53 protein-coding genes (1 of these 53 only partly in view) are annotated in these 56196 nt (G+C 63.1%); 33 read left to right on the top strand and 20 right to left on the bottom strand.

What is annotated here, in order from left to right; all coding sequences use genetic code 11:
• Positions 1-549 precede the first annotated feature (549 nt).
• A complete protein-coding gene (locus AC52Q4_RS03735; RefSeq protein ID WP_495535461.1) occupies positions 550-2706 on the bottom strand; it encodes a TonB-dependent receptor in 2157 nt (718 codons plus the stop codon).
• On the opposite strand from AC52Q4_RS03735, the gene AC52Q4_RS03740 reads away from it, so the two are divergent.
• A complete protein-coding gene (locus AC52Q4_RS03740; RefSeq protein ID WP_495535462.1) occupies positions 2705-2971 on the top strand; it encodes a hypothetical protein in 267 nt (88 codons plus the stop codon). The genes AC52Q4_RS03735 and AC52Q4_RS03740 overlap by 2 nt on opposite strands.
• On the opposite strand, the gene AC52Q4_RS03745 is transcribed toward AC52Q4_RS03740, so the two are convergent.
• Both AC52Q4_RS03745 and AC52Q4_RS03750 read right to left on the bottom strand, forming a co-directional pair.
• Positions 2961-3503, bottom strand: coding sequence for a response regulator transcription factor (locus tag AC52Q4_RS03745; RefSeq protein ID WP_495535463.1), 543 nt, complete (start codon positions 3501-3503; stop codon positions 2961-2963). The genes AC52Q4_RS03740 and AC52Q4_RS03745 overlap by 11 nt on opposite strands.
• A 14-nt stretch (positions 3504-3517) precedes the next feature.
• Positions 3518-4765 carry an ATP-binding protein gene (locus AC52Q4_RS03750; RefSeq protein ID WP_495535464.1) on the bottom strand — a complete coding sequence of 416 codons (1248 nt, stop codon included), beginning with the start codon at positions 4763-4765 and terminating at the stop codon, positions 3518-3520.
• 185 nt (positions 4766-4950) lie between these two features.
• Here AC52Q4_RS03750 and AC52Q4_RS03755 point away from each other — a divergent pair, with 185 nt between their 5' ends.
• The 5 genes from AC52Q4_RS03755 to AC52Q4_RS03775 all read left to right on the top strand — a co-directional run bounded on the left by AC52Q4_RS03755 (position 4951) and on the right by AC52Q4_RS03775 (position 9831).
• Positions 4951-5841 carry a hypothetical protein gene (locus AC52Q4_RS03755; RefSeq protein WP_495535465.1) on the top strand — a complete coding sequence of 297 codons (891 nt, stop codon included), beginning with the start codon at positions 4951-4953 and terminating at the stop codon, positions 5839-5841.
• A 240-nt stretch (positions 5842-6081) separates the two neighbouring features.
• Positions 6082-8376, top strand: coding sequence for a thiamine pyrophosphate-dependent enzyme (locus tag AC52Q4_RS03760; protein ID WP_495535466.1), 2295 nt, complete (start codon positions 6082-6084; stop codon positions 8374-8376).
• Positions 8377-8473: 97 nt separating this feature from the next.
• Positions 8474-8845 (top strand): DUF2237 family protein, encoded by a 372-nt coding sequence (locus AC52Q4_RS03765; RefSeq protein WP_495535467.1) that lies wholly within the window; start codon positions 8474-8476, stop codon positions 8843-8845.
• Between the two features lie 166 nt (positions 8846-9011).
• Positions 9012-9329, top strand: coding sequence for a DUF4389 domain-containing protein (locus tag AC52Q4_RS03770; RefSeq protein ID WP_495535468.1), 318 nt, complete (start codon positions 9012-9014; stop codon positions 9327-9329).
• Complete coding sequence (locus AC52Q4_RS03775; protein WP_495535469.1) at positions 9310-9831, top strand: alpha/beta fold hydrolase; 522 nt, start codon at positions 9310-9312, stop codon at positions 9829-9831. The genes AC52Q4_RS03770 and AC52Q4_RS03775 overlap by 20 nt, the downstream gene beginning before the upstream one ends.
• A gap of 41 nt (positions 9832-9872) precedes the next feature.
• On the opposite strand, the gene AC52Q4_RS03780 is transcribed toward AC52Q4_RS03775, so the two are convergent.
• Both AC52Q4_RS03780 and AC52Q4_RS03785 read right to left on the bottom strand, forming a co-directional pair.
• On the bottom strand, positions 9873-11192 hold the full coding sequence (locus tag AC52Q4_RS03780) for a peptidoglycan -binding protein (protein ID WP_495535470.1): 1320 nt from the start codon (positions 11190-11192) through the stop codon (positions 9873-9875).
• 9 nt (positions 11193-11201) lie between these two features.
• On the bottom strand, positions 11202-12350 hold the full coding sequence (locus AC52Q4_RS03785; RefSeq protein WP_495535471.1) for a flagellar motor protein MotA: 1149 nt from the start codon (positions 12348-12350) through the stop codon (positions 11202-11204).
• Positions 12351-12802: 452 nt separating this feature from the next.
• Between AC52Q4_RS03785 and AC52Q4_RS03790 the strand changes: the two genes are divergently transcribed.
• From AC52Q4_RS03790 to AC52Q4_RS03800, 3 genes are all read left to right on the top strand, one after another.
• A complete protein-coding gene (locus AC52Q4_RS03790) occupies positions 12803-13903 on the top strand; it encodes an AI-2E family transporter (RefSeq protein WP_495535472.1) in 1101 nt (366 codons plus the stop codon).
• 162 nt (positions 13904-14065) lie between these two features.
• Positions 14066-16342 (top strand): Tex family protein, encoded by a 2277-nt coding sequence (locus AC52Q4_RS03795; protein WP_495535473.1) that lies wholly within the window; start codon positions 14066-14068, stop codon positions 16340-16342.
• Positions 16343-16428: 86 nt separating this feature from the next.
• A complete protein-coding gene (locus AC52Q4_RS03800; protein ID WP_495535474.1) occupies positions 16429-16941 on the top strand; it encodes a hypothetical protein in 513 nt (170 codons plus the stop codon).
• A 46-nt stretch (positions 16942-16987) separates the two neighbouring features.
• On the opposite strand, the gene AC52Q4_RS03805 is transcribed toward AC52Q4_RS03800, so the two are convergent.
• Genes AC52Q4_RS03805 through ispH form a run of 3 tightly spaced genes read right to left on the bottom strand, consistent with a single transcriptional unit; the run spans position 16988 to position 20255 of the window.
• Complete coding sequence (locus AC52Q4_RS03805) at positions 16988-18097, bottom strand: glycosyltransferase (protein ID WP_495535475.1); 1110 nt, start codon at positions 18095-18097, stop codon at positions 16988-16990.
• A gap of 20 nt (positions 18098-18117) precedes the next feature.
• Positions 18118-19278 carry an adenosyl-hopene transferase HpnH gene (gene hpnH / locus AC52Q4_RS03810; protein ID WP_495535476.1) on the bottom strand — a complete coding sequence of 387 codons (1161 nt, stop codon included), beginning with the start codon at positions 19276-19278 and terminating at the stop codon, positions 18118-18120.
• A 56-nt stretch (positions 19279-19334) separates the two neighbouring features.
• Positions 19335-20255, bottom strand: a complete 921-nt coding sequence (gene ispH, locus AC52Q4_RS03815) for a 4-hydroxy-3-methylbut-2-enyl diphosphate reductase (protein WP_495535477.1) — start codon at positions 20253-20255, stop codon at positions 19335-19337.
• A gap of 374 nt (positions 20256-20629) precedes the next feature.
• On the opposite strand from ispH, the gene dxs reads away from it, so the two are divergent.
• Positions 20630-22573, top strand: a complete 1944-nt coding sequence (gene dxs, locus AC52Q4_RS03820) for a 1-deoxy-D-xylulose-5-phosphate synthase (RefSeq protein ID WP_495535516.1) — start codon at positions 20630-20632, stop codon at positions 22571-22573.
• Positions 22574-22592: 19 nt separating this feature from the next.
• Here the strand turns inward: dxs and AC52Q4_RS03825 are convergent, their stop codons facing one another.
• The 3 genes from AC52Q4_RS03825 to AC52Q4_RS03835 form a co-directional block, all read right to left on the bottom strand.
• The gene (locus AC52Q4_RS03825) at positions 22593-23309 is read right to left on the bottom strand and encodes a phosphorylase family protein (RefSeq protein WP_495535517.1); all 717 of its coding nucleotides are present in this window, start codon (positions 23307-23309) and stop codon (positions 22593-22595) included.
• A 14-nt stretch (positions 23310-23323) separates the two neighbouring features.
• Positions 23324-25306 carry a squalene--hopene cyclase gene (gene shc / locus AC52Q4_RS03830; RefSeq protein WP_495535478.1) on the bottom strand — a complete coding sequence of 661 codons (1983 nt, stop codon included), beginning with the start codon at positions 25304-25306 and terminating at the stop codon, positions 23324-23326.
• 65 nt (positions 25307-25371) lie between these two features.
• Complete coding sequence (locus tag AC52Q4_RS03835) at positions 25372-26457, bottom strand: phytoene/squalene synthase family protein (protein WP_495535479.1); 1086 nt, start codon at positions 26455-26457, stop codon at positions 25372-25374.
• Positions 26458-26986: 529 nt separating this feature from the next.
• Here AC52Q4_RS03835 and AC52Q4_RS03840 point away from each other — a divergent pair.
• Positions 26987-27691, top strand: coding sequence for a J domain-containing protein (locus AC52Q4_RS03840; RefSeq protein WP_495535480.1), 705 nt, complete (start codon positions 26987-26989; stop codon positions 27689-27691).
• A gap of 134 nt (positions 27692-27825) precedes the next feature.
• Positions 27826-29241, top strand: coding sequence for a DUF4139 domain-containing protein (locus AC52Q4_RS03845; RefSeq protein ID WP_495535481.1), 1416 nt, complete (start codon positions 27826-27828; stop codon positions 29239-29241).
• Between the two features lie 56 nt (positions 29242-29297).
• Here the strand turns inward: AC52Q4_RS03845 and djlA are convergent, their stop codons facing one another.
• Positions 29298-30074, bottom strand: coding sequence for a co-chaperone DjlA (gene djlA / locus AC52Q4_RS03850; RefSeq protein ID WP_495535482.1), 777 nt, complete (start codon positions 30072-30074; stop codon positions 29298-29300).
• Positions 30075-30247: 173 nt separating this feature from the next.
• Here djlA and AC52Q4_RS03855 point away from each other — a divergent pair, with 173 nt between their 5' ends.
• Positions 30248-30886, top strand: a complete 639-nt coding sequence (locus AC52Q4_RS03855; protein WP_495535483.1) for a flagellar brake protein — start codon at positions 30248-30250, stop codon at positions 30884-30886.
• Between the two features lie 63 nt (positions 30887-30949).
• Here AC52Q4_RS03855 and hemF read toward each other — a convergent pair whose 3' ends face one another.
• From hemF to AC52Q4_RS03885, 6 genes are all read right to left on the bottom strand, one after another.
• Positions 30950-31879 carry an oxygen-dependent coproporphyrinogen oxidase gene (hemF, locus tag AC52Q4_RS03860; protein WP_495535484.1) on the bottom strand — a complete coding sequence of 310 codons (930 nt, stop codon included), beginning with the start codon at positions 31877-31879 and terminating at the stop codon, positions 30950-30952.
• 100 nt (positions 31880-31979) lie between these two features.
• Complete coding sequence (gene tsaC, locus AC52Q4_RS03865; RefSeq protein ID WP_495535518.1) at positions 31980-32540, bottom strand: L-threonylcarbamoyladenylate synthase type 1 TsaC; 561 nt, start codon at positions 32538-32540, stop codon at positions 31980-31982.
• 14 nt (positions 32541-32554) lie between these two features.
• Positions 32555-34879: a DNA topoisomerase I gene (locus AC52Q4_RS03870; protein ID WP_495535485.1), complete on the bottom strand. Its 2325-nt coding sequence runs from the start codon at positions 34877-34879 to the stop codon at positions 32555-32557.
• Between the two features lie 65 nt (positions 34880-34944).
• Positions 34945-35418, bottom strand: coding sequence for a Smg family protein (locus AC52Q4_RS03875; RefSeq protein WP_495535486.1), 474 nt, complete (start codon positions 35416-35418; stop codon positions 34945-34947).
• A gap of 2 nt (positions 35419-35420) precedes the next feature.
• A complete protein-coding gene (gene dprA, locus AC52Q4_RS03880; RefSeq protein ID WP_495535487.1) occupies positions 35421-36539 on the bottom strand; it encodes a DNA-processing protein DprA in 1119 nt (372 codons plus the stop codon).
• Between the two features lie 64 nt (positions 36540-36603).
• Positions 36604-37680: a LysM peptidoglycan-binding domain-containing protein gene (locus tag AC52Q4_RS03885; RefSeq protein ID WP_495535488.1), complete on the bottom strand. Its 1077-nt coding sequence runs from the start codon at positions 37678-37680 to the stop codon at positions 36604-36606.
• Between the two features lie 124 nt (positions 37681-37804).
• Here AC52Q4_RS03885 and def point away from each other — a divergent pair, with 124 nt between their 5' ends.
• The 8 genes from def (at position 37805) to AC52Q4_RS03925 (ending at position 47718) form a co-directional block, all read left to right on the top strand.
• The gene (gene def, locus AC52Q4_RS03890; protein ID WP_495535489.1) at positions 37805-38338 is read left to right on the top strand and encodes a peptide deformylase; all 534 of its coding nucleotides are present in this window, start codon (positions 37805-37807) and stop codon (positions 38336-38338) included.
• 15 nt (positions 38339-38353) lie between these two features.
• On the top strand, positions 38354-39298 hold the full coding sequence (gene fmt, locus AC52Q4_RS03895; RefSeq protein WP_495535490.1) for a methionyl-tRNA formyltransferase: 945 nt from the start codon (positions 38354-38356) through the stop codon (positions 39296-39298).
• Positions 39299-39302: 4 nt separating this feature from the next.
• Positions 39303-40628 (top strand): 16S rRNA (cytosine(967)-C(5))-methyltransferase RsmB, encoded by a 1326-nt coding sequence (gene rsmB, locus AC52Q4_RS03900; protein WP_495535491.1) that lies wholly within the window; start codon positions 39303-39305, stop codon positions 40626-40628.
• Positions 40610-41221 carry a DUF4390 domain-containing protein gene (locus AC52Q4_RS03905; protein WP_495535492.1) on the top strand — a complete coding sequence of 204 codons (612 nt, stop codon included), beginning with the start codon at positions 40610-40612 and terminating at the stop codon, positions 41219-41221. Before rsmB ends, AC52Q4_RS03905 begins: the two co-directional genes overlap by 19 nt.
• A complete protein-coding gene (locus AC52Q4_RS03910; protein ID WP_495535493.1) occupies positions 41203-43428 on the top strand; it encodes a sensor histidine kinase in 2226 nt (741 codons plus the stop codon). Before AC52Q4_RS03905 ends, AC52Q4_RS03910 begins: the two co-directional genes overlap by 19 nt.
• Positions 43425-44786, top strand: coding sequence for a sigma-54-dependent transcriptional regulator (locus AC52Q4_RS03915; protein ID WP_495535494.1), 1362 nt, complete (start codon positions 43425-43427; stop codon positions 44784-44786). Before AC52Q4_RS03910 ends, AC52Q4_RS03915 begins: the two co-directional genes overlap by 4 nt.
• 93 nt (positions 44787-44879) lie before the next feature.
• Positions 44880-46256, top strand: coding sequence for a Trk system potassium transporter TrkA (gene trkA / locus AC52Q4_RS03920; protein WP_495535495.1), 1377 nt, complete (start codon positions 44880-44882; stop codon positions 46254-46256).
• Between the two features lie 13 nt (positions 46257-46269).
• Positions 46270-47718, top strand: coding sequence for a TrkH family potassium uptake protein (locus AC52Q4_RS03925; RefSeq protein ID WP_495535496.1), 1449 nt, complete (start codon positions 46270-46272; stop codon positions 47716-47718).
• Positions 47719-47802: 84 nt separating this feature from the next.
• Here the strand turns inward: AC52Q4_RS03925 and AC52Q4_RS03930 are convergent, their stop codons facing one another.
• Entirely contained in the window at positions 47803-48090 is a 288-nt protein-coding gene (locus AC52Q4_RS03930; RefSeq protein WP_495535497.1) for a hypothetical protein, read from the bottom strand.
• 104 nt (positions 48091-48194) lie between these two features.
• Positions 48195-49064 carry an SDR family oxidoreductase gene (locus AC52Q4_RS03935; protein ID WP_495535498.1) on the bottom strand — a complete coding sequence of 290 codons (870 nt, stop codon included), beginning with the start codon at positions 49062-49064 and terminating at the stop codon, positions 48195-48197.
• 333 nt (positions 49065-49397) lie between these two features.
• Between AC52Q4_RS03935 and AC52Q4_RS03940 the strand changes: the two genes are divergently transcribed.
• From AC52Q4_RS03940 to AC52Q4_RS03995, 12 genes are all read left to right on the top strand, one after another.
• On the top strand, positions 49398-49706 hold the full coding sequence (locus AC52Q4_RS03940) for a tetratricopeptide repeat protein (protein ID WP_495535499.1): 309 nt from the start codon (positions 49398-49400) through the stop codon (positions 49704-49706).
• A 393-nt stretch (positions 49707-50099) separates the two neighbouring features.
• Positions 50100-50549, top strand: a complete 450-nt coding sequence (gene dtd / locus AC52Q4_RS03945) for a D-aminoacyl-tRNA deacylase (protein ID WP_495535519.1) — start codon at positions 50100-50102, stop codon at positions 50547-50549.
• 76 nt (positions 50550-50625) lie between these two features.
• Positions 50626-51219 (top strand): imidazoleglycerol-phosphate dehydratase HisB, encoded by a 594-nt coding sequence (hisB, locus tag AC52Q4_RS03950; protein WP_495535500.1) that lies wholly within the window; start codon positions 50626-50628, stop codon positions 51217-51219.
• A gap of 33 nt (positions 51220-51252) precedes the next feature.
• Positions 51253-51900: an imidazole glycerol phosphate synthase subunit HisH gene (gene hisH / locus AC52Q4_RS03955; protein WP_495535501.1), complete on the top strand. Its 648-nt coding sequence runs from the start codon at positions 51253-51255 to the stop codon at positions 51898-51900.
• A gap of 7 nt (positions 51901-51907) precedes the next feature.
• Positions 51908-52648 carry a 1-(5-phosphoribosyl)-5-[(5-phosphoribosylamino)methylideneamino]imidazole-4-carboxamide isomerase gene (hisA, locus tag AC52Q4_RS03960; RefSeq protein ID WP_495535502.1) on the top strand — a complete coding sequence of 247 codons (741 nt, stop codon included), beginning with the start codon at positions 51908-51910 and terminating at the stop codon, positions 52646-52648.
• A gap of 19 nt (positions 52649-52667) precedes the next feature.
• The gene (gene hisF, locus AC52Q4_RS03965; RefSeq protein WP_495535503.1) at positions 52668-53441 is read left to right on the top strand and encodes an imidazole glycerol phosphate synthase subunit HisF; all 774 of its coding nucleotides are present in this window, start codon (positions 52668-52670) and stop codon (positions 53439-53441) included.
• Positions 53438-53830 (top strand): phosphoribosyl-AMP cyclohydrolase, encoded by a 393-nt coding sequence (hisI, locus tag AC52Q4_RS03970; RefSeq protein ID WP_495535504.1) that lies wholly within the window; start codon positions 53438-53440, stop codon positions 53828-53830. Before hisF ends, hisI begins: the two co-directional genes overlap by 4 nt.
• Positions 53831-53836: 6 nt before the next feature.
• The gene (locus tag AC52Q4_RS03975) at positions 53837-54178 is read left to right on the top strand and encodes a phosphoribosyl-ATP diphosphatase (protein WP_495535505.1); all 342 of its coding nucleotides are present in this window, start codon (positions 53837-53839) and stop codon (positions 54176-54178) included.
• Positions 54179-54180: 2 nt separating this feature from the next.
• Positions 54181-54438, top strand: coding sequence for a twin-arginine translocase TatA/TatE family subunit (gene tatA / locus AC52Q4_RS03980; protein ID WP_495535506.1), 258 nt, complete (start codon positions 54181-54183; stop codon positions 54436-54438).
• Positions 54439-54471: 33 nt separating this feature from the next.
• Positions 54472-54903: a Sec-independent protein translocase protein TatB gene (gene tatB / locus AC52Q4_RS03985; protein WP_495535507.1), complete on the top strand. Its 432-nt coding sequence runs from the start codon at positions 54472-54474 to the stop codon at positions 54901-54903.
• A complete protein-coding gene (gene tatC, locus AC52Q4_RS03990; RefSeq protein WP_495535508.1) occupies positions 54900-55670 on the top strand; it encodes a twin-arginine translocase subunit TatC in 771 nt (256 codons plus the stop codon). The genes tatB and tatC overlap by 4 nt, the downstream gene beginning before the upstream one ends.
• 333 nt (positions 55671-56003) lie before the next feature.
• A protein-coding gene (locus AC52Q4_RS03995) for a 2-oxoglutarate dehydrogenase E1 component (RefSeq protein WP_495535509.1) crosses the window boundary here: on the top strand, positions 56004-56196 show its 5' portion. It continues 2630 nt past the right edge of the window; only the first 193 of its 2823 coding nucleotides appear in the window; the start codon lies at positions 56004-56006; its stop codon lies off the right edge, out of view.

Genomic DNA, 56196 nt, shown 5'->3' on the forward strand with positions numbered 1-56196 from the left:
GCTCGGCGATTCCGCTGGCTGTACTTGAGCGCCATATCGACTTAGCTGGCATTGCGAGGAGGTCGATGCCCTCGCTCCACGGCGCAGTCGTGAGCGCGCGGACGGCCGCCGTATTCCACGGAGGTGAGGGTGCGCATCCTCTCGCTCAAGCATCTTTAGAATCTGGCCAACGAGGCGCTGGAGTTCCAGCTCCTGGATCGGCGCTCATTCCAGCGTCTCTGTGCTCTGACGGGCTCGGCGAGCATTCCGCATCGCACCACACGGGTGGCAGTTCGAACAGCGCCTGCGTGAGGCTGGCGCCGGCTTGGCATTCGATGAGTGGCACATCCGCGATCGCCGCGATTCGCCGTCCCGGGAGAATGCCCGTGGTCGGCTGGAATGGCGAGATCATCGCAGAGGAAACGGTGGAATGGCTCCCCGTCGATTGACCCGTACCGCCTGCGCGCGGGCGTGTGCCCGCATCCTGGCGCTCAGGATGCGTCATGGCCCTTTCCGGTTGCCCAAGGCGGCGCAGGCAAAAGCGCCGGCCGAGTCGCAGCGTACGCAGGACTAGAATTCGTAGCGCAGGGACGCAAAAACGTTGCGGCCGGGGCCGGGCAGGCGCTGCCCGCGCGGCACGTCGCTATTCAGCACCCGATTGAACCCACCCAACGGGTTAATGTAATTCGTATCGAACACATTATTGATCCCCACAGTGAATGACGCCCCGTGCCCGGGGAAGCGGTATTGACCATAGAGATTGGCCAGAATGTAGCCGGGCACTTCTTCGTTGCTGTTATTCGGGTTTTGCGGATCGCGCGTGTTCGTCTGGGAAATATTCTCCTGACGATAAACGAAAACGCCCTCCACGGTCGTGAACCATTGGCCTCGCTCATGGGTAAGGGCCAAGCGCAGGGTGGGCGGCGCCATGCGGAACAAATTATCGTTGATATCCCGCCGTTTGCCGCGTACGAAACTCGCCACGCCGTCGATGCGCCAGTGGGGAAGCAGGCGATACCCGAAATCGGCATCGAAACCGTAGATCTCGGCGTCGACATTGTTGAATTGCAGCGGGGTCGGGTCTCCAGCGGCGTTGGCGCTCACGGCGGCCACCACGGGATCGTTCACCGGCGTCCCCTGAATGTAGTCGTTCACCCTGCGGTAATACACGCGAGGAGAAATATAGGCGGTCTCGGTCTGCCAGTCGAAACCGAACTCCACTTGCCGGGAGACCTCCGGGTCGAGATCCACGTTTCCCACATAGTTATTCGCATCCCCCAGACCGGCATTAACTTCCAGGGGGATCCAAAGGTAACGTTCGATGTAATAAGGAGAGCGGACTTTGCGGGCCACCGCCAAGGTCCAGCGAAAAGCGGGGTTCATCTGATAACCGAGCTCGGCGGTCCAGTCGACGTTGTTGTTCGTCTGGCTGCGGTTCGCGCCGTTGAATCGATCCCTGAGCATCCGCACCATCCGGGCCGGCATGCCTCCCAGCCCCTGATCGGCGAGCTGCGCCGGAAATGCGTCAACCCGATCCGCGTTCATCTCCACGCGATGGTAGCGCACGCCAAGCCGCAGATCCCAGTTCTGGGAAACCGCTTTGCGCCACTGACTGAAAAACCCGAAGGTGTTGGTCTGGGCATCGTTGAAATTGGTCACGAAAAACGCCGCGGCATCGGGATCGCGAACGGTCGCGTCATGACCGGCAAGCTCACCGTCCGCCCCGAGCGTCAGATCGCCCCCCCACAAGCCCAGATTCGCCGTGAAACGATAGCCCAAGGCCTCGCTTTCGGCGTCGACCAAGCGCCTATCGTCACCCGCGCAAAACGCCGCGGCGAGCTGGCAGAAGTCAGGCGTGCGCCGCAGATCGAAATTGTTCATTCGGTGATCGACGTTGGAATAATAGAGTTTGGTTTTTAATTGGATACTGTTCCAGACGGTGGCGTAGCGCCCGTTGACGCGGTCAGCCTCGGTGAAGCCGACGTCCATGGGCAGACTCGGCGTGCCGGTATCACGGACATCGAGACGCTGATAATCGAGCCCGAATTCATGATCGCCGGCTTTGAACCCGTAGCCGGCCCCATAGGTGTTCCGCTCGTACTCGGTACTCTTTATGGTGCCATCGCCAAAACGGGTATCGTCGCCATCGTCCCGGCTGCCGAGGAAATGCACTCGATGCTGCTTATTGGCGAGGGAGACGATACCGCCCAGGTTGTAGCCGCTATCGACGGAATGGCCGGCCGCTTCCACGTCGCTGTGGAACTCGAACTCGTCCTTATCAGTGAATTCGCTGGACTTCGCCCTCGCCTCGACAACGCCCCCGATTCCCGACCCCGTGCCCACGGGCGCAATGCCACGGATCACCTTTATCGATTTCACCAGACTGCGTGGCATGTATTGTAAGGGTGGATCCATCCAGTTCGGACCGCCGGGCTCGACCGGTGTGCCATTGAGCCGCACATTGAGGCGTTGCCCGAACATCCCCCGATACTGCGCCATTCCGGTAATCGGCCCATTGACGTTGACATGCGCACCGGGGACTCGCCTCAGAAGGTCGGCCGTATCGGGCGTGGCGAAAGGCTTGCGCTGCGGGTCGATCGCCGAGCGCTCGAGCGCCTCCCCCACCACCTCGAGCGCCGGCAATATCACCTGCTGGTCCTCGGCGAGAAGCGGCCGGTTGACACACACGGCCGCGACACCAATTGATACGAGCACTTGCCTGATCATGCGAAACCCACCGACGACGCAAACGGAACCGGCTGCGTTCGGCAAGCCTAAAGCGGAAGGAGGACGATATGCAGGCGACAAATTGTCGCAGGCGGACACCATCGGTTGGGACTCCGGCCCCGCGGTGCCCATCGCGGCAAGCGAACTCGGCGCCGCGCTCGGGGAAACGCTAGGTCGCGAGCTTGCCGAAGCCATTGCTGAGCTCGCCGCGCCCCTTGCCTGCGACCGAGACCGGCGGCAACTGCGTTTACCGGCTACTCCTTGACCGGGCGTTTACCGAGCTTGCGCTGCAACGTGCGCCGGTGCATGCGTAGGGCCCGCGCAGTGGCGGACACATTGCCTCCGTGAGCCTGAAGCACCCGCTGCAGGTGCTCCCACTCCAGGCGCCTGATTGACGGTGGGTTCGCCGGCGGCGTCACCTCGCTGTCCGCATGCTGGCGGCCCAAGGCGGCGACAATCTCATCGGCATCGGCAGGCTTGGCAAGATAATGCACGGCGCCGAGCTTGATCGCCTCCACCGCCGTGGCTATGCTCGCGTAGCCGGTAAGCACCACGATCCGCATCCTTTTGTGCACGGTCAGCAACCGTTCCACCAACTGCAGCCCCGAGTCCTCGCCGAGCCTGAGGTCCACCACCGCGTAGGCCGGCAACCGACCTTTCGCCGCTTCGAGGGCGGCGGCCGCCGTTTGCGCCACATCGACCTGGAAACCGCGCCGGGCAAGTGCTCGCGCCAAAACCCGGCCGAACACCGGATCGTCGTCCACCACCAAAAACGTCTCAGGAACCACTGCCATCATCGCAATCCGCCCATTCAAGCCGCCGCGCGCAACCGCTCCAGCGGCAGCGACACCCGCGCCACGGTCCCGCCGCCTGCGCGCGGGGTCAAACTAAGGGCGCCTCCCAACCGATCGATAACGCCTTGGGTCAAATAGAGGCCCAGACCGTTGCCGGCCTCCTTGGTGGTGACCAAAACGCGGCCCAGCACGGAAGCCACCTTGGGATGGACGCCGCCACCCCGGTCCGCCACCGTCAGAGCCAGCGTGTTCTCGTCCACGAGGGCCGTTACCGTGACGTGCTCAGGTGAGGCATCGGCGGCGTTATGCAGCAGGTTGACAAGCGCCTGGGAAAGCGTGCGATCGGCCACGATGCGCAGCCCAGCCGGCGGATTGGGCCTTTGGTACTCCAGACGCACACCCGGGCGCAGCACCTGCCATTCGCCCAACAGATCCTCGAGGTAGCGATCCAGGGGGATTGGATAACCGGACTCGGCCCGAACGTCACCCGCGGAGGCAGAGATGGACGTCAACGCCTGACGGCAACGCTTGATTTGTGCTTCCAAGATGCCCAGGTTCTCCTCGTCGTCCGCCGACAGATCTGATGCTTGCATCTCCTTTACGAGAACGGCCATAGTGCCCAGCGGCGTTCCCAGCTCATGGGCGGCGCCAGCGGCCAGCGTAGCCAGGCTGAGCAGGCGCTCGTCGCGCAGCGCACGTTCGCGTGCCCTGGCAAGGGCGCGCTCCTGCTCCCGCAGCGTCTGTCCCATTCCGGCGACGAAATAGGCGATCAAGGCGGCACTGAGCATGAACCCCAGCCACATGCCGAGCACATGCATCTGAAAGTGACCGCTGGCGCCGCTGGCACCCGGCAAAGGCCGATACAACACCATGAGCCCGGAATAGCAGGCGATGGTCACGGCGGCGATGATCCAGGTCTGGCGCCGCGAGAGCACGGTGGCGGCAATCGTCAAGGAGAGCAGCAACAGCCAAACGAACGGATTGGTGGCCCCGCCGGTAAAATAGAGCAGCGCGGTCAGCCCCAGCACGTCGGCCAACAGATGGGCGATGAACTCCTGGCTGCCCGGCAGCTGACGCTTGAGCCGCCACCAAGCCACCGCGTTGAGCAGCGCGAGTCCGGCGATGACGAGGCTCACGGCGCCGAGAGGCACGTCCATGTTCAGCGCGAAGGCGGCCACCAGCACGGCCAGGGTCTGTCCGGCAATCGCGACGTTGCGCAAGACCAGCAGGCGACGCAGGTTGATTACCGTGGACGCTTCGTGCATACGGGTCGTTTGCTCTGAGATGGATGGGATAGTCTCGCTCGAGCGCGTGCCTGAGCCCGATAATTTAACATGAGCGCCCGCGTTTCCGCCGACCTGCCTTGACGCCGCAGTTCAGGGAGGCATCGTTGAGCCGGCTACGTGCCCGCCAGCGGTCGAATCATCCAAACGGGGAGAGAAGAAAAAAAATGCGATGGCTTGCTTTGCGCGCGGCATTAGGGGTGCTTCTCAGCATCCTGCCGCTGAGCGTCTACGCCCAAGGATTTGCCGGCAAACGATTTTTCCCTGCCACGTTGGCCGTAGTCGATCCCTTTTTCATCGACGAGCTGGATTTACTGCTCAGTCATCGCCCCGACGTCAATACGGACGATGCCAACGTCGACACCAGCCAAGCCGCTCTGACCTATACCAAACGCATTACCAAACGGCTCGCGCTGTCGCTGGCGGGCGGCTATTCCCGACTCGATCCCCCTCAGGGCGCGCAGAAGGACGGCTTCGAGAATACAACGCTCGGCATCCAATTCATGGGTCCCGTCAGTGCCGAGCGCGAATCGGTGGTTGCCATTGGCCTGAACGCAAAGCTCGGCGGAACCGGCAGCCAGGCGGTGGGCCGAGAATCGTTCTCGGTCATTTCGCCGGGGTTTTTTCTCGGCCAGGGTTTCGGCAATTTACCGCAAGGTGCCAAATATCTGCGGCCGCTGGCATTCAATGCGGCCATCGCCTACAACTTCCCCACACGCGGGCGCGCACCCGAGACGCTTACGAGCGGTTTCGCCCTGCATTACAATCTCTCGTACTTGTCATCCTTCGTTCGCGACCTGCACCTGCCGGCCTGGCTGAATCACGCCATGCCGGTGGTCGAGGCGCCCTTGCAGTTTTGCCTTGACAGCGCGTGTGACGGCCTCACCGGCACGGTCAACCCCGGCGTCATATTATTCAATAACATCGGACAAATAAGCGTCGAAGCCGCTATTCCGGTCAACGACCGTACCGGAACGGACGTGGGCATGCTGCTTCAGTTGCACCTCTACATGGAAGATTTACTGCCCAATACGCTGGGCAAACCCGTCTTCGACTGATACCGATCAGCGCCGCGGCCACTGACGTGGCCCGGTGCGATACTCCGATCCCGCAGGCCGGCATTGGATCGCCGGGCACCACGCCTGGGGATCTGTGCCATATTCGCAATATGGGCCTGCACACCGCCGCGGTCACCGCGCGGTTTCCGGCGAGCGCGCTCTTATTGCTTCAGTGTGCGGCTCAGTAGAGTTCTTGCTACAAAAGTGAGGCCACCGCGCCGACCGGTACAAGGTAAGGCCATGATGAGTGAAGACTCCCGCCCGGCCCAAACCAAGCATACGGTACGTACCGTAAACCGCGCGGCAATTGTGGATCGGAATTTTCTCGCGTTGTTGGACACGTGGGACAAGCCGTGGCAACCGCGCGCCGAGGTGAACGCACCGCTCGTTGAGGGCTCGAGGCTCAGCGCGCGTGCCTTTATCGAGATATTCGAGTCACAGATGCTCTCGCGGCACCTTGACTTCGCGGCACGCGCCATGCGCGCCCGCAATGAGGGCTTCTATACCATCGGCAGCGCGGGCCATGAAGGCAATGCCGCGCTCGGACGCCTCACGCGCCATACCGATCCGGCTTTCCTGCACTACCGCTCCGGCGCTTTTATGATGGAGCGCTCGCGCAAGCTCCCCCACATCGACCCGGTCTACGATACGGCATTGTCGCTGGCGGCGAGCGCCGAGGAGGCCATCTCTGGCGGGCGCCACAAGGTATGGGGCTCGAAACGGCTGTGGGTATTGCCGCAAACGTCGACCATCGGATCCCATCTGCCCAAGGCCGTGGGCATGGCCATTGCCATGGCCATAGCGCGGCGCGGCGGGACCGCACTGCCCATTCCCGCAGATTCGATCATCCTCTGCAGCTTCGGCGATGCGTCCGTGGATCATGCCGCCTCGCAGGCCGCATGCAACACCGCCGCCTGGACGAGCCACCAAAGCCTGTCCTGCCCGATTCTGCTGGTTTGCGAGGACAACGGATGGGGTATCTCGCTGCGCACGCCGGCCGGCTGGGTCGAAGCGAGCCTGCGCAGCCGTCCGGGGATCCGTTACTTTGCCGCAAACGGGCTGGATATCGCCGCAACCTACGCCGTCGCGGAGGCCGCCGTGGCGTATGTGCGCCGCACCGGCAAACCCGCCTTCCTGCACCTTCATATGCAGCGCCTACTTGGGCACGCGGGTTCGGACGTGGAGAGCGACTATCGCAGTCTCGCGCAGATCGAGGCCAGCGAAGCCGAGGACCCGTTGCTGTACAGCGCGCGAATGGCGCTGCGTCAGGGCTTGCTGAGTCCCGCGCAGATCCTGAAACGCTACGAGGCGGCCCGTCGGCGGGTACGCGAGGCCACATACCGGGCGGCAAAAGCCCGCAAGCTCGAAAGTTGCGCGGAAATCATGCGCCCGCTCGCACCCTATGACGCCGCGGCCGTCAACGCCGAGGCCGGCCGCGCCGATTATGATCTCGAGCGCCGGCGGGTTTTCGGCGGCCCGAACCGGTTGCCGGAACGCGGCCCGCCGCGCCACCTTGCGATTCAGATCAACCGCGGGCTGCACGATTTGCTGGCGAAATACCCGCAGGCAATCGTCTTCGGCGAGGACGTCGCGCAAAAGGGCGGAGTCTATACGATCACCACGGGGCTGCACGAGACGTTCAAAGGCCATCGCGTCTTCAACACGCTGATCGACGAGACCAGCATACTCGGACTGGCACAGGGGGCGGCCTATCTGGGGCTGCTGCCGATCCCGGAAATCCAGTACCTCGCCTATTTCCACAGTGCCTGCGATCAAATCCGTGGCGAGGCGGCCTCCCTGCAGTTTTTCTCCAACGGACAGCACGCCAATCCCCTGTTGATGCGCATTGCGGCGTTCGCCTATCAGAAAGGCTTTGGCGGGCATTTTCACAACGATAATTCCATCGCCGCGTTGCGCGATATTCCGGGCCTAATAATCGCCTGTCCCGCGCGGGGCGACGACGCGGTGCGGATGCTGCGTACCTGCGCGGCGCTGAACCTGGTAAACGGCCGCGTGGTCGCGTTTCTGGAGCCGATCGCGCTGTATATGACCAAGGACCTCCACCGGCCGAAAGACGGCCGATGGCTCTTCCGCTATCCCGCGCCCGACAGCGCCGTTCCCCTAGGCGCCGCGCGCATCTATCATCCCGGCGCCCGCGATCTGCTCATCGTCAGCTATGGCAATGGGGTGTGGCTCTCGCTGCGAGCGGCAAGACGGCTGCGCCGCGAAGGCGCCGGGCGGGCGCGCGTTGTCGATTTGCGCTGGCTCAAGCCGCTCAACCGAGCGCTCCTCGCTCGCCACGCTCGCTCGATCGGCCAGGTTCTGGTGGTCGATGAGGGGCGGCGTACCGGTGCAATCTCTGAAGAAATCGTGACCGCCATAGTCGAGACCTGCGGCCCCGGCATAAACATCCGCCGCGTTGTCGGCGAGGACAGCTATATCCCCTTGGGAGCGGCAGCGCAGCACGTGCTGCCCAGTGAGGCGCAGATCATCGCGGCTGCCCGATCCATGCTCGCTGCGGCAAAAGATCGGTGAGCCGCGCGCCGCAGCACGCAACCGGCTTCGAATTCGCCCGCACCACCGCTACACTGAGCACCGACCTCGGCTAAATCGAAGAGGAGAGGGAAATACCATGGCACAACATCGCAACGTCCTGGGCAGCGACCTCGAGCCCTGCTGCCACGATCCCATGACCGGGTTTTATCGCGACGGCCATTGTCGGGTAGGACCTGAGGATCTCGGCGTGCATGCCGTTTGCACGCAGGTAACGGAGGACTTCCTCGCCTTCTCGCGGGCCCGCGGTAACGACCTCACCACCCCCCTGCCCGAGGCCGGCTTCCCCGGGCTGCGGCCCAACGATCGCTGGTGTTTATGCGCCGCGCGTTGGCAGGAGGCGCTCGAGGCGGGCTGCGCGCCCCGCGTGGTGCTCGCGGCCACTCATGAAGCCGCCCTTGAGGTGGTGGCACTGGAGGATCTCAAGCGTTTTGCCCTGGATCTGTGTTGATCCGGATGCCGAACGCCGCGCGTTTCATGCCTCGCTCGCCCGGGCCGACCTATCCCGCAACTGCTGGTAAGCGCGTGCCAGGGACGCGCCGCGCGGGTCCCTACTATGCAACGACGGTGGCGGTTATCATGCGGGCCTGACCCAGTCGACACGAGGCATTTCTCCTATGGATTCCACGCTGAAAGCGCATCTCACTCGCCGTGACACCTGGCTGCGGGGCCTGTTCATCGTTTTGTTCTCGATCATCTACAGCACGGCCGGGATGGTGCTGACGGCAATCGTCGTCTTCCAGTTCGTCTCGACCCTCGTCAGCGGCACTCGCAATCCGCAATTGCTGGCGTTCGCCCGGCAGCTCAGCACCTACCTCTACCAGATAATGCTTTATATCACCTTCAATCGCGACGAGCGCCCGTGGCCATTTGATGCCTGGCCTAGCGCCGAGCTGATCGCGCTGAGCACCGAGCATGGGCAAAAGCAATATTGATCCACCCACGAGCGTCTACTTCGCGCACGGCAGAGACAGCGGGCCTTGGGGACACAAGATCACGGCATTGGCACGACGCGCCCGCCGCCGCGGGTTGAACGTCGAAACGCCGGATTTCCGCTTCAGCAACGACGCCGATGCGCGTGTGCGTCATCTCTTGTCGCTGGATCCCCCGACGGGCGAGGCGCTGGTGCTGGTCGGCTCGAGCATGGGCGGTTACGTGGTGACCGCGGCGAGTGGCACGCTCCACCCGAGGGGGCTTTTCCTGATTGCACCCGCGCTGGGGATGCCCGGCCGGCCTGCGGATCCGTCACCTCGGGCCGGCCTGGTGGAAGTGGTGCACGGTTGGAGCGATGCGGTCATATCCGTCGAGCATAGCTGGCGCTTCGCCCGCCAGCACCACGCCCGTCTGCACGTGCTCGACGGCGAGCATACCCTCAATGCGCAGCTGCCGCTGATCGAGCGGCTGTTCGAAGCTTTTCTCGACGAACTGCGATTGTGACCGGCAATGCCTACGCCGCCTAGCGAGTTCGCTGAGCTCGATCAGCGACTCGTCAGCCGCAGCTCGATGCGGCGGTTACGCGCGAGCGCTTCCGGTGAGGCGCTCCGATCGATTGGATCGTACCGCCCGTAACCCGCCGCCGCCAGCCGATTCGGCGGCACGCCTTGGGCGATCAGGAAATGGACGATGGATAACGCACGGGCGGTGGACAGCTCCCAGTTGGAAGGAAAACGTGCCGTGCGGATCGGGCGCCGATCGGTGTGGCCATCTACCTGCAGCACCCAATCGATGTCGTTGGGAATTCGCCGCGAGACCTCCTCGAGCACGGTCGCAAGGCGATCGAGTTTGGCCTTGCCCTGTGACCCGATTTGCGCCGAGCCGCTGGGAAAGAACAGCTCGGATTGAAACATGAAGCGGTCGCCGACGACCCGGATCTGCGGCAAATCACCCAGTGCCCGACGCAAGCGGCCGAAGAATTCCGAGCGATAAAAGGAGAGTTCCTCGACTTTCCTAGCCAGCGCCACATTGAGTTGTTCGCCGAGGCGCTCGATCTGGGCCGTCTGCGCGCCCACCGTTTGCTCGGAGCGCTGCAGCGAGGCGCTCAACGCAACGACCTGCTCCTGCAACGCCTGCATCTGTTGACGCAACGCGCTGACCTTGGCTTGCGCCTCGGCGCTCAGCGCGCGTTGTTGGGCGAGCGCCTTTTGCCGCTCTTCGACCTGAGCCACCAGCTCCTCGATGCGGACGTCCCGCCGCTGCAGTCTCTTCTGGGAGAGCACGGTGCGCTCTTGCGCTCCGGCAAGCGCCGCCTCCAGGCGCCGGGAACGGTCCCGGGCCTCACCGAGACGGGCTTGAGACTGCTCCAGCTGCGATGCCATCGCGCCGACTTTGGCTTCGAGCCTCTGGCGCATGCTGCGCAACGTCGCAATGTCCGCCTGCAGCGAGGCGATTTCCCTGAGCCGCTGCTCGCGCTGTTGCTCGGAGACCCGGAAGCGCTCAGTGGCATGGCCGAGATCGACTTTGAGCTGGCGCAGCTCGTCGCCCGTCGAGCGCAGCGCGTTCTGCAGCTCATCGCGTTGCGCGAGCGTGGCATGCAACTGCTGGTAGGTGCGCGAGAGTCTCGCCTCGAGCCGCGCCTTGTCCCCACGCTCCAGCGAGAGTGTCTTGGCGAGCTTATCCAGCTGCCCGTGCAGCTCGTCCAAGGCCTGACTCTGCCCGGTCAACACCCGGCTCAAGTAGGATTGGCCGACCACGAATAGCAGCAGCACGAAGACGAACACCAGCAGTATCGTGGCCAGGGAATCGACGAAACCCGGCCAGATGTTGAGGCTGTAGCGGCCGCGGCGACGGGCTTCGAACACGGCTCTGCGCTACGCGCCCGGGTGGCGCCGCTCGCCACCGAGGTGGGAGACCGTACGGACCAGCAAGCGCACCTCCTCGCGCAGCTCGCTGCTCAGGCGATCACGAGTGCCGCTCAGCTCCTGGCGCAAGTGACCAATGCCGTGCGCGATCTGGCGCAGGGACTCACCGGCCGCCTGGGCATGGGCTTCGTTGCCGGCGAGCCCGTCGGCAAGGCGATCCAGTGTGCCCTGCAGCTCGGCCTGCATCCGTGTCAAGGCCGCGCGGCTCTTTTGCTCGCCACGCGCCTGTTCGCAGAGGTTCGCAATCTGCTCGGTGAGATCCAACAGCTTCTCGTCCGCGGCGCGCCGCTCGTTCTCGCCGCGAGTCATGACGCGCTGCAGCTTATCCAACCCATCGGCCGTCTGCTCCAGCAAGGCTTGGATATACGCCGGCACGTTGCCCTCGCCTTCTCCGGGCAACCCCGCCGCGGATAAACGGGTCTGGCCCGAGAGCCATTCCTCGAGATCGTTGTAGAAGCGATTTTGCGCATGCCCCGCCTGGAGATCGATAAACCCCAGCACCAATGCTCCGGCCAAACCGAACAGCGATGAGCTGAAGGCGGTGCCCATGCCGGAGAGCGGCTGCTGCAAGCCGCGCTTGAGCTCGCCGAACATCACCGCGGTGCCCTGCCCTTGCAGGTCGAGCCCACTGATGACATTCGCCACCGCGCGCAGCGTCTCCAGCAGCCCCCAGAACGTCCCCAGCAGGCCGAGAAAGACCAACAGCCCGACGATGTAACGCGACAGGTCGCGGGCCTCGTCCAGCCGCGAACGGATCCCATCCAGTAATGCACGCAACGACAAAGCCGAAAGGCTGAAACGATCCCCGTAGCGGCCGGTGAGCATGCGTGCCATCGAGCCGAGCAGCTGGCTGCGTGGCAAGTCCACCTCGCCTTCGGCGCTGCGAAAACGCTCGATCCATCGCACTTCGGGGGCGAGGACCATCACCTGGCGGTAGTTGATGACAAGCCCAATGATCAATACGGCGAGGATCATGCCGTTGAACACCGGATTCGCCAAAAAGGCACTGCGCAGCGGTGCCGCCAGAATGGCGCAGACGATGGCCACTGCGAGCAAGAACAAGCTCATCCAGATCAGGACGCGATACGGATTACGCACAGAGGATCTCCTGAGATGGCTAGGTGCCGACCCGGTCGCTCAGCCCGATTCGAGCTGAAATTCTGGCACGCACGGCGTCTTGATATGGCCCCTTGGATGTGGGTCCCGCAGTGCCCGTCTGCTATCGTTTTGTCCCCATATAATTCAGACTAACAAAAAATGATCTCTCCAAGCCGCGCCTGAATGTAAATGCTTGACAAGCGATCCATGGGAGAGTGTTTCCCGATGCATCATTCCTGCAGCGATAACGATTCTCCTCGCCGCCGTGACCGTCCCTGAGCTCAGCCGGAAAAGCCTCACGAAGGGCGCCGCTTCGCAGCGCCGCCACCCCCGATATGCCCAGCTACGGGCGAGCGAAGCGGCTCGGATTGGAACCGAGATGCTTGATTGCCGCAAGTGGATTGGCGATGCCTAGCAACCGCGACCCGAATCCAAGCGCGCGTACGGAGATCATGACGCGACTCCCCGACGCTCAGGCGTGGCCGCTGTTGCTCGCGCTCACCGTGGGCGGCGTATTGGTTTACCTGCTGCGGCCCATATTGATGCCCTTCCTGGTGGGCGCTTTGCTCGCCTATCTCGCTGACCCCCTGGCCGACCGGCTGGAGGAATTGGGGTTGAGACGCACGCTGGCGGTGATCGCTGTGTTCACCGGGCTGAGTCTGACCGGCGTTGGCGCGCTCTTGCTGCTCCTGCCGATGCTCGGCGGCCAGATCGACTCCCTGCGCTCCATGCTGCCTCAAATCATCGAGTGGGCGCATCAGGTCGGCGCCCCCTGGTTGCGCGCGCACGTCGGCTTCGATGTCGACTCCCTGGATTTGGATACGCTGCGCGCCGCGATCGCCCAGCACTGGCAGTCCACCGGCAGCTTTGCGGCAAGCGTCCTCGCCCGGGCAACACGCTCCGGCCTGGCGCTTGCCGGACTGCTGGCCAATCTGGCTCTGATTCCCGTGGTCGCCTTTTATTTGCTGCGCGACTGGGACGTGCTGGTCGAGCGCATCCGCGATCTCCTGCCCCGGCGCATGGAGCCCAAGATCAGCGAGTTGACGAGCGAATGCAATGAGGTCGTCGCGGCTTTCCTGCGCGGTCAGTTTCTGGTGATGCTTTCATTGGGGGTGGTCTACGCCGTCGGCTTATGGCTGATCGGGCTCGATCTGGCACTGCTCATCGGGCTGCTCTCCGGAATCGCCAGTATCGTGCCCTACCTTGGTTTCATCGTCGGCATCGGTTCCGCGGCGTTGGCCACAGTGTTTCAGTTCAGTGATTGGCTGATACCGCTCGGTATGGTATGTGCCGTGTTTCTGGCCGGCCAGCTCCTAGAGAGCCTGCTATTGACGCCGTTACTGGTCGGGGATCGGATCGGGCTACATCCCGTGGCGGTCATCTTCGCGGTGCTCGCCGGCGGACAGTTATTCGGCTTCACCGGGGTGTTGTTGGCGCTGCCCATCGCGGCGATCATCATGGTATTGCTGCGCCATGCCCATGATCGCTATCTGAGCAGCACGCTCTACGGCGAGCCGCGCAACGGCGAGGGGGAAGAGGACGCACGGCCGTGATTTCCTCTCCTCATGTGGACGTCTGGGGTGAGCGCACGCCGGCTGGCCTACGTTTGCGCGTCGAATGACTCCGATGCGCGTTGCGGATAGAGCAGGCTAGGGTTCTGCCGCCGCTGTGCTTATGGTAATGATAAGTGGTGGCAGATTCGGACGGATGAACGCATGGCGCAAAGCATCGCACAACGCATCGCCGATGAGCTGCGAGTAAGCCCCGGGCAGGTGGCGGCGGCGATCGGGCTGTTCGATGACGGCGCTACCGTGCCCTTCATCGCCCGTTACCGCAAAGAGGCAACGGGGGGGCTCGATGACAATGTGCTGCGCGAGCTGGAAAAGCGGCTCGGTTATCACCGCAGCATGGAAGAGCGTCGCGAGGGGATCCTCAAGGCCATCGACACGCAGGGCAAGCTCACGGCAGAGCTCGCTCGAGCCATCCGGGACGCCGACACCAAGACCCGGCTGGAGGATCTGTACCTGCCCTTCAAGAAAAAGCGCCGCACCAAGGGCGAGATCGCCCGGGAGGCGGGCTTGGCACCGCTCGCGCAGGCTCTGCTCTCCGACCCATCGCAGGACCCGCAAGAGCTGGCAGCACGTTACCTTGACCCGTCACGGGGCATCCCGGATCCGGCGAGCGCTTTGGAAGGTGCGAAGTATATCCTCGCCGAGCGCTTCGCCGAGGACGCAACACTTCTGGACCGATTGCGCGAGCAGGCGTGGTGCCACGGCCTGCTTCTGGCCGAGGGCATCAAGCAGGCGGCGCAGACCGAGGGCAAATACTCCGACTACGCGAATTATTCCGAGGCCATACGCAAAATTCCATCCCACCGCGCATTGGCCCTGTTTCGCGGCCGCAGGGAGCGGGTCCTGCGATTGCGTCTGGCGCTGCCGGACGAGCTCGATGAGCCAGCGCCCAACCCGTGCGCCGCGGAGCGCATCATCAGCAGCCATCTCGGGGTGGGGACCTCCTCCCGCACCGGCGATCGCTGGCTCGCCGAAGTGATCCGCTTTACCTGGCGAATTAAGCTACTCACCCGGCTTGAGACGGATCTGTTCGCCCGCCTCAAGGCGGCGGCGGATGCGGAGGCCATCCGCGTCTTCGGCTGCAATCTACGTGATCTTCTCCTCGCCGCGCCGGCCGGAGCGCACGTGGTGCTGGGAATCGATCCCGGACTGCGCACGGGCTGCAAAATCGCCGTCGTGAACCCGACCGGCAAGCTGCTCACGACCACCACGATTTACCCACACGCGCCGAAGCGTCAATGGGAGGAGGCGATCGCCACTCTGGGCGCTCTGACACGCGCGCACCAGGTCACGCTGATCGCCATCGGCAACGGCACGGCCTCGCGCGAGACGAAAAGACTGGTCGATGACTTGCGCCGTGCGCAGCCGAAGCTCAATTTCACCGATGTTCTGGTCTCCGAAGCCGGGGCCTCGGTGTACTCCGCCTCTCAGCGCGCCGCCGACGAGTTGCCGGAGCTGGATGTTTCCCTGCGCGGCGCGGTCTCGATCGCCCGCCGCGTGCAGGATCCGCTAGCGGAACTGGTAAAGATCGAGCCGCGCTCCATCGGCGTCGGTCAGTACCAACACGATGTCGGCCAGGCGGAACTCACGAGCGCCCTGCAGGGCGTGGTCGAAGATTGCGTCAACGCGGTGGGCGTGGATTTGAACACCGCCTCGGCCGCCCTTTTGACCCACGTCTCTGGGCTCTCGCCAGCACTCGCTGAACGGGTAATCGCTTATCGGGACGAACACAACGGCTTTCGCCGCCGTGATGAGCTAAAAAGCATACCGCGCTTCGGCGCCAAGACTTTCGAGCAAGCGGCCGGCTTCCTGCGAATTCGCGATGGAGAGCAGCCGCTCGATGCCTCCGCTGTGCATCCGGAAGCCTATCCCGTAGTCGAGCGCATTGCGGCGAGCCTTGGGCGTGCGATTCCCGCATTGATCGGCGCCAGCGCGCTACTGGGCAGCGTGGCGCCGAGCGAGTTCACCGACCAGCGCTTTGGGCTGCCCACCGTAACCGATATTCTGTGGGAGCTGGAAAAACCGGGCCGGGATCCACGCCCGGAGTTTCGCTCCGCGCGCTTTCGGGAGGGGGTGGAGACACTCGACGATCTTCGCCCCGGCATGACGCTCGAAGGTGTCGTGACGAATGTCACGAATTTCGGCGCCTTCGTGGACATCGGCGTGCATCAAGACGGACTGGTACATATCTCGGCCATGGCCGAGCAGTACGTCAGCGATCCCCGGTCGGTGGTCAGATCCGGCGATGTCGTGAAGGTTCGAGTCGTTGATGTCGATCTCCTGCGCCGGCGCATTGCTTTGTCGATGCGCCTATCGGGCGACGAGCCGCGAACGGGACGCGGCCGCCGACAAGGCGGCGCTGACCAAACAGGCCCGACAACGGCGATGGCCGCCGCTTTCAGAAAGCATCAACGACCATGAACAACAGATAACCGGGGGGTCGCTGCGGGACCAACCACTGCCATACTGCCTCGGGGCCTACCCGGGGTTGTCAGGGGGAGAGCATCATGCAAAGCGTATTGGACATCACGCGCGAAGATGCGCTGGCGGTGCTGGAGACGCAATACGGCATTCGCGGCCACGAGGTCTACCTGCTAGAGCTGATTCCGCTTATCGAGATGGTATGGGCCGACGGTTACAATCAGCAAGCGGAAGTCGGCTTGGTCTACGAGTTCGCCTTGCGCCGACTCGCCGAGTTGGATCGCGAGGCGTATGGCTTGGATGTGCTCACCGCCGGACAGGTCAATGCGTTTGTCGAGCGCTTCCTCAGCAAGCGGCCGAACCCAGCCATGCTGCGGGAGCTTCGCCAATTGGCAATCCCGGTGATCTTTGATCACTCCGATCCGCGCGTGAACAACAAGCGACGGCGAATGATCCTCGAGTACTGCCTCGATATCGGTGCTGCCGCCGTAGATCGCTATCCCTACGATGCGCACGAGCGCTTCTCGGCCCCCGAGAAGGCCCTTTTCCTTGATCTGGTTGACGCCCTACAACCCGCGGCGCTAGCGGCTGCAGCCTGAACCGGAAGGCGTCGGCGGCAAGCCAATCGCTCGGTACGCTCGCGCCTCAGGCGTACGTGCGCCCTTTCCAGCGCGAGCGTACCCCGCGCCAGTAGCGCAGTGCGGAGGACCATGTCATGGCAAGGTAAAGCGTGGCGATGATCGGCAACAGCAGCGCCCACCAGGGGCTCAACCGATAGTAGCGCAGCGTCGGCACATAGCAGGCGCCCAGCGCGAGCAGGCCGCTCAGCCCGAAGCCGCGAGCCATGCCCGCGCCCAGCGCCAACCCGAGCACCGGCCCCCAGAAACTCACGATCATGAGCGCGGTACACCCGAGCAAAAGCGCAGTCGAGTAGCGCAGTTGCGTGAATGCCGAGCGTGCAACCATTTCCCAGAGTTCGCTCAGGCGCCGATAGCTGCGCAGGCTCCAGGCACTGCGGGTCAGACCGATCCAGATCCGCCGCCCCGCTGTCTTGAACCGCCGGGCCAGCGTGCAGTCATCGATGAGTGAATCGCGCAACGCGGCGAAACCGCCGATGCCGCGCAGGACGTCCGTGCGAAGGAGAATGCAGCCGCCGGCGGCGGCGGCGAAGCGCGGGGAATCGGAATTGGCAAGCCTAAACGGGTAGAGCAGCTTGAAAAAAAACACGAAGGCCGGAACAAGCAATCGTTCCCAGAAACCCTGCATATTCAACCACGGCATCACCGAGACCAGGTCCAGGCGCTGCGCGAGAAGACGATTACGCAGCGTCGCGATCATGCCGGGACCCAGCACGATATCGGCGTCGAGCAATAGTGTCAGCGGTGTTTCGACCCGCTGCAGACCCTGCTCCAGCGCCCAAAGCTTCCCGGCCCAGCCAGGCGGCAGCGTTTGCCCCGCGATGAGCTCGAGTCGCAGGTTGGGAAGCCGAGGAACGGCCGCCGCCGTACCATCCGTGGACTGATCGTCGATAATCACGACGCGCAGTTCCTTGCTCTGCGCATCGAGCGCATGCAGGCAACGAGCGATAACCGCCGCCTCGTTGCGCGCGGGAATCAAGACCGTGACGTCGCCGAGATCGGCTCCTTGGTGCCCGGCCTCCAACCGCTCCCGCGTGCTGCACGGACGCCAAGGCGCCGTCAGGGCAACCAACCAAACCAGGGCGCCCCCCAGCGCCGGAAGAACCGTCCAGAGCACCTCGGCGCTTGATTGCTCGCTCAGCGATGCACTCCCGGGGGCGCGGCCGCACGAGGTTCACTCCGGGTGATATGCTCGACGGGTATCCGTATTTCCTCGCCCCGACGGTCCGCGAAATCCTCCCGCCTATACCGGATCGGAACCTCCGGCGCCATCGGGCCCGTCGTGCGTGGGCCGCGCAGGGCGACACCGAGTGCTTTCAATGGGTGAAGCACCGTATCCGCGACGGCGCTTCCCTCATAGCCGCAGTGCGCCATGCAATTATCGCATTTTGGATTGCGTCCGGTACCGTAGCGCTCCCACCGCGTCTCCTCCATGAGGTCCTTGAACGTAGGCGCGTAACCCTCATCAACGAGCAAATAGCATGGTCTCTGCCAGCCGAAAATGTTGTACGTGGGATTGCTCCACGGCGTGCATTCATAGGTCTGATTGCCCGCGAGGAAATCAAGAAACAGCGAGGAATGGCTCAACGGCCACCGCCCCTTTCGGTTGCTGCCGTGCCGGAAAATATCCCGGAAGAGTTGCTTGCTCTGCGTGCGACCCAGAAAGACATCATCGCGGGGAGCGTGTTCGTAGCTGTAGCCCGGGGAGATCGTGATACCCTCGACACCGAGATCGGTGACGAAATCGAAAAAGTCCGCGACCGCGGCCGGGTCCTCTCCCTGGAAGAGCGTACAGTTTATGCTGACCCGAAAACCACGCTCTCGTGCCTTGCGAATGGCCGCAACCGCCTTGTCGAATACTCCCTTCTGACACACGGAATCGTCGTGCCGCGCACGGTTGCCGTCGAGATGCACCGAAAAGGTGAGATAGGGCGAGGGCTGGTAGTCATCCAGCTTCTTCGCCAGCAAAACCGCATTGGTGCAGAGATAGACGAATTTCTTGCGCGCGATGATTCCCTCGACAATACGCGGCATATCCTTGTGAATCAGCGGTTCTCCCCCGGGAATGGACACCACGGGTGCATTGCATTCATCCACCGCGCCGAGCGCCTGTTCAACGCTCATGCGTTTGCGCAATATTTCACTGGAATAATCGATCTTGCCGCAACCGGCACAGGCCAAATTGCACTGAAACAGCGGCTCTAGCATCAACACCAACGGATAGCGCTGCTCGCCCCTGAGCCGCTTGGAGAGGATATAACGACCGATCCGATACTTCTGGATCAGCGGTATGCCCATAACAAACTTCCTTCCCTAGCCCCCGGAGGGTAAAAATTGTTCGCCCGGCGGATGTTTCAACCCAGCATGGGCGGCAAACGGAACCGCGTTGCTTCCTTCACGCCGGCCAGCTCGATGAACGAATCCGCTCCGAGCGCATGCAATCGGTCAAGCACCTGCTGCACCAGCACTTCCGGAGCCGATGCCCCCGCGGTGACCCCAACCCGTTCGCACTGGGAGAACCACCCCGGCTCCAGGTCATCCGCGGTCTGCACGAGGTAGGAGCGAATGCCGAAGTGTTCGCCGACCTCACGCAAGCGATTGGAGTTGGAGCTGTTGCGCGCGCCAACCACGAGCAGCACGTCGACTTGTCTGGCCAGCTCACGCACCGCGTTCTGGCGATTTTGCGTAGCGTAACAGATGTCGTTCAGGCCAGGTCCCTGAATTTCCGGAAAGCGCGCTTTGAGTGCGGCGACGACCTCACGGGTATCATCCAGGCTCAATGTCGTCTGCGTGACATAGGCGAGGGCCTGCGGGTTCCGCACTTGCAACGCATTGGCTTCCTCCGGCGTTGAGATGACGTACACCGGGCCGTCCACGCGCCCGCGTGTGCCCTTCACTTCGGGGTGCCCGCCATGACCGATGATGATCAGTTCGCGACCGGCGTTATGATAACCCTGTGCCTGACGGTGAACCTTGGTAACCAGTGGGCAGGTCGCGTCGATGAACCGCAGCTCCCGTTCTCTGGCCTGCTGAACAACGGCATTGGCTACGCCGTGAGCGCTGAATATGATAACCGCCTGTGGCGGCACCTCCTCCAGGGATTCCACGAAGATTGCGCCGCGCTCGGTGAGATCCTGCACCACGTGCTGATTGTGCACGATCTCGTGCAGCACGTAGACCGGCGCACCATGTATCGCCAGGGCGCTTTCGACGATTTCGACCGCCCGGATGACGCCAGCGCAGAATCCACGAGGTTGAGCCAATATCACGTCCATTGCACACAGGGCTCAGTATACGTCAGTCAGTTTGTCGAGAGTTCGCCACATCGTCGCGACACGACTGTGGTAGTTTTGCACCACAGCGACGCCTCGGCGCAACGGCGACAAGGCCACCAATCCTGAACACGCAACGATGCGCGAACGACAAGACCATCAGCATCGATGCACGTTTAGCACTAGACTGCTTCATCATTCAACCCTAAGTTGACAAAAGAGGTCGATTTTTTCTGTGTGGGTGCTTTGCGGTTCGGCATTTTGGCCGAGGGTTTATGGCGGGTCCTGCCAACGGATGGCCGGACATCGCAAATGCAGTCACAATGAATGTCCCGAAGACGACCAAGATCAACCGCTTTGTATGGAAGGTGTTTGCTATGGCGCGCTCCCTGCTGGATTCCGTGACGTGTCCCGAGGATCTTCGGCAATTGCCGGAATCGCGGCTCTCCGAGCTCTCGCGGGAGCTCCGGGAATTCCTGCTGGAGACGGTTTCCGGTAACGGCGGCCATCTCGGCGCCGGCCTCGGCGCCGTGGAGCTGACCGTCGCCCTGCATTACGTCTTCGAAACCCCCGAGGACCGGTTGGTCTGGGACGTCGGCCATCAAGCCTATCCGCACAAGATCCTCACTGGGCGACGGGAGGCCCTCCATACGATCCGCAAGCGCGGCGGCTTGGCCCCCTTTCCACATCGCGACGAAAGCCCATACGACACGTTTGCCGTGGGTCACGCGGGCACGGCAATCGGCGCGGCACTCGGCATGGCCCTCGCCGCTGCTCAGCAGAATTCACAACGCCGTGCCGTGGCCGTGGTTGGCGACGGTGGCATGACCTGCGGCATGGCCTATGAGGCGCTGAATCATGCCGGGGATCGGCATCCGGATCTGTTGGTGATCCTCAACGACAATGAGATGTCCATTTCACGCAACGTCGGCGGTCTGAGCAACTATCTTGCCCGCTGCGCCTCGAGCCGCCAGTACACGGCTCTGCGCGAGGGCAGCAAACGCCTCCTACAGGCCGTGCCGTCGGTGTGGGAGATCGCCAAGCGGGTCGAGACACACACCAAGGGCTTGGTCGTGCCCGGCACGTTGTTCGAGGAGCTCGGCTTCCGCTACTTCGGCCCGATTGACGGCCACCATCTACCCACGCTGATTCATACCCTGCGCAATCTGCGCTCGCACCACGGGCCGCGTCTGCTGCACGTGGTCACCCGCAAGGGCAAGGGATACCCACCGGCCGAGGCGGATCAAGTCCAGTACCACGGCGTTTCACCATTCGATCCCAAGGTCGGCATTCGCAAGCCCAACGCAAAGCCCGTCAGCCCGACCTACAGTCAGGTATTTGGCGACTGGCTCTGTGATATGGCGATGCGTGATCAACGCTTGATGGCCATCACGCCCGCGATGCGCGAAGGCTCCGGGCTGGTGCGTTTCTCCGAGCGTTTCCCCGAGCGTTACTTCGACACCGCCATTGCCGAGCAGCACAGCGTGACTCTCGCCGCCGGCATGGCGGCCGATGGCCTCAAACCGGTGGTGGCGATCTATTCCACGTTTTTGCAACGAGCCTACGATCAACTCATCCACGATGTGGCATTGCAGAACCTGCCGGTGCTCTTCGCGGTGGACCGCGCCGGCGCGGTGGGCGCCGACGGCGCGACACACCAAGGGGCCTTTGATCTGAGCTTCATGCGCTGCGTGCCGAACATGGTCATCATGGCACCGGCGGATGAAAACGAGTGTCGGCAAATGCTCTATACCGGCTTCATGCTCGACGGGCCGGCCGCCGTGCGGTATCCGCGCGGCAAAGGCACGGGAGTATCGATCGACCCGGAGCTGCGCGCGCTGCCGATTGGCAAAGCACAGTTGCGTCATCCGGGTTCCGGCATCGCCATCCTCGCCTTCGGCAACTTGCTCACGGCGAGTCTCCAGGCGGGCGAGCGCCTCGGGGCAACCGTGGTCAACATGCGCTTTATAAAGCCTTTGGATGCGGAATTGATCGTTGAGCTCGCCGGGAGCCACGAATTACTCGTGACTGTCGAGGACAACGCCATCGCCGGTGGAGCGGGAAGCGCCGTCGGCGAAGTCTTGGCCAAAGAAGGTATCTGCGTGCCCCTGCTGCAGCTTGGCCTGCCCGACGAGTTCATCGAGCACGGCAGCCAGGAGGAACAGCTGATGGATGTCGGGCTCGATGCAGATGGCATCCTCGCAGCCTTGCAAAACGATAGGCGCGCTCAGGCCATTCTCGCCGAGAGGGAAACGTCGAACGTGAACCGCCCCGATGAGGGGCGGTCCAGGCGCTCCGAATCAGCCGGTGCCCGCCGATAAGAGGTGCGTTACACGGGTCTCACCGCGGTGCTGAAAGGCTGCTTCCGGCCGTTGGAATTGGAATCCAACCACCCCGGCCCATCACGGTAGGAGCGGTGCGTTTCAGTGTCTGGGTGGCAACCCGGGCCTTCCAGGCCAGCTCGAGCAAAGGCCACAACGCGCGCGGCCGGCACCGCAATAGATTAATCAAGACACGGGGGCGCAATCGCCCAGCGCCCTCCACGATCTTAACAAAGGCGCCAGGCAGCGCCACCGTGGCCGGATCCACGATTACCCGAAGGACCAGAAACGGCAGCCCATGGCGGCTCGCCACAGAGCCAACGCCCCCGCTCTCCATATCCACCGCACCAGCGGCGTAGCGATCCCGCAACGTGGCCTTCTCCGCGGGGGTCGCAACAAGGCGCTCGCTGGCAAATAATCCCGCCTCATGCACCAATACGCCAGGCGAGAGGGCCGACCGGATGCGTTGGCGCCAGCCTGTGTCGGCGAAATAGACGTAACCCTGAGCGGTGACCACCCGATCGGCGATGACCAGCGTCCCCGTGGGAATCCCCGGATCTAGCCCGCCGGCCATTCCCCAGCTGATCAATGCCGTGGCGCCTTGTGCCACCAACTGCTCAGCCATGTGCTCCGCACCCGCGGCCCCAGGCCCCGACACGCCGATCATTGCTTCGATGGGCGGTGCCTGTGCGCGCCGGGAAAAAGATCGGCGATAGCCGAGGCACCGGGCTTCCATTGCCAACGCGCTGACTATACCGAGGCGACCCACGCCCGGTTCTCCGCGATGCAATTTCGGTAACGGGCGAGGGCCATCAGCGGGAAATACGCGTCGTAACCATGGTATTTGAGGTAGAAAACGCGCGGGAATCCCGGTGCCGTGAACCAGGGGCAGGACCACAGCCCGTCGGCGCGTTGACGGCGCAAAAGGTATTCGACACCGGCTCGCACCTCGGGCGAGTGGCATTCCCCGGCGGCGATGAGCGCGAGTAGCGCCCAAGCCGTCTGAAACGGTGTGCTTTCGTCGGCTTGCCGCCCGCACGACTGATCCAGATAGCTATCGTTGCTCTCTCCCCATCCGCCATCATCATGCTGGCAGCTTTTCAGCCAAGCGACCGCCTTGCGCACCCACGGCGCGTCTTGCTTGCAGCCAGCTTGTTCGAGCGCGGTGAGGGTCGACCAGGTGCCGTAGAGATAGTTGGTGCCCCAGCGCCCATACCATGGCCCTTCGATTTCCTGCTGGTCGCGCAGAAATGCGATGGCGCGGGAGAGTGCGGCGGGATCGCGCGACTCGCCATCCAAGCTACCCAGGAGGGCGACGACGCGAGCGGTAACATCGCTTGTCGGTGGGTCGAGCAGCGCGCCGTGATCGGCAAACGGAATCTCGTTGAGATAATAGCGTGTGTTATCGGAGTCGAAGGCCGCGAAACCGCCATTGGCCGATTGCATGCCGAGCAACCAAACCGTCGCCCGCTGGATGGACTCACCATAGCGCTCGGGCTCCGCGGCACGCTGCATTGCCCACGCCACAATCGCGGTATCGTCCAGATCCGGGTAATGATCGTTGCGAAACTGGAAAGGCCACCCGCCACCGGGCAGATTCGGGTGCTGCTCCGACCAGTCTCCCGGGGTATCCAACAGCTGCCCGTCCTTCAGCCAATCCAGGGCGCGACGGGTCTCAGTCCGGCTGGCGCCACCGTCGGCTTCCTGCAGGGCAAGGCATGCCAACGCGGTATCCCAGACTGGAGATAGGCAGGGCTGACAATAGGCGCGATCGCCTTGCTCCACCACCAGATCGCGCAGTCCCTTGCGTACCTGCTGACGCAGCGGGTCCTCGGCTGCATACCCGAGCAGCTCGAGCGCTTCGTACGAATTGACCATGGCCGGGAAAATCGCGCCCAAGCCATGCTCGCCATTCAAACGCGCGATGAACCAGTCCGCGGCCCGCTGCAACGCTCTGGCACGTACCGATCGGGGTATGAACCGCTCGAGACGCCGCCCGAGTGCATCGAGCGTTATGAACACTTGGTTGAGGCGGGAACGCGCCTTGAAATAACCCGTCTCGAGGTGCGGATCGGTAACAAAGAGTTCGCCGATATGTATGTCACGCGGATTACGGGCGCGCGGCTTGTAAGCCGCCAGGATGAACAAAGGCACCATAACCGTGCGTGACCAATAGGAGACCTTGCTCAAATGGAACGGAAACCAGCGCGGCAACAGGAGGATTTCCGGGGGCATGAACGGCACGCCGCGCCAGGGAATTTCACCGAAAAGGGCCAAAGCGATGTGGGTGAAGACATTGGCGTTGACCGCACCGCCTTGATCGAGTATGGCTTGGCGGGCGCGACGCATGTGCGCCGCCTCGGGGTCGTCACCGGCCAGCTTCAAGGCGAAATACGCCTTCACCGAGCAGCTGATGTCCATGTCACCGCCGTAGTAAAGCGGCCAGCCGCCGCTCGTGAGCTGGTGCTCACGAATATAGCGCGCGAGCTTGGGCTCCAGCGTTGCCTCGAGCTCTCCGGTATAGTGCATCATCAGGATGTATTCGGCCGGTATGGTGCAGTCGGCCTCGAGTTCAAAGCACCAGTAACCGTCCGGGTGCTGATGGGCTAGCAACGCATCGCGGGCCGCCAGAATCGCCTCGTCGATCGCTTGGGTGCCAGACTTCCGTGTATAGGGGGCAGCATTACCGATCCCGGCTGAGATCATCTCGGGCTGTTGCTCCATTGATCTCATTCAGCTCTCCAAACTTCTGGGCACGCACGCGGCAGGGGCTGATGTCGATCGCTGGGGTGAATCGCTCACACCCTGACGTGCCCGTGCCGCGCCACCGTGCAATCCACATCGCGTATTGGTAACCCTCGGGCCGCCCAATCAAAGAGACACCGCAACATGGTATCCCGCCCCGCTGCCAAGCCGAAGCTCAGCACCGTCGTGCGAACGGCGCGGCGGGATATCTTGACCTCGCGGCCCGAGCGATAGGCGGGGTTGGCGTGCAGGCGCTGCAGGGTGAGCGCCGCCATTGCCAACGACCAAAGACAGAATCGTCGTATACCGACTTCGCTCGGCGGCAGCAGCTGAACATAGGCCAAGGCGTTGCGAAGATGGCCGTGGGCGCGCGCCACCAATTCGCGTATTCCGGCGCCGAATGCCGGATCGTAATGCGCCTCGCTCAGATCACGCAGGTCGAACCCGTACTGCTGGAAAACGTCGCGAGGCAGCCAACAGGTACCCCGCTGACGATCCTCCCAGACGTCCTTCAAAATATTGGTCATCTGCAGGCCGGCGCCGAAAGAGACGCTCAGCGCACGCAGACGTTCTCGCACGCGGCCGATATCCCAGGAGTACTGGCAGAACAGATCCGTGAGCATCTCTCCGACCACGCCAGCCACGTAGTAACAGTAGCGCTCGAATTCCGCCATGTCGCAGAGACCGTCCGGCCGCCGATTGCGCTGGAACCACGGCATGCCTTCGCACATGATCCGCACACACCGCTCGAGTGCCGCACGCTCAGCGGCGGGCAGAGAATGCGTGACCGCGATCACCCCTGGAACGCGCCGGATGAGTTCGCGCTCGTCCGCCGACATCGTATCCGATAGCAGCGGATGGAGATCGGCCGCGAAGCGGTCGGGCGACTCATCCCCGCCGGCAACGATGGTGCGGAAGCGATCGTGAAAGCCCTGCTTCTGGCGGGCATTCAAAGTCGGCTCATCCTCGATCGTATCCGCAATCCGGCATAGCAGGTAGGCATTGGTCACAGAAGTGCGGAGCGGGTCGGGAAGCTGCGGAATAGTAAGGGCAAACGTGCGCGAGACCCCCGGCAGCAACTCCTGCTGGGAAGCTAAGGCGATCTCGCTCCGCGGGTGATAGTGGTCGCTGGCTTGCATATCGGGCGTATTCTCACTCCATGATAATGCAGAGCGGGGCGTCTGAAGGCTCAGCGCGCTTGCTCACCTGCTCTGTCCTAGCTCCCGCCAATCAGCAATGGCCGAATGTCCCGTTTATTAACTATTCCGTTTGTCTCGTTCAACCCCGAGCCAGCCGAAAGGAGTGTAAGCTCCGCGGCCGGCAGTAGCAAACGGCGTGCGTCCAAGGGAACCGGTTTGAGAGCCGCTCGTGTGGCTAATTGCCGCTCCACGGTTCAGCCGCCAGTGAATACGACGAGCGGCCATGGTGCCCGGCCTGATTGGAATGGCGCCTGCGCCGAGCATGCCGGGACTACCGGCAGATTGGCCTAGTATCGCTGGAGTGCCCTCCCGCAGAGGGGCTGTGTCGACCCTGCTGGACACTATCGCGTATAGTGGATCGAGACAGGCGGCACTGGCAGGAAGCAGCCCAGCACTATCACGGTGGCCGCCATGCTGACATGGCCGTTCTCCCGGCCCTCCTGTGACATTGCTTTGCAGGCGCGCACCCATGGCTCAGCTGCTCCTGGCGACCGTTGTGATCATCGCCGTCGTTGCCTGGCGCTCGGCCAGCGCGCGGGCAAACCTACCGCGAATCTTATGCTACACGGCTCTTGGCCTGCTCGTGTTACTGGTCGCGACCGGACGTGTGCACTGGATACTCGGCTTCGTTCTCGCCGCCCTTTTGCTATTGGGGCGACGCAGCGCCACGCCGCCCGACACGACCACGACCGGGCAGGAGAACGATTACGCAACGGACGCGCATTGCCGTCTGCAGACGAAAAATCTCGCGATCACCATCGATCCCCGCAGCGGCTGTATCGATGGCACGGTCCACGGCGAGCGTCTGCACGGGCGGCGACTGAGCGGCCTTACCCTGCGCGATTTGCTGATGCTCCACGAGAGCTATCTGGAGTTCGATGCCGAGGCCGCGGCGCTGTTGCGGGCCTATCTCGATCAAGCCCACAGCGGCTGGCGCGATCGCGTTCGCCACGAGGATGCATACCACGACCCGAGCGGCGCTACTGCCTTGTCGGATGCGCAAGCCCACGCCGTACTCGGATTGCCAATGGGCGCCGAGCGGGCACAGATCGTCACGGCTCACCGCCGGCTGATGCAACGCCTGCACCCTGACCGCGGCGGATCCGGCTATCTTGCCGCCCGCCTCAATGAAGCAAAAGCGCAGCTGTTGCGCAGGCACCGGACGCCGGGATGAGGGAAACCCGGCGGCGCAGCCAGCGGCAGCGAAACGCCCCGCTCGGGTGCCATCCCCGGACTTCGAAGGATGCGGCGGGCGGCAGGCTAGCAAGCAAGGAGGATATCGCGTTGCGCCGGAGCTACCAGTCAGTCATGACCCTCACGCTGGTCCTTGCCAGCGCCGCGGGCGTAGCGGGTGCCCGCTCGATACCGGCGGATAGCGCAGCCAGCGCCGCGAGCTCGCGAGCCGATCCAAGTGCCGCCGTTCACCACGAGAGCGCAAACAAGCGGGCGCTTACCCTGACGATTTATCAAAATGGCCTCGGCCTGGTGCACGATCGTCGCCGCCTCGAGCTCTCGCCGGGTAGCGATCGGCTTACCCTCCTTGATCTGCCTTCGCGTCTGAAGCCAGAGACGCTGGCTGTCACCCTGCACCCCAAGGCGCATATTCTCAGCCAGCGGTTCCGCAGCACGCATTGGACGCCCACCATGCTCTTGCAAGCGTATGAGGGCCGTGAGGTGCTGCTCGAGCCGCGTACCGGCGAGCATGACGAGACGCGTCGCGCCCTCTTGGTCAGCGCCCAGGGTAAGGAGCCGATCGTTCGCGTCGGAGGTCGGCTGGAACTGGGTGGGCCCGATGCGCCCTGGCGCATCGTCTTGCCGCCCGATCCCCGCATCGCGGTGTGCGGCCCGGCGCTCGATTTGCACCTTGCGCGGCCGGCTGGTGGTCACCGTCGCGTGAATCTGGTCTATCTCACCGACGGGCTCGGCTGGCAAATGGACTACTGGGCTGAGCTGCGCGGCGAACGGCTCCGCCTCCAAGGTTTCGCCCGGATCGTAAATCACAGCGCTGGAGGTTACCCGGAGGCCAAGGTGCGTCTAGTCGCCGGGGACATCGAGCGTGGCGACGGGATCGCTCCCTTCATGATGCAAGCACAGCGCAGGCGCCAAGCGGCGGAGACCGGCGGTACCGAGCCGGCTTTAGCGTGGCATTTGTATCGTCTAGACCAAACGGTGAACCTGCCTCGCGCCGCCGCCATTCGCCTGGAGCTGCTTCGCACCACTGAGTTGCAGGCGCAGCGTCGCTACCGGGTGAGTGCCAATGGGACGGACACGGGTGGTAAAGCTCCGGTTCAGGTTCGCCTGCACGTGGCTACCGACAATGCCGAACATCCGCTTGCCCTACCCGCGGGGACGGTGCGCGTCAAAGAGCAGGGCACCGACGGGGAGCCGCGTTACCTGGGCGCCGATCACATTGACCATACCCCGGCCGGCGAGCCCCTGGATCTGCTTCTGGGCACGGCCTTCGATCTCACCGCGCGACGCACACGCACGCTAATGCGCCGGCTGGGCAAGGATCACTATGAGGTCGCGTGGCGCATCGAGCTGCACAACACCCGGGCGAAGCCGGTCGAGGTGCAACTGCGTGAAGAGCTGCCCGGCGACTGGGAAATTGTCCAGCAAAGCGCACCACACGAGCGCTTGTCGGCGACGATCGCGCAATGGTCGGTCGCCGTGCCCGCCCAAGGCGATGCGGTGCTGAGCTATCAAGCCCGTTTTCAGCGCTGATTCGAGAACGCCGGCACGCATGCTGCGAAGTAACGTCTAAGCGGCCGGTTTCGCGGCTACTTCATGGCGCGCGCACGCTTGATGGAATCGTAAGCCGCACGAATCTCCTGGGTACGTTGTTGCGCCATCCGGATCATCGTCTCGGGTAACCCGCGGGCGACCAGCTTGTCCGGATGATGTTGGTTCATCAGCCGCCGATAGGCTTTTTTTACTTCCGAATCGCTCTCCCGGGGGCTGACGCCCAACGTGCGATAGGCATCGGCAAGCCCATCGCGCCGAGCGCCCGGCCGATTTGGTTGCGCGCGGCGATAGCTGCCGGTCAGGAAAGCCTCCAGGCGAGTATACTCGCTTTCCGCCAGCCCGAGCCGGCGGGCGATATGGAGCAACGCAACGCGCTCGGCTTCATCGATACGACCATCGGCCAACGCGGCTTGAATCTGGATTTCCAAAAACATGCGCAGCAGGTTGACCTGGCCGCGGGCGACGTGACGAAACTCGTTCAAGACGCCATCGAGATCGAAATGCGTGGCCTTGCCCGCGTTGAAATGTTCGATGGCCGCACGTCGTTGCTCCGCGGAGAGATTCATCTGCGCCATGATCGATTCCGCGGCAGCGATTTCGGCTTCGCTGATACGACCGTCGATCTTGCACACATGCCCCATGATACTGAACGTGCAGCGAAAAAACTCTTCGTGGATGCGCTGCAGCCCTCCCAGCGCGAAGCGCGAAAGGGTGAGACCGCGGTCGATCAGATGCCCCAGTAGAATGCCGATCAATGCGCCTACCAGCCCCCCGACCAGATAGCCGAGGAGACCACCGATAAACTTACCCATCCACAACATCCCGCGAACGATCTCCCCACGGCCGATTACCGTCACGCTTCCACCCTAGACGGGAAGGGACGATGACCCGCCTCGCAATAGTCTTGCCATCATCACGATATACGGACATTATGCACACAATGGGCAGCCACGCGGCAGGATGCTTACTCTCGGAAAGGGCAGCTATGGCGGTCAAATCAGCGTATCTCACGCCGGAGGAGCTGGACTATCTGCAGGAATTGATATTCGCTGCGGACGAGACGCACGATGCCGCGGCGGAGCGCCCACGCCAGTTGCTGCTCAGCCCTTACGGCGGCGACACCGAGCTATTGCTGCAGCTGCTCAAGGCCGAGCGCCTGCAGCTCAGGCTCGAGCGGGGGACCTACCTCTTCCTCTTCGAGCTCTATGCGGAGCGAGCGACGGCCGAATCGACGGTGGCGCTGCGTTTTAGCTATCCGACGATCATCGAGCGCTACGGTATCGAACGCGCGGCTCGTGTTCAGCCGGAACAAGGCGACATTCAGGTGGTCGACAACCAAGGCCTGCTGCAGGCACCGCAGGTGCGCGATATTTCCGTCACGGGCCTGTCGTTGACCGATCTGCCCTCGAACCTCACCCGCGCGGAACATCACCCCATCGATCTGCGCCTGCATCTGACCGATGCCGAACGCCTCGAGCTCAAAGGCCGGGTGGTCCGGATCAATCGCGACGAGAACGATGCCAAGCGCCGCACCGTCGGCATCCGGTTCGAGAACATAGACGCCGAGACCCAGGCGATACTCAACCGGTACATCTTCCGCCATCATGCGGAGACACGGCACTGAGGTCGCGGCCTTCTCGCTGACCCGCCCACAATCCCGTCGTGGCGCATCGCGCGCGCGGTGGATTCAACTTTGCGTCGCGAGCTCGGCAAGCCAATCATGCGGCTGCAGATAGCGCTCGTAGAGTTCGGCTTCCTTGGAACCGGGCTCCGGTTGCCAACCATACTCCCAGCGCACCAACGGCGGTAGCGACATGAGGATGGACTCCGCACGCCCCCCCGAATAGATGCCAAAACGCGTGCCACGATCGAACAGCAGATTGAACTCCACGTAGCGACCGCGCCGATAGAGCTGGAAGACGCGCTCGCGCTCCCCGTACTCGGTATCCTTACGGCGTCGCACAATAGGCAGGTAAGCCTCCAGGAAGGCATCGCCTACGGAACGCATGAAACCGAAGGCGTGCTCGAAGCCCTCGCCCGTGAAATCGTCGAAGAACAATCCCCCCACGCCGCGCGGCTCGCCGCGGTGCGGGAGATAGAAATATTCATCGCACCAGGCCTTGAATCGGGGGTAGAGCGATTCCCCGTAGCGATCACAGGCGATCTTCGCCGTCTGATGCCAGTGCAGCACGTCTGCATCGTAACCGTAGCAAGGGGTCAGGTCGAAACCACCGCCGAACCACCAAACGGGTGCTTGACCCGGTTCCTCGGCAAGGAAAAAGCGGACGTTGGCATGGGAGATCGGGACAAAGGGATTGCGCGGATGAATAACCAACGAGACGCCCATGGCCTGGTAGCGTCGGCCCGCCAACTCCGGACGGCGCGCACTGGCGGTCTCCGGCAGAGCGCTCCCATAGACGTGCGAAAAATTAATGCCGGCCTGCTCAAAGCTGATACCGTCTATCAGAACGCGACTGCGACCACCCCCGCCCTCCTCGCGAGTCCAGAGGTCCTCGTGAAACTGCCGGCCCCCCTCCTCGGCGCTGATCGCTTGGCAGATCCGGTCCTGTAGATCCAGGAGATACGTCTTGACGGCTTCGGGTCTGGGCTCATCCATTCGCGGCTTCTTCGCTGTCGACTTGCTAGTACCTATAAAGGCGTCCCGCTGGCACGCGCGGCCACCGATAGGCCGATTGCATGCACGGGTGGCTCTCGTCTCACTCCCGCAGTATTGCGCCCGAGCAGGCGTCAACGATAGGGGTGGGGCGGTCGAGCTGACCCGTTTTTCCCGGCACGATCGCGTCCAGACGAGGACCGAATAATAATCGCGTGCGTAGCGCCGTGCGTGCCGGCGAACCGCCGGCACGGTTGGCACTCGTCGAGACTATCGCGCCACCGAAGCTCCGACACAGCGCGCTGGCCATGGGGTGCGCGGTCACGCGTAGGGCGATCGTCCCGCGTCCTCCGGTCAAGCAGGCGGGAACCCAAGCAGCGGCGGGCACCACCCAGGTTACCGGACCCGGCCAGCCTGCCCTTATCCGTGCCGCCACCTTCTCGCTGACCGGCGCCATATACGCGGCGAGCCAATCCGGTTCGGGCGCAATCAATATCAACCCTTTGCGCGCCGAGCGACCCTTGAGCCCCAGCAGACGCGCGACAGCCGTATCGCAGCGCGGATTACAACCCAGCCCATAGACGGCTTCCGTGGGATAGGCGATGACGCCTCCGGCGCCGAGCAACGCCGCATAGCGGCGTAGACGAAAACCGGGCAGCAGCACGGCGCTCACATCAATCAACCGCTCTTGCGGCGGCGCCCGCCCCCACGGCGCGCGCTTTTACGCTCCGGCGCCTTGGCCAACAGTTGCCGACACTCCTCGAGATCAAACTCGGCCGGTTCCCGCCCCTTGGGAATGCGCGCGTTTTTCTTGCCGTCGGTGATATAAGGTCCGAACCGGCCACGCAGAATTTCCACGTCGGAGCCGTCGAAGCGTCGAATGAGCCGATTCGCGTCGGCCTCCTTCTTCTCGGCTACCAGCTCCAAGGCCCGCTCGCGGGTGATCGTATGCGGATCATCTTCACCCTTGAGGGAGACAAACTTATTGCCGTAGCGCACGTAAGGCCCGTAGCGGCCGATGCCAACCACGAGCTTCTCGTTCTCCGGCGTCTCGCCCAGCTCCCGCGGCAGCTTGAATAGCTTCAGAGCCTCCTCGAGCGTGATGGTGTCGATGCTCTGCCCCTGAATCAGGCCGGCGAAGCTCGGCTTTTCTTCATCGTTCGCACTGCCGATCTGCACATACGGCCCATAGCGTCCCAGCCGTGCGGTCACCGGCCGCCCACTGCCCGGATCGACACCGAGTTCGCGTGCCTGCATCACCTCGCCGCGCGAGACCTTGCTCTTGTCCTCGATACGCTCCTTGAATGGCTCCCAGAAGGCGCGCAGCACCGGGATCCAATCCCGCTCGCCGCGGGAAATCGCATCCAGATCGTCCTCCATTCGCGCGGTGAAATCGTAATCCACATAGCGGTCGAAGTGTTCCTTGAGAAACTTGATTACCACCCGACCGGTATCCGTGGGGAAGAAACGCCGATTCTCCAGTACCGCGTAATTGCGCTGCTGCAACGTGGACAAAATGGTGGCGTAGGTCGAGGGGCGACCGATGCCCCTTTCCTCCAGCGCACGCACCAGGCTGGCTTCCGAGTACCGCGGCGGGGGCTCGGTGAAATGTTGCTCGGGCCGGATCCCCTGCAGGGTGATTACATCGCCCACCTCCATGGACGGCAGCGTTCGCTCGCTGTCGTCGGAGACATTGCCGTCGTCGGTACCCTCCAGATAGACGGCCATGAAACCGGGATCCGCAATCGTCGAGCCGGTCGCGCGGAATACGCCCTCCTCGCCGCAGGCGAGGTCCACCGCAACGGTATTGATCGTCGCATGGATCATCTGGCAGGCAACGGCACGCTTCCAGATGAGCTCATAGAGGCGATATTGATCCTGCGCAAGATAGGGCTTGACCTCCTCGGGCACCCGCCACGCGTCGGTTGGCCGAATGGCCTCATGCGCCTCCTGGGCGTTCTTGGCGCGCGTTCGATATTGATGCGGGCGTTGCGGCACCTTGTCTCGGCCGTAGCGCTCGGCGATCACCTCCTGGATATTGGCAACCGCCTCCTGGGCGAGATTGACCGAGTCGGTGCGCATATAGGTAATCAGACCGATGGCACCGCTGCCGGTATCGATGCCTTCATAAAGCTGCTGCGCCACCCGCATGGTCTTTTGAGCGGAAAAGCGCAGTTTACGTGACGCTTCCTGCTGTAACGTCGAGGTAATGAAAGGGGCTGCGGGATTGCGGCGGCGCTGCTTGCGTTCCACCTTTGCAACGCGCAGCTGACCACCGGCCGCTTGCTCGAGCCGGGTGGTGACCTCATTGGCTTGCGTTTCCGCGGTGATCGAGAACTGCTCGATCCGCTCGCCGCCCAAGGTGAACAGCCGCGCCATGAAGGGCTGGTCCGCCTTCTCGAGATCGGCCTCGACCGTCCAGTATTCCTGCGATTGGAAGCGCTCGATTTCCTGCTCGCGCTCCACGATGAGCCGCAGTGCCGGACTCTGGACGCGCCCGGCGGACAGGCCGCTCGTAATTTTTTTCCACAGCAGGGGCGAGAGCTTGAACCCGACGAGATAGTCCAGTGCGCGCCGCGCCTGCTGCGCATTGACCAGATCGGTCGATAAGCCGCGCGGCTGCGCCATGGCCGCGTCGATGGCTCGCTGAGTGATTTCGTAGAAAACCACCCGGTGGATCGGCTTGTCGTCGAGCACACCGCGCTCTTTCAGCAGCTGCGACAAATGCCAGGAGATGGCCTCGCCCTCCCGATCCGGGTCCGTTGCGAGATAAATGGCATCGATCTTCCGCACGGCCTTGGCGATCGCATCGACGCGCTTGGCGTTGCGCTCGATGGTCGTGTACTTCATGGCGAAGTCCTGGTCCGTATCCACCGCCCCCTCCTTGGGCACCAGATCACGCACATGGCCATAGGAGGCGAGCACCTCGAAATCGGCCCCCAAGTACTTGTTGATTGTGCGCGCCTTGGCTGGCGATTCGACGATTACCAGATTTTTTGCCATAGCGAAAAAAAGGTCTGAGAAGGATCCGAGGGACAAAGACAGCGTGTGCTAGCTGCGAGACGTGATCAGTGGAGGGGAAACGCCGTATCGTCGAATATCAGGTTCTCCATACAAGCGTACGCCTCTTCCTGTCCCGGCTGGCTGAACAGAACCATGAGGACTACCCACTTCAGCGTGTCCAGATCGATTTCATCGTCCAAGGCCATCATACGATCGATGACCAGCTCACGGCTGACCGACGTCAGAATGCCGACCTGCTCGAGATAAAGCAGGAAACCGCGGCAATCCGCCTCCAGCTTGGCCATCTCCGGCTCAATAAACAACCGGATCGAGCGTTTGCTGTCGGGTTCCAAAACGGGAACAGTGCGACGATCGGCAAGCGCGTCGAGCCAATCGAATGCCTTACGAATCTCAAGCTGGCTGAAGCCGGCCTCAAACAGCTCCGTCTCGATTAGCTCCCTGTCCGAGCCCAGTTCTTCGTTGTTATAGAGGTCGTTTTCGAACAAGTACATCAGGACGTCGAAAACGTTTTCTTTCATCCTTACGCCCCTTCACCGAGGCGGGCGTATCGACCGCCTGGACAGACCGCCACGTAGCCCATCAACTCCAATTCTACGAGCATGGAGGAAAGCGTATCGGGCGTCAATCCAGTGCGCTGAAGCAGCACGTCGGCCGGAACGGGATCGTAGCCCAACGCCTCCAGAACGTGCCGGTAGCTCCGATCCAACCTGGCGTCACGCGCGTTGGTATCGACTGGACTCGCCGCCATCGGCTCCGCCAAAGCCGGAAGCTCTTCTAGCACATCGGACCCCGACTCGACCAGTTTCGCTCCCTGTCGAATCAGCGCATGACAGCCCCGCGCAAGCGGATTGTGTACTGACCCCGGTACGGCAAACACCTCCCGCCCCTGCTCCAGGGCGTGATCCACCGTGATCAACGAGCCGCTGCGGGGGCTCGCCTCGACGACCAGCGTGCCCAAGGACAAGCCGCTAATGATGCGATTACGTTGTGGGAAATGCTCGCGCCGCGGGCCGATACCCGTCGGAAACTCGCTGACCAGGGCTCCGCGCTCGACAATGGCGCGCGCCAGATCGCGATGGCGCACGGGGTAGATGCGGTCCAGGCCGTTACCCAGAACGGCGACCGTAGGCCGCTGCGCCTCGAGCGCGCCACGGTGGGCGCAGGCATCGATACCAAGCGCCAGACCGCTGGTGACGGTCAACCCGGCACGTGCAAGGTGTGTCGCGAACGCCCGGGCGTTGCCGATGCCGCCCGGCGTCGGATTACGGCTGCCAACGATGGCAAGCTGGGGACGGCTCAAGACAGCGGGCTCACCGGCGACGAACAACAATGGCGGAGGCACCGGGATGCGCCGCAACAGCTCCGGGTAGGCTGCATCCGTAAAGCACACCAGGTGGTGATCGTCGCTCTCCAGCCAGCGCAGATCGGCTGCCACCCCGGTGTCCTCGGTGCGCGGAATCGCATCCAACACCTTGGCCGGGAGCCCCGTCTGCGCTTGCTCATTGCGCGAGGCATTCAGGAAAGCCACCGGGGTGTGGAAGCGCTCGAGTATGCGCTGAAACGCTCGGGCGCCGAGGCCAGGCGTGCGGCATAGGCGCAGCCACCCCGCCAGTGGCTCGCCGCCGGAATGGTTTGACATGAGACGTTGTCCTGACGCCGAAACTTGCTGGGCGTGTTGCGCGCCAATGTCGCCCGGTGATTGCCTATCGCCGTGCGGGTATCCCAGCTTGCTGCAATGTCTGCCGCGCCGGACTGCGGACCAGATCATGAACCCGCATCGCGCGGGTCGCCTCCATGATCAACCCGAAGCTCATCCGGGGGAAGGTACGAAAAATGATCATCTCTCCCGCCCGCTCGGCCGGCAGGTCCACCCGCTGCTGGCCGCCACCGAAACGATCGATCACCTGCTGCCCCGGCTTGTAGACGAGCAGCACGTCTCCGGATTTGAGGCCCTGCGCCTCCCCGCGGTTGATGGCCACGACGTTGTACTGACCGATCTGGGAGACGCCGCCCATGACCGCGACGATCAGCCCATCGACCGGGTGCGCGGGCGGGCTCGGATAGAAACGCCCCCTGAGCGCCTCCTCCTCCACGGCCAGCAGCCGGTCCCCCGGCAACACTTCGCGATTGCTGCGTTTTATGACACACGTGGCGGGCTCGCCATTCGGGCGACACACGGCATCGCCGACGTGGGCGGCTTGATAGCCGAGCACCACCGCGTTTTGCGGGTCCACCAGCGGCTCTCTCTTGCGCAGAATGGCGTATATCGTGTGCGTTTCGCGCTCGCCGAGGCCGCGCACGTAGATCGGATCGCCGGGCGCGCCCATGACATGCTCGTCCGCCGCGGCGACGATGTGGGCCGCGCCTTGCCATTGCTCCGCCGAGACCATGCGATCACCGGTGAGAAACGGTCTGAGGGCGTTGATCGGGATCGTCGGCACCGCCTTTTCGAGTTCCTCCACCCGAACCCGCGGCGAGAGCTTAATGGTCCCGCCTTGGCGCTCCACCATGAGCCGCGGCTTGCCCCCAACAGTGGTAAACTTGATGACATCCCCCGGATAGATCAGGTGCGGGTTCTTGATATCCGGATTGCCATACCAGATTTCAGGCCAATACCAGGGATCTTTGAGAAAGTGCGCGGAGATATCCCAAAGGCTATCCCCGGGCTGAACGGTATATTGATCGGGATGCCCCGGTTTGAGCGCGACCTCGGCGGCCACGAGCGGGGAGGCAAGCATGAGCAGTGCGCACAGCAGCCAGGCAAACTTATTTCTGAACATCGACGTTCCCTGTTTAATGCCCTGTCCATGGTAGCGGCAACGGAACAGAATTCGTTATAGTTTGCAGTGGATCGTCATCGATCAAGACTAGCAGCGAAATATCGCCAGCCGCAACGGATCAAATATGGCTATTTTGGATATTTTACACTATCCGGACCCGCAGCTTCGCACGCGGGCGCAGCCGGTCGAAGCGGTGACCGACGAGATCCGCCGCTTGGTGGACGATCTTTTCGAAACCATGTATGACGCCCCCGGCATCGGCTTGGCGGCCACGCAGGTCAACGTGCATCAGCGTGTTCTGGTCGTCGACATTACGGAGGCCAGGAACGAGCCACTTGCGTTTATCAACCCGCAGATACTGGAACGCAGCGGCGAGGAGGAGATGCAGGAGGGCTGCCTATCGGTGCCCGGGTATTTCGATACGGTGCGTCGTGCCGAATGGGTGAAGGTTCGCGCGCAAGACCGCAGCGGCGAGCCTTTCGAGCTCGAAACGGACGGCCTGCTGGCCGTTTGCATTCAGCATGAGATCGATCATCTCGACGGCAAGCTCTTCGTCGATTATCTCTCCGAGCTCAAGCGCAAGCGTCTGCGCAAGAAGCTGGAAAAACAGTCGCGACAGGGCACGATGCCGGCACATCCGACGCAACGGGTGATCTGAGCCACGCGCCCCTCGATGAACGATGCTCCGCGAATCGTCTTCGCGGGCACGGCGGAATTTGCGGTGCCCGCGCTGCAGCGGTTGAGCCGCGGACCGCAGCGCCTGGTCGGCGTGTACACGCAGCCGGACCGGCCCGCCGGCCGCGGCCGGCGGCTGCGTCCGAGCCCCGTCAAAGTGGCCGCGCAGCAATGCGGCTTGCCCGTGCATCAGCCTCCGAGCCTTCGCTCTCCCGCAGCACAGGCAGAGCTCGCGCAGTTGGCCCCCGACGTCATCGTGGTCGCGGCCTATGGCTTGATCCTCTCCGCTGAGATATTGGCCATCCCGGCGCTTGGGTGCTTGAACATCCACGCCTCGCTGCTGCCGCGCTGGCGCGGCGCCGCGCCGATACAGCGAGCGATCGCCGCGGGCGATCGCCGGACCGGGATCACCATCATGCGCATGGACGAGGGCCTGGACACCGGCGCCATTCTGGCTCAGCGGGATTGTGCGATTGACGTGGACGATACCGCCGGCGATGTCCACGATCGGCTCGCCGCTCTGGGCGCTGAGCTGATCGCGGAGACGCTGCCACGCTGGCTCGCCGGCGAGATCGTGCCGCAGCCTCAGGATACGAGCCGGGCCACCTATGCGGCGAAGCTGAATAAAGGAGAGGCAGTCATCGACTGGCAGCGTTCAGCCACGGAAATTGCGCGCCGGATTCGAGCTTTCAACCCCTGGCCTGTCGCGTACACGCTTCATCGCGGGCATACGCTTCGCGTCTGGTCCGCACGGGCGCTGAACACGACGATGCGGCTCGCGCCCGCGGGGAGCATCACCAAGACCGGCGAATCCGGGATTGACGTCGCCACCGGCGAAGGGCTCCTGCGGATCGAGGAGTTGCAGATCCCGGGTCGCCAGCGCCAACGCGCCAAGGAGTTTCTCAACGGTTACGCGCTCACCTCCCGTGATCGCCTCGGCTAACGCCATGCCGAGCCGAAACTCGGAGTCGAGCGCTCCCGCACCCCCACGTCAGGCGGCCGTGCACGTTTTATACAATGTCCTGGCGCGTGGCCGCAGCCTGCCGGATGCTTTAGCGCGCTGCGTAACCGAAGGCGGGGACAGTCGCGACCGCGCGCTCTGCCACGAGCTCTGTTATGGGGTTTTGCGTTGGCACTCCCGCTTGGAAGCATTGGTGCACGGTCTGCTGAAGAGGCGCCCGCGCCGCCGCGACCGCGATCTCAGCCTGCTCCTGGAGATCGGGCTGTATCAATTGTTGTATATGGAGATACCGCCGCATGCCGCGGTTTCGACCACTGTGGACACCGCCCGAGCACTCGGCAAGAGCTGGGCTGCGAGTTGGATCAATGCCGTTTTGCGGCGCTTCCAACGCGAGCGCGCTGAACGGCTCGAGGCCGTAGACCTCGATTGCGCTACGCGTCATGCCCTGCCCGACTGGCTGCTGCGGTGGCTAGTCGCGGATTGGCCCACGGAATTCGAGTCATTGGTGCGGGCAAGCAATGCACGCGCTCCGCTGACCGTGCGAGTCAACCGCCGCCGCACCTCCCGCAAGGCTTGGCTGGCACGGCTGGACACAGTCCCCCTTACAGCCACCGAGGTCATGGGGCTGCCACAGGCCGTAACGCTGAATCAGGCGCGGCCGGTCACCGAGTTACCCGGCTTCGCCGACGGTGAAATTTCGGTGCAAGACGCGGCCGCGCAATTCGCCGCCGCGCTACTGGCACCGCAACCAGGGCAGCGCGTGCTCGATGCCTGCGCCGCCCCGGGTGGAAAGGCGGCACATATCCTGGAGCAGGCGGAGGTCGCCTTGACGGCACTCGACATCGACGCCCAACGGCTCGCGCTGGTGGAGGAGAATCTGGTAAGGCTGGGTCTGCGCGCGAAGCTTCTGGTAGGGGACGCCGCGGAGCCCGAAAGCTGGTGGGATGGACAGGCCTTCGACCGTATCCTGGTCGACGCGCCGTGTTCCGGCACCGGGGTTATTCGCCGCCATCCCGACATCAAATGGCTACGGCGCGCGGATGATCTCGCGGCGCTGAACGGCGTTCAACGCCGGCTGCTCCATCGTCTCTGGCCGCTGCTGAGCAGCGGCGGGAGGCTGGTATATGCTACGTGTTCGGTGCTGCGAGCCGAGAATGACGCGGTGGTCGAGTCGTTCCTTCGCGAGCACGACGACGTCGGCGTGCGCGCACCCGATATTCCGCTGGGACGTGCGCTGCGGTTCGGTCACCAAAACCTGCCCGGCGAACGGGACCTGGACGGATTTTACTACGCGTGCCTGGAAAAAAGGTGACAAGCCCGGCATTGCTTTGCTTGACGGAGCACCGGCGATGGTTGCTCGCCCTTGTGTTGGTGTTGGTAGCGACGCTGGCCAACGCGGGCGCGGATGGCGAATTTCGCATCCGTGCCGGCACTGTATCCTTGCATGAGGGTGTCTATTATCTTGACGCGGAGGTGGAATATCACCTGGGCGAGGCGGCACAGGAGGCCTTGGACAACGGCGTACCGCTTTACGTGGAGCTCGAGATAAAGGTTATTCGGCCGCGCTGGTGGACGTGGGGGTGGTGGGATGAAGACGTCGCGGAGCTCACCCAGCGTTATCGCCTGCAGTACCACGCCTTGAGCCAGCGCTACGTGCTGACTGCCATCAACAGCGGTGAGACCCGCAGCTTCCGCCGTCTCTCGGCGCTGTTGCTGGAGCTGGGGAAAATCCGGGCGCTGCCGGTGATCGACGCCGAGCTCCTGCAAGCATCCCAGCAATATCAGGTCCGTGCCCGCGTTCGGCTGGATCTTGACGCCTTGCCCCGGCCGCTGCGCACGGTCATCTATTTATCGCCGGAATGGCGGCTGGTAAGCGATTGGCATCAATGGCCGCTCGGTTCTTAAAACGAGTGCTCCTACGCGAGGGCACGGTGCGCATTGCACTGTGCCTGTTGCTTCTGACCTCCCTGTACCTGCTCACGGCGGCAACGGAAAACTCCGCGCGCTTTGGCCGTCTTTACAGTTGGCTGCTGCTGTTCAACACCGCTGGCCTGGCGGTGTTGCTGGGCCTTATCGGCCACAACCTCTGGCGGCTCATCGTAGCGTTCCGCGCTAAACGCGCCGGCACGCGCCTCACTGCACGCCTGCTGTTGCTGTTTTTGGTACTCGCCGTCGTCCCCGGCACGGTCGTTTACGCGTTTTCCATGCAATTTTTGCGCAGTGGCATCGACAGCTGGTTCGATGTGCGCGTGGAAGAGGCACTGAACAATGCGCTCAAGCTATCTCAGGCCTCCCTCGATTTGCGCATGCGTGATGTGCTGAAGCGCGTCGAAGCGGCAAGAAATCAGCTTGGCGATGGACCCGATGGTATGCTGCCGCTAACGCTAGGGGATCTACGCGAGCGCATGGAGGCCTCCGAGCTGACGCTGCTCGGCAACAATGGGCGGATAATCGCCTCCAGCAGCCAGGACCCGGCCGCGATTCTTCCCCATCGTCCGGAAAAGGAAATCCTGCTGCAGCTGCGCCAAGGGCGTCCCTATGTCGGGTTGGAGCCAATCGACAACGCGGGTCTGCAGATTTATGCCGTCATCCCGGCGCCCGATCCGAGCAACCCGCAGAACAATCGCATCCTTCAGGCGCTCTTTCCACTCTCGCCACGTCTGGCAGAGCTCGCGGGGGACGTCCAGCGGGCATTCAGCGATTACCGCGAGATCACCTACCTGCGCGATCCGCTCAAAGAGAGCTTCATTCTTACTCTGTCGCTCATCCTGCTGCTCTCGCTCTTGTTCGCAGTATGGTCGGCGTTTTTCCTGGCAAAACGTCTGGTCGCCCCCATCAGCGGGTTGGCCGAAGCCACGCGCGCGCTGGCCCAGGGAGATTACGGGACGCAACTTCCTGCAGCAGGAAAAGACGAGCTCGGCTTCTTGGTTCGCTCCTTCAACGACATGAGCCATCGCGTCGCTCTCGCCCGTAACGCGGCGCGCCTGGGGCAGGCGCAGGCCGAAGCGCAGCGCGCGTATCTAGAGACCGTTCTGGCACGGCTCTCCTCTGGCGTGCTGGCGATTGACCGAGAAGGGATATTGCGCACTCGCAATCAGGCAGCCGATCACATCCTGACCGTGCAGCTCGCGCAGGGCATCGGCAAACCGCTGACGGCCATGGCACACGCGCATCCGGATATCGCGCCGTTCACGAACTTGGTCGCCGAACGCATGGCGAGCGACCTGCCCGAATGGCGCGAGGAGCTGATCCTGACAACCGGCGAGGGCCGCCGCGTGCTCATCTGCAGCGGTGCGGCGCTGCCGGCCGATGTGGCCGCTGGCGGTCACGTGATCGTCTTCGATGACGTGACCGCTCTGATTCAGGCGCAGCGCGACGCCGCCTGGGGCGAGGTGGCGCGGCGCCTGGCGCATGAGATCCGCAATCCCCTGACGCCGATTCGCCTCTCTGCCGAGCGCATTCGTCACAAGTATGTGGCGCGCGAGGATGGCCAAAATGCCGAGATGCTCGAGCGCGCCACCCGCACCATCATCGCTCAGGTTGATAACATGCAGGCGATGGTCAAGGCTTTCTCGGAGTATATGCGCCCACCGAAGCTGGAACTGCAGCCGCTGAACCTGAACGCGCTCATCCAGGACGCGGTGGAGCTCTATCGCGGCAGCCCGGATCAGCCCGAATTCGCGCTATTGCTCGCCGATCCGTTGCCAAGCCTGCATGCCGACGTGGGACGTTTGCGCCAGCTGCTGAACAATCTCATTCGTAATGCCCTGGAGGCCAATCCGACCGACCGGCGCTGTCAGATCACCATCGCCACGCGTGTGGGGCGGGATCACGACGCCGAGGCGGTCGAGCTGATAGTCAGCGACAACGGGCCGGGCTTTGCCGAGGATGTGCTCAGTGAGATCTTCGAGCCCTATGTCACCACCAAGCCGAAAGGAACCGGGCTCGGCCTGCCGATCGTCAAACGCATCGTCGAAGAGCACCATGGACGCATCTCCGCTCGCAATACCCGGGTGGGCGCGCAGATTATAGTCCGCTTCCCGGTAGCGGCGGAGCCGCGTCGCAGTGAAACGGAGCACCGTGCGAGGACCAGCAGAGAGACATTCCTATGAATGCAGCGTACGTACTGGTCGTTGACGACGAGCCGGATATACGTCAGTTGGTCAAGGAGATCCTGGAAGACGAGGGCTATCAGGTCGCAACGGCCGGCAGCGCCGCCGTTGCGCGCGAGATGCGCCGGCGGCGCTGCCCGGATCTGATACTGCTCGATATCTGGATGCCCGAGGAAGACGGCATTACTCTGCTCAAGGAGTGGAGCGAGGCCGATAACAGTCGCTGCCCGGTGGTCATGATTTCCGGGCACGGCACGGTCGAAACAGCCGTGGAAGCGACTCGCCTCGGGGCCATTGATTTCATCGAAAAGCCGCTGTCGATGGCCAAACTCCTCGTGACCGTACGCCAAGCCCTGGCCAAGAGCGCGCACAAGCCCACGGAAAGCTCGCTGGCGGAACCGACCCGCGCGTTCGAGCCCATCGGCCACAGCCATTGCCTGAGCGAGCTGCGTGGGCAGGTCCGGCGACTCGCGGCACGCGAGAGCTGGGTGCTCTTCACGGGTGAGGCCGGAAGCGGCAAGAAGTGCTTCGCCCGTTACCTCCATGCGCTCAGCGAGCGCCATCAAGGCCCGCTCGTCGAAGTCGCCGCCGGTTCCATCGCGGGCGAGCGAGCGGCCGAGGAACTGTTCGGCTGCATGGATACGCCGGGTCGGCTGGAGGCAGCCAGCAACGGGACCTTGGTGCTCGACGAGGTCGCCGATCTCGAGCGGGAGGCTCAGACCCGGCTTGTATCGGCGTTGGAAGAGCAAGGGTTTCAGCGCATCGGCAGCAATCAGCCGCTGGCGTTGACTGCTCGCATCGTCGCGCTAACGCGCCTGGATCTCGGGGCTGCGGTGCGATCCGGGCACTTTCGCGAGGATCTCTATTATCACCTCAACGTCGTACCGGTACGCATTCCGCCGTTGCGCGAGCACATCGAGGACATTCCCGATCTGCTTTCCTTCTACGTTGACTACCTGGTAGAGCACCAAGGTTTGCCGTATCGGCGCTTCAGCGTGGCAGCGCAGAATCGCTTGCGCAATTATGCCTGGCCGGGCAATGTGCGGGAGCTGCGCAATTTGGTGCAGCGGCTTTTGGTGCTCGGCGAGCGACTGGAAATTACGGTATCCGAAATAGAGAACGCCCTGGTCGCCGCCGAGCAAATCGCCGAGACCGGTGCCGCTGCCAGCCTGCCGGGGTTATCGCTGGATAGGCCATTACGCGAGGCGCGCGAGGAGTTCGAACGCCTCTATCTGCAGCACCAGCTCAAACGCGCCGCGGGCAGCGTCGCGCAGTTGGCAAGATTGACCGGCATGGAGCGTACCCATCTCTACCGCAAGCTGCGCGCGCTCGGAATCGACCCCAAGGAGAGCGCCTGAATCGTGCACAAGGAGCTCGGCGGGGATCACACGACAGCAGAAAAGCGGCGCTGATCCCATGCACATCATAAATCCTATGTCGCTTTCGCCATTATGAAAATAATAATTCTCGGCGCGGGACAGGTGGGTCGGACGGTTGCGCAGGAACTCACGAGCGAAGCCAACGATATCACCGTCATCGATCTCAACTCGCAGGTCCTGCAGGACCTGCAGGATCGGCTCGACCTCAGAACGGTCGTCGGCAGTGGCGCTCACCCTGAAGTGCTGGGAAATGCCGGGGCGGATGATGCGGACATGATCATCGCCCTGACCGATAGCGACGAAACCAACATGATTGCCTGCCAGGTCGCGGACACGCTGTTTCATACGCCAACCAAGATCGCACGTATTCGCGCCATGGAGTATCTCAGCTGCCCGCAGCTGTTCTCACCGGAGGCGCTGCCCATCGATGTGCTCATCAGCCCGGAGCAGCTGGTCACGCAATACGTCAAAAGTCTGCTGGAATACCCGGGCGCGCTGCAGGTCTTGGATTTCGCAGACGGCGCGGTCCGCCTGGTTGCGGTGCGCGCCTACTATGGCGGGCCTCTGGTCGGCCACGAGCTGAGCACGCTCAAAACGCATATGCCGGGCGTCCACGCACGGGTCGCGGCGATCTTCAGACGTGGACGGGCGATCATCCCCGAGGGCAACACCGTCATCGAGGCAGGCGACGAAGTGTTCTTCGTCGCCGCGCAAAAGAACATCCGCGCCGTGATGAGCGAACTGCGGCGATTGGAAAAACCGGTCAAGCGCATCATACTCGCCGGCGGCGGCAACATCGGCAAGCGGCTCGCCAGCTCCTTGGAAGGGCGCTATCAGATCAAGATCATCGAGCACAACGTGCGACGCTGCCGGTACCTCTCCGAGGAGCTCAAGAAAACGATCATCCTATGCGGCGATGCCGCCGACGAGGACCTCCTCCTGGAGGAGAACATAGAGAATACCGATATTTTCTGTGGCCTGACCAACGACGATGAAGCCAATATTCTCTCCGCCATGCTGGCGAAGTGGCTCGGCGCGCGCACGGTCATGGCGCTCATCAATCGACCCGCTTACGTGGACTTGGTGCAATCGACCGAGGGTATCGATATCGCTTTCTCACCCCAACAAGCAACCATCGGCAGCTTGCTCGCGCACATCCGCCGCGGCGATATGGTCAACGTTCACAGTCTGCGCCGCGGAGCAGCCGAGGACATCGAAGCGGTCGCCCACGGCGACGCATCGAGCTCTCGCGTAATTGGACGGCGCATCGACGAAATCAGGCTGCCGCGCGGCACCACCATCGGCGCCATCGTCCGCGGCAACGAAGTGCTAATGGCCCATCACGATACCCTCATCGAGCCCGAGGACCACGTCATTTTGTTTCTGGTGGACAAAAGCCGGATCGACGAGGTGGAGCGGCTGTTCCAGGTTGGCGTGACCTTCATCTGATAGTCGCCCATCGATGCGCATCGACGTCATCCAGCGAATTCTCGGAATGTTGATGATGGTATTCAGTACCACCATGCTGCCGCCAATCAGCATTTCGCTGTGGACGCAAGACGGCGCCGTCATCGCCTTTCTCATCGCATTCTTTACGATCCTCGGCATCGGCGCGGCATTATGGCTGCCCATGCGCAACCGCCACCGCGATCTGCGCTCGCGCGATGGCTTCTTCATCGTCACCCTGTTCTGGGCGGTGCTCGCCGGCTGCGCCGCGTTGCCGTTGATGCTCGCGACCCACCCCCATATGTCGCTGACCGACGCCTATTTCGAAAGCATGTCCGGCCTGACGACCACCGGCGCGAGCGTGCTGAGCGAAATCGATTCGCTGCCCCCCTCGATCCTCTATTACCGCCAGCAGCTCAACTGGCTTGGCGGGATGGGCATTATCGTACTCGCGGTTGCCATTCTTCCCATGCTCGGCATCGGCGGCATGCAGCTCTATCGGGCCGAGACCCCGGGTCCCATCAAGGACGCGAAGCTCACACCGCGCATTGCTGAAACGGCGAAAGCACTCTGGTACATCTATCTCGGGCTGACGGTCGCCTGTACGCTGGCGTACTGGGTCGGCGGAATGCCCCTGTTCGACGCCATCGCCTACAGCTTCTCCACTGTGTCGACGGGCGGGTTCGCGCCTCATAGCGCGAGCATGGCATATTACGATCACCCCGTGCTCAGCTGGTTGGGCGTGGTGTTCATGTTCATCGGCGGGGCCAACTTCGCGCTGCACTTCAGCGCCTGGCATCGCCGCGATCTGCGCCTTTATATAATCGATCCGGAATTCCTTTGTTATCTGCTGATCATCCTCGGGAGCACAGCGATTGCCACAGCGGCTCTCTACGGCTTTGGCTCCTATTCCTTTCTGGATGCGCTGCGTCACGGCAGTTTTCAGATCGTGAGCTTTTCCACCAGCACCGGCCTGACCACCACCGAGTATCCCAGTTGGCCGAGCTTCCTCCCCGTAGGGCTGATGTTCATCAGCATCATCGGCGGCTGCGCCGGATCCACCGCCGGCGGCGTGAAGGTGATCCGCTTTCTGCTCATGTTCAAACAGGGCTATCGCGAGCTGCTGCGGCTGATTCATCCGCAGGGTCAGTTCCTGGTCAAACTCGGCAACCGGGGGGTGGACGATCACATCACCACCGCCGTATGGGGTTTCTTCGCCACCTATATCGCGGTATTCGGGCTCATACTGCTGGCCCTTCTGGGCACCGGTCTCGATCAGATCACGGCCTTCAGCGCCGTTGTCGCCTGTCTCAATAATCTCGGCATCGCCTTCGGCGGGATAAGTGACGGCTTCACCCATGTAAGCGACACCGCCAAGTGGATGCTTGCACTGGCCATGCTGATGGGACGCCTGGAGATCTTCACGGTGTTGGTGCTCTTCCTTCCCGCGTTCTGGCGTCGTTAGCGGGGCTTGCTCGGCCGGACGACTCGCTGTGCGTTCGCCGCACGCACCCGAACCGCCGCAAGCGCGTTGCTCTCAGGAGCGGCCTCAGCCGCTGCCGTACTCCCCGCGCTGGCGCTTGATGTACAAAACGAAGAACGCCGGGACATGAGCGACGCCGAAGCCGCAGAGCATGGCCGCCAATCGCAACAGTGTGCTCTCGCCAACGGTCCACGCGGCGCCGAGATATACGCCCAGCGCCCCGACGCCGATCAGCAGCACCTGCAGCATATGAGCCGTCTTGACCCGCCCGGTATGTATCGGCAATCGGATGTGGACGTATACCGTCGCGGCAATGAGCACCAGCGCGAGCGACAAAGTGAACAGTTCTTGCATCTCCAGCCTCCAGAGCGACTCGCGCGTACGCTGCGGCCCCGCTTGCAGCATGCCAATCCCTTAGCGCGCGGGTCCGGGGTCCGGGCGGCGCGGTAATGATTGGGTCAGCGGGTAGTCGACTTCCCGGTCGGCGCCAGAATTTCTCCGGTGTAATATCGGGATTCGCTGCAGGCCAGGAAAACGAAGCTGGGCGCCATTTCCGCTGGCTGCGCCGGGCGCCCCCAGAATGTAGAGCCACCGAATCCAGCCACCTTTTCTTCCGGAAAAGTGGCGGGAATCAAAGGCGTCCACACCGGTCCCGGCGCCACGCAGTTCACCCGGATGTCGCGGGGTGCCAAAGCCTGCGCGAGGGACTTGGTAAGGTTGTGAATTGCCGCCTTCGTCGCGGAATAATCGATAAGCAGCGTATGCCCATCGAAGCCGGTCACTGAGCCCGTATTCACGATACTGCCGCCGTCCGGTATATGCGGCAACGCCGCCTGCGTCACATAGATACAGGCGAGAATATTGCTGCGAAACGTGCGCTCGATCTGACTTTCCGAGAGGTCTTCGAATTCCGATTCGGCGCATTGAAAAGCGGCATTGTTCACCAATACGTCGATACGCCCGAAGACCTCGACCGTCGCCTTGACGATTTGCCGGCAGCCCTGCGCATGACTCAGGTCCGCGGGCAGGCTGAGGCCCCTGCGGTGCGCCTGCTCAATCCATTTCAGGGTCTCTTTGGCATCCTCGTGTTCGTCATAATACGCGAACGCCACATCCGCACCCTCCCGTGCGAAGGCGAGCGCCACCGCACGACCAATGCCGGAATCGGCACCGGTGACCAAGGCAACCTTTCCTTCCAGGCGCCCCAGGCCGCGGTAGCTCGCCTCACCGTGGTCCGGTTTCGGCTGCATCGCCTCGGTTTGCCCCGGCCATTGCTGCTGCTGCGGGGGTGGGGAGGCGGGCTGGCCGTCATCCTTACGCTGCGTCATGATGTATGCTCCTGATGGTTGCGCCATTTCCATGCGCCGAGACTGGCTCGCCGGCGGTAGCCGCTAACGTTATGGAGCGGTTGCGTCGGTTTGAGGTTCCCGCCACCGCGAACGTCGGACGCAAGATGGCGTAACCCCCCCTTTGAGGCGTGATACGAAGCGCGTTCCGCAATGGGGTCCTGCGTCGCCGAGGTTTGCCCAGCCCTTCATGTGCCGCCGGGGTCGCACAGCGCCGAACGTGCGAGGCGCGGGCATCGCCGATCTAAAGCGAAATGCTTGGTCCGACTCGGTGGGGGCTTGGCGTAGTCGATGCGATCGCTGTAGTGTTGCCGCATGAACATCGATGCTTTGGAAAAAATGCTCGCGCGTGGCCAGGACAGTGCCATGTTGCGGCTGACGCTGGGCAATGCCTACATGCGCAACGGTGAGCAGGAAACCGCCCTCCGTCATCTAAGAGAGGCCGTCCGTCTGGATCCGGATTACTCCGCAGCATGGAAAGGGCTGGGACGCGCGCTCGTCGAGGCGGACCGCCCACAGGAGGCCTTGCAGACGTATCGCCAGGGATTGGAGGTGGCCGAACGTCACGGCGATATGCAGATCGTGCGGGAACTGAAGGTGTTCATCCGACGCCTGGAGCGGTAGGTCTCGCCCCGGCCGTCCATCGTATGCGCGGCTGCTCGTGAGGCGAGAATACGCCGGGCTCGCCCCGCGAACCGGGGCAGCAAACGTTCATTGTTCGAAAGGCGGGATATCAAACAAAAAAAACCGGCGCGGTCCGTGCGCCGGCATGCATAGGTTCACTTGGCTGGAGGTGATCTGCGCGTTCGCTCTATTCCTGAGCAGGGGAGCTTCCCTATCTTCTTCGACCGCGCGGCATCCCTGTCTTTCTTTTTGTTGCGGCTCCTTCCCATGGAGTCCCGCTTGCTGCATAACTATGCTTCCGTGTTAAATACTGCCATCTACAATGAACATGGACTGTCGGGTACTTGCGATCGTTTGTGTAGGAGTTTTCTGACAACACTTGTAGGTCGAATGATGATCGGTTTGTTGCAGCGGGTCTCCGAGGCGGCGGTCCACGTCGAGGGCTCGTGCTTGGGCCGCATCGGGCCCGGTTTGCTGGTATTGATCGGCATCGAGCGTCGCGATACCCATGCGCAGGCCGAACGGCTGCTGGAAAGAGTGCTCGGCTACCGGGTTTTCGACGACGCCGAGGGACGCATGGAGCGCTCGCTGCGCCAGACCGATGGGGGGCTCCTGCTCGTGCCGCAATTCACCCTTGCCGCCGATACCCGCAAGGGCACTCGCGCCAGCTTCACTCCCGCGGCCGCACGAGAGCCGGGCGCGGCGCTTTTCGACCACCTCCTGAAACGCGCCCACGGCGCGCTCACAACGGTTGCGGCGGGCCGTTTCGGCGCTCACATGCAAGTAAGCCTCGTCAACGACGGGCCCGTAACCTTCTGGCTACACGTTCCGCCCCCGCCATGATGGCGGAACCGGCCGACTCCCACGTCCCCATAACCCATGGTATCCTCCGCCGGACCGAAGGAGGGTGGCGGCACTTATGGCAAATCGCACCGCAACCGTCGAACGCAATACCCTTGAAACTCAAATTCGCGTGTCCATAAACCTGGATGGGCGCGGCGATCGTGAGCTTGCCATCGGGGTCCCGTTTTTGGAGCACATGCTGGATCAGGTCGCTCGCCACGGGCTGATCGACCTCGCGATACAGGCAAGCGGAGACCTCCACATCGATGCTCACCACACGGTAGAGGACGTCGGGATCGTGTTAGGGCAGGCATTGACTCAGGCGATCGGGGACAAGACGGGCATTCGTCGTTTCGGGCAGGCTTACGTGCCGCTCGATGAAGCCCTTTCACGGGTCGTGCTGGATCTCTCCGGCCGCCCGGGACTGGAATACAACGTGGATTATCCCCGGGCACGCATCGGCAGCTTCGATGTCGATCTGTTGCGCGAGTTCTTCCAGGGTCTGGTCAATCACGCCGCCATGACCCTGCATGTGGACAACCTCCGCGGGCGCAATGCGCATCACGTTGCGGAGACCGTCTTCAAGGCCTTCGGCCGGGCGCTGCGAATGGCCTGCGAGCCGGATCCACGGCTGGCAGGAATCACGCCCTCGACCAAGGGCCTGCTTTGAGCCGTTGGCCCGGGGCGAGCACGGGAGCGCGGGATGGCCGCAATCGCGATAATCGACTACGGGATGGGCAATCTGCGTTCCATGGCGAAGGCGCTCGAGCATGTGGGCGCGCGCGATGTCGTCATTACGGCCGAGGCGGAGACCGTGGCGCACGCCGAGCGGGTGGTCTTCCCCGGGCAAGGCGCCGTACGCGACTGCATGTCCGCGCTACAGCGCAGCGAGTTGGTCGATGTACTCTGTCAAGCCGCCGCCGAGCGCCCGTTCCTCGGCGTATGCATGGGCATGCAGGCGCTCATGAGCCTGAGTGAGGAGAACGAAGGAGTTCGGGCCCTGGACCGCTTTGCCGGAATCGTTCGTCACTTCCGCCATCTCAGCGCCGCGCATCAGGAGCTCAAGATACCGCACATGGGCTGGAACCGCTTGCTGATAAGACGCGAGCATCCTTTGTGGCGAGGCATCGAGGACGGGGCGTGGTTCTATTTCGTGCATAGCTACTACGTCGCCCCGGCCGATGACGGGATCGTTCTGGCAGAGGCCGAGTACGGCGCGGCCTTTGCGGCTGCCATCGGAAAAGAGAATATCTTCGCGACCCAATTCCATCCTGAGAAGAGCCAGCGGGCCGGATTGCGGCTGCTGGAGAATTTCGTTCGCTGGGACGGTTGCGTCCAAGATCGCTGCTGAGGTCAACATGCTGCTCATCCCCGCCATTGACATCAAGGACGGGAAATGCGTACGGCTCCGCCAAGGGCGAATGGATGACGAAACGGTGTTCTCCGATGATCCTGTCGCCATCGCCCGGCGCTGGGTGGAAGCCGGCGGACGCCGCCTTCACATTGTCGACCTCAATGGTGCCGTGGCCGGCTTTCCGGTCAACGCCGACATTATCGGCCGCATCGCCGAGGGATTTCCCGAGGTCGAAATTCAGGTGGGCGGAGGCATCCGGACGTTCAGCGTGATTCAGACCTACCTGGATGTCGGGGTCGATTATGTGATCATCGGCACCCAGGCCGTTCGCGAGCCCTACTTCGTCGACAACGCCTGCCTGGAGTTCCCTAGCCATATCATCGTCGGTCTCGATGCCAAAGACGGCATGGTGGCGACCGACGGCTGGGCGCGTGTTTCCTCGCGTGGCGCAACGGAGATGGCACAACGCTTCGAGCGCGCCGGCGTGGAAGCCGTCGTGTTCACCGACATCGGGCGTGACGGGATGATGCGCGGCGTCAACGTCGAAGCCACGCGTAAGCTTGCCCGGGAGGTCAACATTCCGGTCATTGCCTCCGGCGGCGTATGCACGATGGACGACGTCCACCATCTCTGCGCGGCGGGTGGCGATGGCATCGCTGGCGCCATTGTCGGCCGCGCGCTCTATGAGGGGGCGATCGATCTGCGCGAAGCCCTCGACCTGGTCGCGCAGCATACGGCGCTTTGAACGGAGGAATACGGCCGTCGTGGGCTTGGCGAAACGCATCATCCCCTGCCTTGACGTGAATGCCGGACGCGTGGTCAAAGGCGTTCGCTTCGTTGATTTGCGCGATGCCGGCGACCCGGTCGCCATTGCCCGCGCCTATGATGGCGCCGGCGCCGATGAGCTGGTCTTTTTGGACATCACCGCCAGCCACGAGCAGCGTGATACCATGCTGCATGTGGTCGAGGCTGTGGCAAGCGAAGTATTCATTCCGCTTACCGTCGGTGGCGGCATCCGCACCCTGGCCGATATCCGCCGGCTGCTCAATGCCGGCGCCGACAAAGTCGCCGTCAATACCGCCGTCGTCGAACGCCCGCAGCTCGTCACCGAGGCGGCCGAGCGCGTCGGCAGCCAGTGCATCGTGGTGGCGGTCGACGCCAAACGGGTGAGCGCGGAGAACGAACCGCTGCGCTGGGGCGTATATACCCATGGCGGACGCCGTCCCACCGAGCTGGATGCCATCGTGTGGGCACAGCGCATGGCCGAGGCCGGAGCGGGCGAGATCCTGCTTACCAGCATGGACCGCGACGGCACCAAACTCGGCTTCGACCTGGAGCTGACCCGCGCGGTTTCCGAGGGCACGGGGGTGCCGGTGATCGCATCCGGCGGAGTCGGCAATCTGATGCATCTCGTCGACGGCGTGAAGATCGGCCGGGCGGATGCTGTGCTGGCGGCAAGCATATTCCACTTCGGCGAGTTCACGGTCCAACAAGCGAAACAGACCATGGCGGAGCATGGCATCGAGGTGCGCCGATGAGCGGGTCCTGGCTTGACGAGCTGCGCTGGAATGCCGAGGGACTGATTGCCGTGATCGCGCAGGACGACGCCAGCGGCGAGGTGTTGATGCTGGCCTGGATGAATCGTGACGCGCTGCGTCGCACGGTCGAGTTCGGTGAGGCGGTTTATTGGTCGCGCTCACGCCAACGGCTCTGGCATAAGGGTGAGGAATCCGGGCACATCCAGAAGATTCGCGAGATACGCACGGACTGCGACCGCGACACGTTGCTGCTTCGAGTCGAGCAACTGGGGGGCATCACCTGCCATACCGGGCGGCGCAGCTGCTTCTCCACCCGTTACGAAACGGCGCGCTGGCGCACGGTGGAGCCGGTGCTGCGCAATCCGCAGGAGATCTATCCCCGAGGTTGACACACGATGTCCGATACGCTCGAGCGCCTGGCGCAACTTCTGGAACAACGCAAGGGAGCGGATCCCGCCAGCTCCTATGTGGCGCATCTATATTGCAAAGGTGGTGATCACATCCTCAAGAAGGTCGGTGAGGAAGCCATCGAGACCGTGCTCGCGGCAAAGTCCGGCGAGCACGCGCAAATCATTCACGAAACCGCGGATCTATGGTTTCATACCCTAGTGATGCTGGCTCACAACGGCCTGCGCCCGCAGGCGGTGCTCGATGAGCTGGAACGCCGCTTCGGGACCTCCGGCATCGAGGAGAAAGCGGCGAGAAACAGCGGCGATGGCGCTTCGGCGCGGAGGTAACGATGGGCTTCGGTGGAATCAGTCTCTGGTCGCTGTTGCTGATCCTGGCGATCGTGGTGTTGCTGTTCGGCACCAAGAAGCTGCGTCACATCGGCACCGATCTCGGCGGTGCGATCCGTGGCTTCAAGCAGGCCATGGACGAGGGCCAGACCGAGGATCGCGGGCGGCGCGGCGAGGAATCCGCGCAAATCTCCCAGCAGGATCCGATTGAGCCCCCTTCGGCCAACACCGAGGCCGGCAAAAAGCACTCTTCCTCGTAACGACGAGCGTTACAAGAGAGCCGCGCGCTCATCATGTTCGATGTCGGCTTCTGGGAACTTTTCGTCATCGCCCTGATCGCGCTCGTCGTGCTCGGCCCGGAGCGTCTGCCCGAATTGGCGCGCACCATCGGCCTGTGGCTCGGACGGGCACGCGCCGCATTGTACTCGGTGCGGCAGGAGGTGGAACGCGAAATCAACGCCGAAAAGCTGCGGGAGACGCGGCACGCCCTGCAACGGGAGATGAAAGAGCGCACCCGGGCGGTGGCCAAGGCGGCCGGAATCACGGACGCCGCCGCCGAAGAGCAAGCGCCGCTCGCATCCCCAGCGACCGAGAAGCGGGCGGCGGAGCCGGCTCGGGCGAGCGAGCGTGAGGCCCCTTCCCCACGCGCGGACGTACCGGCATCGCGGGAGAGCACCGCCGATGACGGTGGCGCCGATGCTACCAAGCACGATACCGAGCGATGAGCGGCGAAAAGGAGTCGCGGCAAAACGATTCCGAGCGGCCGCTTATAGCGCACTTGCTCGAGCTACGCAGCCGCATCCTGCGCGCCCTTGCCCTCGTGCTGGTGGTCTTTCTCGGCTTATATCCGCTACGCGAGCACCTGTATGCGTGGTTGTCCGAGCCCTTGCGCGCCGTTTTGCCGGCACAAGCGCACATGATCGCCACGCAAGTGGCCACCCCCTTTCTCATTCCTTTGAAACTGGCGTTGGTAGCCGCGTTTTTCATCTGCATACCGTACACGCTCTATCAGGTCTGGGCCTTTGTCGCACCGGGTCTGTATCGCCATGAGCGCCGTCTGATCTGGCCGTTGCTGATCTCCAGTGTGGGGCTGTTTTACGTCGGCATGGCATTCGCCTACTTCGTTGTCTTTCCGTTGCTTTTCGGCTTTTTCGCTCAGGCCACGCCACCGGGTGTGGCGATGATGACCGATATCGGGGAATACCTCGGCTTTGTGTTGACGCTGTTCTTCGCATTCGGCGCCGCCTTCGAGGTGCCGGTGGCGACCATTCTCCTGGTGCGCACGGGTGTGATGACCCCCCAGGCGCTGGCCGCGAAGCGGGCATACGTCATCGTCGGCGCCTTTACCGTCGGGATGTTGCTGACACCGCCTGATGTCATTTCCCAGGTGCTGCTCGCCGTTCCCATTTGGCTGCTCTATGAGCTCGGCATCATCTTCTCCGCTTGGTTCGCCCCCCCTTCGGACGCCGATATAACGACCTTCGGGCGCTAGCGCCAACGCTTCGGCTGCAGTGGGGCCGCCAGGGTGAACCCGAAGTGGCATCGAGCGCATTCACCACCCGAAGATTAGGGTATCCTGACCAGGTACGCTGGGCGCGCCGCGGGGTGCAACCGCCAGGCAATGACGGTTCCATCACGCGGCAACCGGCCGGCTCCAGGATCCGCCCTTCACGGTCGCCGGGAGAGAAAGAATCCGCCGTGTTGGAAATCGCACGCAATGACGCCACATAGCCATTGATGCAAGCGCTTGTTCCTGAATGTGCCGTGAATTCGAGATCCGCCGCCCAGTGAGGCTTCACTTGTCCAACCGCCTGGTAATTCACCTATGAACGGTGCCTTCGAGAGACTGCTTCGCAACTCCTACCTCAACGGTGCCAACGCTTCCTTCATGGAAGCCCTCTATGAAAGCTATCTCCAGGATCCCGACTCCGTGGATACCCAATGGCGCCATTTCTTCCGGGGGCTGCAGGCCGGCGACACCCGTGCGCGAAAGGATATACCGCATACGCCGATCCGGC

This window comes from Nitrococcus sp. (assembly GCF_059432795.1).

What these genes read in the sequence shown, in the direction of transcription:
- hisH (WP_495535501.1), top strand. Translation starts at nt 51,253, where the DNA reads ATGGCCGCAATCGCGATAATCGACTACGGGATGGGCAATCTGCGTTCC.
- trkA (WP_495535495.1), top strand. Translation starts at nt 44,880, where the DNA reads ATGAAAATAATAATTCTCGGCGCGGGACAGGTGGGTCGGACGGTTGCG.
- rsmB (WP_495535491.1), top strand. Translation starts at nt 39,303, where the DNA reads ATGCCGAGCCGAAACTCGGAGTCGAGCGCTCCCGCACCCCCACGTCAG.
- AC52Q4_RS03825 (WP_495535517.1), bottom strand. Translation starts at nt 23,309, where the DNA reads ATGGAAGCCCGGTGCCTCGGCTATCGCCGATCTTTTTCCCGGCGCGCA.
- tatC (WP_495535508.1), top strand. Translation starts at nt 54,900, where the DNA reads ATGAGCGGCGAAAAGGAGTCGCGGCAAAACGATTCCGAGCGGCCGCTT.
- hemF (WP_495535484.1), bottom strand. Translation starts at nt 31,879, where the DNA reads ATGGATGAGCCCAGACCCGAAGCCGTCAAGACGTATCTCCTGGATCTA.
- AC52Q4_RS03740 (WP_495535462.1), top strand. Translation starts at nt 2,705, where the DNA reads ATGCGAAACCCACCGACGACGCAAACGGAACCGGCTGCGTTCGGCAAG.
- shc (WP_495535478.1), bottom strand. Translation starts at nt 25,306, where the DNA reads ATGAGATCAATGGAGCAACAGCCCGAGATGATCTCAGCCGGGATCGGT.
- fmt (WP_495535490.1), top strand. Translation starts at nt 38,354, where the DNA reads ATGAACGATGCTCCGCGAATCGTCTTCGCGGGCACGGCGGAATTTGCG.
- def (WP_495535489.1), top strand. Translation starts at nt 37,805, where the DNA reads ATGGCTATTTTGGATATTTTACACTATCCGGACCCGCAGCTTCGCACG.
- AC52Q4_RS03975 (WP_495535505.1), top strand. Translation starts at nt 53,837, where the DNA reads ATGTCCGATACGCTCGAGCGCCTGGCGCAACTTCTGGAACAACGCAAG.
- tatB (WP_495535507.1), top strand. Translation starts at nt 54,472, where the DNA reads ATGTTCGATGTCGGCTTCTGGGAACTTTTCGTCATCGCCCTGATCGCG.
- AC52Q4_RS03765 (WP_495535467.1), top strand. Translation starts at nt 8,474, where the DNA reads ATGGCACAACATCGCAACGTCCTGGGCAGCGACCTCGAGCCCTGCTGC.
- djlA (WP_495535482.1), bottom strand. Translation starts at nt 30,074, where the DNA reads ATGGGTAAGTTTATCGGTGGTCTCCTCGGCTATCTGGTCGGGGGGCTG.
- AC52Q4_RS03735 (WP_495535461.1), bottom strand. Translation starts at nt 2,706, where the DNA reads ATGATCAGGCAAGTGCTCGTATCAATTGGTGTCGCGGCCGTGTGTGTC.
- AC52Q4_RS03760 (WP_495535466.1), top strand. Translation starts at nt 6,082, where the DNA reads ATGATGAGTGAAGACTCCCGCCCGGCCCAAACCAAGCATACGGTACGT.
- AC52Q4_RS03770 (WP_495535468.1), top strand. Translation starts at nt 9,012, where the DNA reads ATGGATTCCACGCTGAAAGCGCATCTCACTCGCCGTGACACCTGGCTG.
- hisI (WP_495535504.1), top strand. Translation starts at nt 53,438, where the DNA reads ATGAGCGGGTCCTGGCTTGACGAGCTGCGCTGGAATGCCGAGGGACTG.
- AC52Q4_RS03855 (WP_495535483.1), top strand. Translation starts at nt 30,248, where the DNA reads ATGGCGGTCAAATCAGCGTATCTCACGCCGGAGGAGCTGGACTATCTG.
- AC52Q4_RS03795 (WP_495535473.1), top strand. Translation starts at nt 14,066, where the DNA reads ATGGCGCAAAGCATCGCACAACGCATCGCCGATGAGCTGCGAGTAAGC.
- AC52Q4_RS03845 (WP_495535481.1), top strand. Translation starts at nt 27,826, where the DNA reads ATGACCCTCACGCTGGTCCTTGCCAGCGCCGCGGGCGTAGCGGGTGCC.
- AC52Q4_RS03915 (WP_495535494.1), top strand. Translation starts at nt 43,425, where the DNA reads ATGAATGCAGCGTACGTACTGGTCGTTGACGACGAGCCGGATATACGT.
- AC52Q4_RS03910 (WP_495535493.1), top strand. Translation starts at nt 41,203, where the DNA reads ATGGCCGCTCGGTTCTTAAAACGAGTGCTCCTACGCGAGGGCACGGTG.
- hisB (WP_495535500.1), top strand. Translation starts at nt 50,626, where the DNA reads ATGGCAAATCGCACCGCAACCGTCGAACGCAATACCCTTGAAACTCAA.
- dprA (WP_495535487.1), bottom strand. Translation starts at nt 36,539, where the DNA reads ATGTCAAACCATTCCGGCGGCGAGCCACTGGCGGGGTGGCTGCGCCTA.
- AC52Q4_RS03940 (WP_495535499.1), top strand. Translation starts at nt 49,398, where the DNA reads ATGAACATCGATGCTTTGGAAAAAATGCTCGCGCGTGGCCAGGACAGT.
- AC52Q4_RS03755 (WP_495535465.1), top strand. Translation starts at nt 4,951, where the DNA reads ATGCGATGGCTTGCTTTGCGCGCGGCATTAGGGGTGCTTCTCAGCATC.
- AC52Q4_RS03800 (WP_495535474.1), top strand. Translation starts at nt 16,429, where the DNA reads ATGCAAAGCGTATTGGACATCACGCGCGAAGATGCGCTGGCGGTGCTG.
- AC52Q4_RS03790 (WP_495535472.1), top strand. Translation starts at nt 12,803, where the DNA reads ATGACGCGACTCCCCGACGCTCAGGCGTGGCCGCTGTTGCTCGCGCTC.
- tatA (WP_495535506.1), top strand. Translation starts at nt 54,181, where the DNA reads ATGGGCTTCGGTGGAATCAGTCTCTGGTCGCTGTTGCTGATCCTGGCG.
- AC52Q4_RS03775 (WP_495535469.1), top strand. Translation starts at nt 9,310, where the DNA reads ATGGGCAAAAGCAATATTGATCCACCCACGAGCGTCTACTTCGCGCAC.
- AC52Q4_RS03745 (WP_495535463.1), bottom strand. Translation starts at nt 3,503, where the DNA reads ATGATGGCAGTGGTTCCTGAGACGTTTTTGGTGGTGGACGACGATCCG.
- hisA (WP_495535502.1), top strand. Translation starts at nt 51,908, where the DNA reads ATGCTGCTCATCCCCGCCATTGACATCAAGGACGGGAAATGCGTACGG.
- dtd (WP_495535519.1), top strand. Translation starts at nt 50,100, where the DNA reads ATGATCGGTTTGTTGCAGCGGGTCTCCGAGGCGGCGGTCCACGTCGAG.
- AC52Q4_RS03840 (WP_495535480.1), top strand. Translation starts at nt 26,987, where the DNA reads ATGGCTCAGCTGCTCCTGGCGACCGTTGTGATCATCGCCGTCGTTGCC.
- hpnH (WP_495535476.1), bottom strand. Translation starts at nt 19,278, where the DNA reads ATGGGCATACCGCTGATCCAGAAGTATCGGATCGGTCGTTATATCCTC.
- AC52Q4_RS03885 (WP_495535488.1), bottom strand. Translation starts at nt 37,680, where the DNA reads ATGTTCAGAAATAAGTTTGCCTGGCTGCTGTGCGCACTGCTCATGCTT.
- ispH (WP_495535477.1), bottom strand. Translation starts at nt 20,255, where the DNA reads ATGGACGTGATATTGGCTCAACCTCGTGGATTCTGCGCTGGCGTCATC.
- dxs (WP_495535516.1), top strand. Translation starts at nt 20,630, where the DNA reads ATGGCGCGCTCCCTGCTGGATTCCGTGACGTGTCCCGAGGATCTTCGG.
- AC52Q4_RS03750 (WP_495535464.1), bottom strand. Translation starts at nt 4,765, where the DNA reads ATGCACGAAGCGTCCACGGTAATCAACCTGCGTCGCCTGCTGGTCTTG.
- AC52Q4_RS03935 (WP_495535498.1), bottom strand. Translation starts at nt 49,064, where the DNA reads ATGACGCAGCGTAAGGATGACGGCCAGCCCGCCTCCCCACCCCCGCAG.
- AC52Q4_RS03930 (WP_495535497.1), bottom strand. Translation starts at nt 48,090, where the DNA reads ATGCAAGAACTGTTCACTTTGTCGCTCGCGCTGGTGCTCATTGCCGCG.
- AC52Q4_RS03870 (WP_495535485.1), bottom strand. Translation starts at nt 34,879, where the DNA reads ATGGCAAAAAATCTGGTAATCGTCGAATCGCCAGCCAAGGCGCGCACA.
- AC52Q4_RS03925 (WP_495535496.1), top strand. Translation starts at nt 46,270, where the DNA reads ATGCGCATCGACGTCATCCAGCGAATTCTCGGAATGTTGATGATGGTA.
- AC52Q4_RS03875 (WP_495535486.1), bottom strand. Translation starts at nt 35,418, where the DNA reads ATGAAAGAAAACGTTTTCGACGTCCTGATGTACTTGTTCGAAAACGAC.
- AC52Q4_RS03835 (WP_495535479.1), bottom strand. Translation starts at nt 26,457, where the DNA reads ATGCAAGCCAGCGACCACTATCACCCGCGGAGCGAGATCGCCTTAGCT.